At 50.6% G+C, this 57671-nt stretch carries 53 protein-coding genes, 1 tRNA gene and 3 pseudogenes (1 of these 57 only partly in view); 33 read left to right on the forward strand and 24 right to left on the reverse strand.

Annotated elements, in window-relative coordinates:
- The 3 genes in view from IAE30_RS12170 to iolG are tightly spaced (at most 48 nt apart) and all read right to left on the reverse strand, a layout consistent with a single transcriptional unit that may run on beyond the window.
- Positions 1–220, reverse strand: the beginning of a protein-coding gene (locus IAE30_RS12170) for a sugar ABC transporter substrate-binding protein (RefSeq protein WP_045831769.1). It extends 710 nt beyond the left edge of the window; the window shows 220 of its 930 coding nt (coding positions 1–220); the start codon lies at positions 218–220; the stop codon falls past the left edge of the window.
- A gap of 48 nt (positions 221–268) precedes the next feature.
- The gene (locus IAE30_RS12175; protein ID WP_200679805.1) at positions 269–1063 is read right to left on the reverse strand and encodes an SDR family oxidoreductase; all 795 of its coding nucleotides are present in this window, start codon (positions 1061–1063) and stop codon (positions 269–271) included.
- A complete protein-coding gene (gene iolG, locus IAE30_RS12180; protein ID WP_200679806.1) occupies positions 1056–2087 on the reverse strand; it encodes an inositol 2-dehydrogenase in 1032 nt (343 codons plus the stop codon). Before iolG ends, IAE30_RS12175 begins: the two co-directional genes overlap by 8 nt.
- A 240-nt stretch (positions 2088–2327) precedes the next feature.
- On the opposite strand from iolG, the gene IAE30_RS12185 reads away from it, so the two are divergent.
- The gene (locus tag IAE30_RS12185) at positions 2328–3371 is read left to right on the forward strand and encodes a LacI family DNA-binding transcriptional regulator (RefSeq protein ID WP_200679808.1); all 1044 of its coding nucleotides are present in this window, start codon (positions 2328–2330) and stop codon (positions 3369–3371) included.
- A gap of 7 nt (positions 3372–3378) precedes the next feature.
- On the opposite strand, the gene IAE30_RS12190 is transcribed toward IAE30_RS12185, so the two are convergent.
- Positions 3379–4287: a LysR family transcriptional regulator gene (locus IAE30_RS12190; RefSeq protein ID WP_045814745.1), complete on the reverse strand. Its 909-nt coding sequence runs from the start codon at positions 4285–4287 to the stop codon at positions 3379–3381.
- A gap of 130 nt (positions 4288–4417) precedes the next feature.
- On the opposite strand from IAE30_RS12190, the gene IAE30_RS12195 reads away from it, so the two are divergent.
- The 15 genes and pseudogenes from IAE30_RS12195 to IAE30_RS12265 all read left to right on the forward strand — a co-directional run bounded on the left by IAE30_RS12195 (position 4418) and on the right by IAE30_RS12265 (position 19581).
- Entirely contained in the window at positions 4418–5728 is a 1311-nt protein-coding gene (locus tag IAE30_RS12195; RefSeq protein ID WP_200679810.1) for an MFS transporter, read from the forward strand.
- Between the two features lie 14 nt (positions 5729–5742).
- Entirely contained in the window at positions 5743–6831 is a 1089-nt protein-coding gene (locus IAE30_RS12200; protein ID WP_200679812.1) for a tartrate dehydrogenase, read from the forward strand.
- A 2-nt stretch (positions 6832–6833) separates the two neighbouring features.
- A complete protein-coding gene (locus IAE30_RS12205) occupies positions 6834–8093 on the forward strand; it encodes a glycerate kinase (RefSeq protein WP_200679814.1) in 1260 nt (419 codons plus the stop codon).
- A gap of 28 nt (positions 8094–8121) precedes the next feature.
- A pseudogene (locus tag IAE30_RS12210) lies at positions 8122–9246 on the forward strand (cytochrome c); the annotation flags it as partial.
- Between the two features lie 318 nt (positions 9247–9564).
- Positions 9565–10347 carry a hypothetical protein gene (locus IAE30_RS12215; RefSeq protein WP_200679815.1) on the forward strand — a complete coding sequence of 261 codons (783 nt, stop codon included), beginning with the start codon at positions 9565–9567 and terminating at the stop codon, positions 10345–10347.
- A 152-nt stretch (positions 10348–10499) separates the two neighbouring features.
- Positions 10500–11894, forward strand: coding sequence for an MFS transporter (locus tag IAE30_RS12220; RefSeq protein WP_038644797.1), 1395 nt, complete (start codon positions 10500–10502; stop codon positions 11892–11894).
- A 528-nt stretch (positions 11895–12422) separates the two neighbouring features.
- Positions 12423–12962 carry a fimbrial protein gene (locus tag IAE30_RS12225; RefSeq protein ID WP_038644796.1) on the forward strand — a complete coding sequence of 180 codons (540 nt, stop codon included), beginning with the start codon at positions 12423–12425 and terminating at the stop codon, positions 12960–12962.
- Positions 12963–13038: 76 nt separating this feature from the next.
- On the forward strand, positions 13039–13590 hold the full coding sequence (locus IAE30_RS12230; RefSeq protein ID WP_200679816.1) for a fimbrial protein: 552 nt from the start codon (positions 13039–13041) through the stop codon (positions 13588–13590).
- 14 nt (positions 13591–13604) lie between these two features.
- Positions 13605–16133, forward strand: a complete 2529-nt coding sequence (locus IAE30_RS12235) for an outer membrane usher protein (RefSeq protein WP_200679817.1) — start codon at positions 13605–13607, stop codon at positions 16131–16133.
- A 38-nt stretch (positions 16134–16171) separates the two neighbouring features.
- Positions 16172–16948 carry a fimbria/pilus periplasmic chaperone gene (locus tag IAE30_RS12240; protein ID WP_200679965.1) on the forward strand — a complete coding sequence of 259 codons (777 nt, stop codon included), beginning with the start codon at positions 16172–16174 and terminating at the stop codon, positions 16946–16948.
- Positions 16905–17585 (forward strand): fimbrial protein, encoded by a 681-nt coding sequence (locus IAE30_RS12245; protein WP_234472746.1) that lies wholly within the window; start codon positions 16905–16907, stop codon positions 17583–17585. The genes IAE30_RS12240 and IAE30_RS12245 overlap by 44 nt, the downstream gene beginning before the upstream one ends.
- Positions 17578–18096: a fimbrial protein gene (locus tag IAE30_RS12250; RefSeq protein WP_052059356.1), complete on the forward strand. Its 519-nt coding sequence runs from the start codon at positions 17578–17580 to the stop codon at positions 18094–18096. Before IAE30_RS12245 ends, IAE30_RS12250 begins: the two co-directional genes overlap by 8 nt.
- Positions 18097–18105: 9 nt before the next feature.
- Positions 18106–18591, forward strand: a complete 486-nt coding sequence (locus tag IAE30_RS12255) for a fimbrial protein (protein ID WP_200679818.1) — start codon at positions 18106–18108, stop codon at positions 18589–18591.
- 8 nt (positions 18592–18599) lie between these two features.
- Positions 18600–19139 carry a fimbrial protein gene (locus tag IAE30_RS12260; protein WP_200679819.1) on the forward strand — a complete coding sequence of 180 codons (540 nt, stop codon included), beginning with the start codon at positions 18600–18602 and terminating at the stop codon, positions 19137–19139.
- 118 nt (positions 19140–19257) lie between these two features.
- A complete protein-coding gene (locus tag IAE30_RS12265) occupies positions 19258–19581 on the forward strand; it encodes a gamma-glutamylcyclotransferase (protein ID WP_200679820.1) in 324 nt (107 codons plus the stop codon).
- Here the strand turns inward: IAE30_RS12265 and IAE30_RS12270 are convergent.
- A complete protein-coding gene (locus IAE30_RS12270) occupies positions 19573–19731 on the reverse strand; it encodes a hypothetical protein (protein WP_200679822.1) in 159 nt (52 codons plus the stop codon). The two genes, IAE30_RS12265 and IAE30_RS12270, sit on opposite strands and share 9 nt — an antisense overlap.
- On the opposite strand from IAE30_RS12270, the pseudogene IAE30_RS12275 reads away from it, so the two are divergent.
- The 3 genes and pseudogenes from IAE30_RS12275 to IAE30_RS12285 all read left to right on the forward strand — a co-directional run.
- Positions 19697–19855: pseudogene (locus IAE30_RS12275) on the forward strand (oligo-beta-mannoside permease IIC protein); the annotation flags it as partial. The gene IAE30_RS12270 and the pseudogene IAE30_RS12275 overlap by 35 nt on opposite strands.
- Before the next feature lie 221 nt (positions 19856–20076).
- On the forward strand, positions 20077–20694 hold the full coding sequence (locus tag IAE30_RS12280; protein WP_200679969.1) for a glutathione S-transferase family protein: 618 nt from the start codon (positions 20077–20079) through the stop codon (positions 20692–20694).
- Between the two features lie 10 nt (positions 20695–20704).
- Positions 20705–22747: a pyridoxamine 5'-phosphate oxidase family protein gene (locus IAE30_RS12285; protein ID WP_200679824.1), complete on the forward strand. Its 2043-nt coding sequence runs from the start codon at positions 20705–20707 to the stop codon at positions 22745–22747.
- 216 nt (positions 22748–22963) lie between these two features.
- On the opposite strand, the gene IAE30_RS12290 is transcribed toward IAE30_RS12285, so the two are convergent.
- Both IAE30_RS12290 and IAE30_RS12295 read right to left on the reverse strand, forming a co-directional pair.
- Positions 22964–23176, reverse strand: coding sequence for a cold shock domain-containing protein (locus IAE30_RS12290; RefSeq protein WP_200679826.1), 213 nt, complete (start codon positions 23174–23176; stop codon positions 22964–22966).
- 358 nt (positions 23177–23534) lie between these two features.
- A complete protein-coding gene (locus IAE30_RS12295) occupies positions 23535–23702 on the reverse strand; it encodes a YhfL family protein (protein ID WP_200679828.1) in 168 nt (55 codons plus the stop codon).
- A gap of 496 nt (positions 23703–24198) precedes the next feature.
- On the opposite strand from IAE30_RS12295, the gene IAE30_RS12300 reads away from it, so the two are divergent.
- The 3 genes from IAE30_RS12300 (at position 24199) to IAE30_RS12310 (ending at position 26533) form a co-directional block, all read left to right on the forward strand.
- Positions 24199–24720, forward strand: coding sequence for a DUF2778 domain-containing protein (locus tag IAE30_RS12300; RefSeq protein ID WP_200679829.1), 522 nt, complete (start codon positions 24199–24201; stop codon positions 24718–24720).
- 247 nt (positions 24721–24967) lie between these two features.
- Positions 24968–25459, forward strand: coding sequence for a type VI secretion system tube protein TssD (locus tag IAE30_RS12305; protein WP_034823348.1), 492 nt, complete (start codon positions 24968–24970; stop codon positions 25457–25459).
- A gap of 582 nt (positions 25460–26041) precedes the next feature.
- A complete protein-coding gene (locus IAE30_RS12310; RefSeq protein WP_200679971.1) occupies positions 26042–26533 on the forward strand; it encodes an STY4534 family ICE replication protein in 492 nt (163 codons plus the stop codon).
- 209 nt (positions 26534–26742) lie between these two features.
- Here the strand turns inward: IAE30_RS12310 and IAE30_RS12315 are convergent, their stop codons facing one another.
- From IAE30_RS12315 to IAE30_RS12325, 3 genes are read right to left on the reverse strand one after another with little or no spacing between them, the layout of a single operon-like run.
- Positions 26743–27579, reverse strand: a complete 837-nt coding sequence (locus IAE30_RS12315) for a macro domain-containing protein (protein ID WP_200679830.1) — start codon at positions 27577–27579, stop codon at positions 26743–26745.
- A gap of 54 nt (positions 27580–27633) precedes the next feature.
- On the reverse strand, positions 27634–28185 hold the full coding sequence (locus IAE30_RS12320; RefSeq protein ID WP_200679831.1) for a TIR domain-containing protein: 552 nt from the start codon (positions 28183–28185) through the stop codon (positions 27634–27636).
- A 48-nt stretch (positions 28186–28233) separates the two neighbouring features.
- On the reverse strand, positions 28234–29076 hold the full coding sequence (locus IAE30_RS12325) for a TIR domain-containing protein (protein WP_200679832.1): 843 nt from the start codon (positions 29074–29076) through the stop codon (positions 28234–28236).
- A gap of 608 nt (positions 29077–29684) precedes the next feature.
- Here IAE30_RS12325 and IAE30_RS12330 point away from each other — a divergent pair.
- The 3 genes and pseudogenes from IAE30_RS12330 to IAE30_RS12340 all read left to right on the forward strand — a co-directional run bounded on the left by IAE30_RS12330 (position 29685) and on the right by IAE30_RS12340 (position 31978).
- A complete protein-coding gene (locus IAE30_RS12330) occupies positions 29685–30245 on the forward strand; it encodes a TIGR03759 family integrating conjugative element protein (protein ID WP_370585584.1) in 561 nt (186 codons plus the stop codon).
- 143 nt (positions 30246–30388) lie between these two features.
- A pseudogene (locus IAE30_RS12335) lies at positions 30389–30783 on the forward strand (TIGR03747 family integrating conjugative element membrane protein); the annotation flags it as partial.
- Between the two features lie 139 nt (positions 30784–30922).
- Complete coding sequence (locus tag IAE30_RS12340; RefSeq protein ID WP_200679833.1) at positions 30923–31978, forward strand: hypothetical protein; 1056 nt, start codon at positions 30923–30925, stop codon at positions 31976–31978.
- A gap of 109 nt (positions 31979–32087) precedes the next feature.
- On the opposite strand, the gene IAE30_RS12345 is transcribed toward IAE30_RS12340, so the two are convergent.
- On the reverse strand, positions 32088–35315 hold the full coding sequence (locus IAE30_RS12345; protein WP_200679834.1) for a VPA1262 family protein: 3228 nt from the start codon (positions 35313–35315) through the stop codon (positions 32088–32090).
- 120 nt (positions 35316–35435) lie between these two features.
- On the opposite strand from IAE30_RS12345, the gene IAE30_RS12350 reads away from it, so the two are divergent.
- Together IAE30_RS12350 and IAE30_RS12355 are read left to right on the forward strand one after the other, a co-directional pair.
- Positions 35436–35747, forward strand: a complete 312-nt coding sequence (locus IAE30_RS12350; protein WP_200679835.1) for an RAQPRD family integrative conjugative element protein — start codon at positions 35436–35438, stop codon at positions 35745–35747.
- Positions 35738–35980, forward strand: a complete 243-nt coding sequence (locus tag IAE30_RS12355) for a TIGR03758 family integrating conjugative element protein (RefSeq protein WP_200679837.1) — start codon at positions 35738–35740, stop codon at positions 35978–35980. The genes IAE30_RS12350 and IAE30_RS12355 overlap by 10 nt, the downstream gene beginning before the upstream one ends.
- Positions 35981–36241: 261 nt before the next feature.
- Here the strand turns inward: IAE30_RS12355 and IAE30_RS12360 are convergent.
- Positions 36242–36317, reverse strand: a tRNA-Phe gene (locus tag IAE30_RS12360).
- A gap of 194 nt (positions 36318–36511) precedes the next feature.
- Between IAE30_RS12360 and IAE30_RS12365 the strand changes: the two genes are divergently transcribed.
- From IAE30_RS12365 to IAE30_RS12385, 5 genes are all read left to right on the forward strand, one after another.
- The gene (locus tag IAE30_RS12365) at positions 36512–37834 is read left to right on the forward strand and encodes a PAS domain-containing methyl-accepting chemotaxis protein (RefSeq protein WP_200679838.1); all 1323 of its coding nucleotides are present in this window, start codon (positions 36512–36514) and stop codon (positions 37832–37834) included.
- A 101-nt stretch (positions 37835–37935) separates the two neighbouring features.
- Positions 37936–39159, forward strand: a complete 1224-nt coding sequence (locus tag IAE30_RS12370; RefSeq protein ID WP_200679839.1) for a SpoIIE family protein phosphatase — start codon at positions 37936–37938, stop codon at positions 39157–39159.
- Positions 39160–39170: 11 nt separating this feature from the next.
- Positions 39171–39722 (forward strand): SiaB family protein kinase, encoded by a 552-nt coding sequence (locus IAE30_RS12375; RefSeq protein WP_038644769.1) that lies wholly within the window; start codon positions 39171–39173, stop codon positions 39720–39722.
- A 7-nt stretch (positions 39723–39729) separates the two neighbouring features.
- The gene (locus IAE30_RS12380) at positions 39730–40116 is read left to right on the forward strand and encodes a DUF1987 domain-containing protein (protein WP_034828496.1); all 387 of its coding nucleotides are present in this window, start codon (positions 39730–39732) and stop codon (positions 40114–40116) included.
- Entirely contained in the window at positions 40113–40823 is a 711-nt protein-coding gene (locus IAE30_RS12385; RefSeq protein WP_080748190.1) for a GGDEF domain-containing protein, read from the forward strand. Before IAE30_RS12380 ends, IAE30_RS12385 begins: the two co-directional genes overlap by 4 nt.
- A 101-nt stretch (positions 40824–40924) precedes the next feature.
- Here the strand turns inward: IAE30_RS12385 and mrdA are convergent, their stop codons facing one another.
- From mrdA to IAE30_RS12440, 11 genes are all read right to left on the reverse strand, one after another.
- Positions 40925–42802, reverse strand: coding sequence for a penicillin-binding protein 2 (mrdA, locus tag IAE30_RS12390; RefSeq protein ID WP_045831794.1), 1878 nt, complete (start codon positions 42800–42802; stop codon positions 40925–40927).
- A 272-nt stretch (positions 42803–43074) separates the two neighbouring features.
- Complete coding sequence (gene deoD, locus IAE30_RS12395) at positions 43075–43788, reverse strand: purine-nucleoside phosphorylase (protein WP_034828492.1); 714 nt, start codon at positions 43786–43788, stop codon at positions 43075–43077.
- 33 nt (positions 43789–43821) lie between these two features.
- The gene (deoB, locus tag IAE30_RS12400) at positions 43822–45045 is read right to left on the reverse strand and encodes a phosphopentomutase (RefSeq protein ID WP_038644765.1); all 1224 of its coding nucleotides are present in this window, start codon (positions 45043–45045) and stop codon (positions 43822–43824) included.
- A gap of 91 nt (positions 45046–45136) precedes the next feature.
- Positions 45137–46459: a thymidine phosphorylase gene (deoA, locus tag IAE30_RS12405; RefSeq protein WP_200679840.1), complete on the reverse strand. Its 1323-nt coding sequence runs from the start codon at positions 46457–46459 to the stop codon at positions 45137–45139.
- A 79-nt stretch (positions 46460–46538) separates the two neighbouring features.
- Positions 46539–47318 (reverse strand): deoxyribose-phosphate aldolase, encoded by a 780-nt coding sequence (deoC, locus tag IAE30_RS12410; RefSeq protein WP_038644761.1) that lies wholly within the window; start codon positions 47316–47318, stop codon positions 46539–46541.
- A gap of 292 nt (positions 47319–47610) precedes the next feature.
- Complete coding sequence (locus IAE30_RS12415) at positions 47611–48387, reverse strand: TatD family hydrolase (RefSeq protein WP_200679841.1); 777 nt, start codon at positions 48385–48387, stop codon at positions 47611–47613.
- Entirely contained in the window at positions 48384–49436 is a 1053-nt protein-coding gene (locus tag IAE30_RS12420; RefSeq protein ID WP_200536684.1) for a patatin family protein, read from the reverse strand. Before IAE30_RS12420 ends, IAE30_RS12415 begins: the two co-directional genes overlap by 4 nt.
- 178 nt (positions 49437–49614) lie before the next feature.
- A complete protein-coding gene (locus tag IAE30_RS12425; protein ID WP_007893192.1) occupies positions 49615–49776 on the reverse strand; it encodes a DUF1328 domain-containing protein in 162 nt (53 codons plus the stop codon).
- Between the two features lie 95 nt (positions 49777–49871).
- A complete protein-coding gene (osmY, locus tag IAE30_RS12430) occupies positions 49872–50459 on the reverse strand; it encodes a molecular chaperone OsmY (RefSeq protein ID WP_038644755.1) in 588 nt (195 codons plus the stop codon).
- A 260-nt stretch (positions 50460–50719) separates the two neighbouring features.
- Positions 50720–52309, reverse strand: a complete 1590-nt coding sequence (prfC, locus tag IAE30_RS12435) for a peptide chain release factor 3 (protein WP_038644754.1) — start codon at positions 52307–52309, stop codon at positions 50720–50722.
- Positions 52310–52797: 488 nt separating this feature from the next.
- Positions 52798–53901, reverse strand: a complete 1104-nt coding sequence (locus IAE30_RS12440; RefSeq protein WP_200679842.1) for a M20 peptidase aminoacylase family protein — start codon at positions 53899–53901, stop codon at positions 52798–52800.
- Positions 53902–54139: 238 nt separating this feature from the next.
- On the opposite strand from IAE30_RS12440, the gene ftnA reads away from it, so the two are divergent.
- Positions 54140–54649 carry a non-heme ferritin gene (gene ftnA, locus IAE30_RS12445; protein WP_038644750.1) on the forward strand — a complete coding sequence of 170 codons (510 nt, stop codon included), beginning with the start codon at positions 54140–54142 and terminating at the stop codon, positions 54647–54649.
- Between the two features lie 150 nt (positions 54650–54799).
- Here ftnA and IAE30_RS12450 read toward each other — a convergent pair whose 3' ends face one another.
- Positions 54800–57655, reverse strand: coding sequence for a bifunctional diguanylate cyclase/phosphodiesterase (locus tag IAE30_RS12450; protein ID WP_200679843.1), 2856 nt, complete (start codon positions 57653–57655; stop codon positions 54800–54802).
- Positions 57656–57671 lie beyond the last annotated feature (16 nt).

A 57671-nucleotide genomic window follows, 5' to 3' on the forward strand; every position in this document is an offset into this window, starting at 1 on the left:
CCTGCTGCAACTGCTGTGCGGAATCCCCTTTTGCATCCTCAAACTGTCCCTGAACATCACCGAGCTGTTTCATTTTGCTCGCCATCGCCTGGCGCAGGATGGTCTGAAAGTTATCGTCGAAGTGATCCATGCTGACCCCAATGCTGAGATCTTTCGCCATCACGCTCACGGGTAACGCGCACAGCAGTGCCAGCGCGGTAAGGTGTTTTTTCAATTGCATAATCTGACCTTATTGTATTGATCTGTAGGGGGCAGAATCGGCGCATCCTTACTCGGGATAAGCACCGGCAACATTCTGGTCGTAATCGATTAATGCTCCGGTCATCACACCGGCTTCCTGACTGAGCAGATAGCTGGCGAGGCTTGCCAACTGCTGCGGCTTACAAAGCTGTCCCATCGGCTGCGAGGCCTCGGCACGTTCCAGCCAGCCATCTGTCGCACCGTGATATTTTCGTTGGGTGAGATCCTCGCCTGGCGTGTCCATCCAGCCAGGCAAAATGGCATTGCAGCGAATACGGTTGCCGCGATAGGCATTGGCTACGTTTTTAGTCAGCGTGGCGAGCGCACCTTTGGAGGCGGAATAGGGTGCCAGATAGGATTGCCCACAGTGCGCGCACTGCGACAGGATATTGACGATCGCCCCACTGCCGCCCTGAGCCAGCCGATGGCGCACAAAGCCTTGCATCAGAAAGAAAGGTGCGCGCGCGTTGGTATTGAACATCTGATCCCAGAGCGCCACTGGGGTATCCACCAGTGTGCCGCGTGCGCCCAGTGCGGCGGCATTTACCAGCACGTTCACGTCGCCAAAGGCTGCGACCGCCCGTTCGGTTAATGCCAGGCACGCATCCACATCCTGCAAATCCAGCGCGACGAACTGCGCGGTGGCGCCCAGTTCAGCCAGTTCGGCACTGGCACGCGCGCCCTTCTCTGCATCACGCCCGGCAAGGATCAATCGTGTGCAACCCTCCCGTACCAGTTGACGTGCGATGGCAAAACCCACGCCCTGTGCGCCACCGGTCACGATGGCAATGGTATTCGTTTGTCGGCCCGCAGTGTTATGCATGATGGAACTCCTGATCTAATCCAGTGAGGTGCAGGGTTTTGCCGAGTCTGAGTGATTCGGTGGCAGCTTCTGCGAGCAGTGCAGCTTTCAGTCCGTCCAATGCATTGACCGGCATCGGTTTGCCGCGCTGTGCACACTCCAGGAACAGCCGCATCTCCTCCACATAGCTGGGCCCGTAGCGCTCCATAAAGAATTCAAGAATCGGTGCGGCACAGCCCGGTGCATCTGGTGAATAGCGGGTAAAGCCAGACTGGCGCGGGTTATCGGACATCACCATGCCGCTGGCACCAAAGGCTTCAATGCGTTGGTCGAAGCCATAGCTACAGCGGCGGGAGTTGAGGATAGTGACGAGTGTGCCGTCCTCCGCCAGTAACGTCACGCTGGCAGTATCCACATCCCCCAGGCGACCGATTTCGGGATCGATAATCGACGATCCGTGCGCGGTGATACTGACAAACTCTTTGCCAACAATGCCGCGTGCCATATCGAAATCGTGGATCATCATGTCGCGGAACAGGCCGCCGGAGCGTGGAATGTATTCCAGCGGTGGCGGGAAGGGATCGCGACTGGTGATGGTCAGTTGCTCAAGACGACCAATCTCACCGGCTTGTACCGCATGGCGCACCGAGGCATGCCCACGGTCAAAACGGCGATTGAAGCCAAGAAACACCCGCTGAGCGGCCTCGCTGCCGATGATCTCAATGCAATGCCGCGCATCCGCCAGGCTGCTGGCGATCGGCTTTTCACACAGTACTGGTTTACCGGCATTGACGGCCGCAATGATCAGTTCCACATGGGTATCTGACGAGGTGGCGATCACCACGGCGCTGACCTGAGGATGACTGATGGCCGCCGCCGCGCTCGATGCTACTGCCGCCCCGGTTTCTGCTGCCATCGCATCTGCTGCGGCGCTAACCGGATCGTACACCGCCACAATCTGCCCACCCGCCTGGCGAATCGCTGCCGCATGTACTTTCGCCATCCGGCCTGCACCGAGCAGCGCAATACCTGTTAATTGCGTCATGTTTAACTCCTGAAATAAAAAGTGTGGCATTGGCTGAATAATTCACGCGTTTTTATCTTTATCTTTTAAATAAAGACAGGTTTCTGCGCTGATTATTGGCCTGCGAAATTCATCGAATCGTTAAATAAACTCTACGCACATCACCCTTTGAAATTAATTGATGCATAAATGTTGATCAAATGCTGAATTGGCGGTAAACATTCACGCAATGATGGTTTCCCTTCAAAACGGATAATTAATATGAGCGACATCAAAAAAACCACGTTGGATCAGATAGCTGCCGCCGCAGGCGTCAGTTTAAGTACCGTTGATCGGGTGATGAACCGACGTGGCGGTGTCTCACCCGCGCGGGAAGCCAAAGTGCTGGAGTGGGCCAATAAGCTCAATGTGGATCGCGTGCTGTTTCGCGGTTATTTGCCGATGCTGCGCGTGGCGGTACTGATGCAGTCGCCGAAGAATCCCTTTTATCGCGGCCTGCGTAATGCCTTCGCCGATATCGGCGCCACGCTGTCGGAAATGCGTCTTAACTGTTTTATTCACTATCTCGACCTGACTAAACCGCAGGGCACCATCAAACAGATTCACCAGATTGCCTCGGTGAATGACGCGATGATTGTGGTCTGTCCCAACGATCCTGACGTTGCAGAGGCGCTAAGACAGATATCCGCCAAAACCCCGGTGGTGACGCTGGTTACGGACATTCCCACCAGCGGGCGAATCGCTTATGTGGGGCCGGACAACCGTCAAATGGGACGCGCCGCCGGGGAACTCATGGGCCGCTTTTGCGGCAGTCAGGGCGGAGAGGTGTTGGTGGTGTTGGGGATGCAACACATGATTGGGCACGAGGAGCGCGAGATGGGGTTTCGCTCAGTGCTGCGTGAGCGCTTCCCGTCATTTGCGATCAGCGAAACACTGGAGAGCGGTGAAGACCAAACCCGTGCCGGTGAAGTAGTGCGTAGAGCATTACAAAACAATCCGAATATTCGCGGCATTTACAATGTTTCAGCAGGAAATACCAATATCACCCAAGCGATTAAGTCCCTTGGGCTGGAACAGCAAATGGTATTAATTACCCATGAACTGACTACCGAGCGTCGTCGTATGCTGCGTGAAGGGGTCATCGATGTGATTATCGACCAGAATCCGCATGAAGAAGCACGCCGTGCGCTGGAAATTATTGCCGTGCATTTCAATCGGGTGGAAAGTGATAAAAGTCCGGGCAGCTATACGCCGTTTAATATATATATTCGCGAGAACTGCCCGCCGGAATCGGAATTTAGTTAAGCATTCATCACAGTTTTTCAGTCAGCTCGCGCTTGTTGTCATTTAACAGGCGCAGCATCTCACGCAGATAATCATCTTCATTGCCTTTTTGCCAGGCAATACTCAGCGGCAGACCTTTTATTTGCTCTGGCAAGGCCAATGCAATATAGCTGACGCTTTCGCTGTTCATGGTGCGATAGGATGCGGGCACCACTGCCAGCCCTAATCCCGCCCCAACCAAACTTAAAATGGTCTGTTTCTCTTCAGCGAACTGCGCGATGTGAGGCGTTAATCCCGCCTGTTTAAATAAACTCATGGTGAGATCGTGACTGTGTGGTCGGGTACGGCGGTCAGGGATAATCATCGCTTCATGCTGAAAATCTTCCACGGCGACTTGCGTTCTCCCCGCCAGCGGATGATTGCGTGGCACCGCCAGCACGCAGCTTTCGCGGGTAATAAAGCGCATGGCCAGTGAGGCATCAATCACCTGCGGCGCACGAATAATAATCATATCCAACCAGCCGGATTTTAATTTCGGGATCAGATTGATGGTTTTATCTTCGATAATATGAATATCGCTGGTGGGATGCAGTGGGATAAATAAGTTTAACAAGGCGGGCACTAATCCTCGCGCCGCGCTGTCTATCGCACCAATACGTAATGTTCGGCGCTCATCTTTTAATCCCACTTTAAAACGCAGGGCCAGCGCATCAAATTGATCGATTAATTTGCTGGCTTCGTCAAAAAATATCGCGCCCTCTGCCGTTAAAGAAACGTTGCGTGTTGAACGGTTCAACAAACGTACGCCGAGGTCCTCTTCGAGTAATCGAATGAAGCGAGAAAGTGACGCAGGCATCATTTCCATTCTTTGGGCTGCCCGACCAAAATGGAGTTCTTTACCCACTGCCACAAAACAACGCAGTTGATTTATATCCACATTTCCCTCGCCATTCGATTATTCAAATACTTTATATAATCCACTCTTGATGATCCGCCAAGTCAAAACTGCATACTGAACTCGATTACAAAAAAATAACACCACCCTACACAATCTGGAGCACTTTAATATGAACTCTCACCTCGAAAAAAGGGTGATGCGTAAAGTGACGTTACGCATTGTGCCCTTCATCATGCTGCTCTACTTCATCGCCTTTCTCGATCGCGTCAACATTGGTTTTGCCGCGTTAACCATGAATCAGGATTTAGGTTTCTCGCCCACGGTATTTGGTTTGGGTGCGGGAATCTTTTTCCTCGGTTATTTCCTGTTCGAAGTCCCGTCGAATTTAATCCTGCATAAAGTCGGTGCGCGGATCTGGATTGCCCGCGTGATGATCACCTGGGGATTGGTCTCCGGCTGCATGGCCTTTGTGCAAGGCACCACCAGTTTCTACACCCTGCGATTCCTGCTCGGTGTGGCGGAGGCCGGCTTCTTCCCCGGCATCATCCTCTATCTCAGCTACTGGTTCCCGGCGGCTAAACGGGCGCAGGTCACGGCCATTTTTATGGCTGCGGCGCCACTCTCAACCGCGCTGGGTTCGCCTATCTCCGCTGCCTTGCTGGAGATGCATGGCTTCCTGGGCTACGCGGGCTGGCAGTGGATGTTTGTGCTAGAAGCCATTCCAGCATTGGCGCTTGGCGTGGTGGTGCTGTTCTTCCTTACCGATCGTCCGGCCAAAGCCAAATGGCTGACGGACGAAGAGCGGGCGTGGCTGGAAAACACCATGCAGGCTGAGGAGCTGGCGCGTGCGGCAAAACAGAGCCACAGCAGTGCCTGGCGCGGGTTGGCGGATAAGCGTGTGTTGGCATTAGCGCTGGTCTACTTCGGCACGTCCGCAGGCTTGTACACCCTCGGCATCTGGTCACCGCAAATTATTCGCAGCTTTGGTGCTTCCTCGCTGGAGATTGGTTTCCTTAACGCTTTCCCGGCAGTGATCGGCGTCATCGCGATGATCCTGTGGGCACGTCACTCGGATCGCACCAAAGAGCGCAGCTGGCACGTGATTGGTGCCTGTTTACTGGCCGCTGTCGGGCTGATTTACGCCGGTAACGTCAGCACGCTGTTTGCCGTGATTATCGCCCTGACGCTGGTCACCGTGGGGATCAGCGCCTCGAAACCGCCACTGTGGAGCATGCCAACCCTGTTCCTCAGCGGCCCGGCCGCCGCAGCGGGTATCGCCACCATTAACTCCATCGGCAACCTCGGCGGTTTTGTCGGCCCGATGATGATTGGCGTCATCCGCCAGCAAACCGGTAGCTACACCTGGGGCCTGTATTTCGTCGCCGGACTGCTGGCGCTCTCTGCCCTCGTCGTTCTGATTCTGTCTGCCAAAGCGAATAAACCGCAAACGGCAGAGATTCCTCACCCTCATACTCATTGATTGGAGAAGTAACTATGCGTAACTACAAAATTGCCGCGATTCCTGCCGACGGTATCGGCCCGGAAGTGATTTCAGCGGGCGTGGAAGTGCTGCAGGCGCTGACGCGTCAAAATCCACAGTTGAAGTTTGATGTGCAGACGTTTGACTGGGGTTCGGATTACTACAAAAAACATGGCGTGATGATGCCGGAAGATGGCCTGAACACGCTGAAAAAATTCGATGCCATTTACTTCGGTGCGGTAGGTGCGCCGGATGTGCCTGACCACATTACGCTGTGGGGCCTGCGTCTGCCGATTTGCCAGGGCTTCGACCAGTACGCCAACGTACGGCCAACCAAAATTCTGCCGGGCGTCACCTCGCCGCTGCGCAACCGTGGTCCAGGCGATCTGGATTGGGTCATCGTACGTGAGAACTCAGAAGGTGAATATTCCGGTAACGGCGGTCGTGCGCACCGTGGCTTGCCGGAAGAGGTGGGCACCGAAGTGGCGATCTTCACCCGCGTTGGTGTCACCCGTATCATGCGTTATGCCTTTAAACTGGCGCAGTCACGTCCACGCAAACTGCTGACCGTGGTGACCAAATCTAACGCCCAGCGTCACGGCATGGTGATGTGGGATGAGATTGCCGCTGAAGTGGCGCTGGAGTTCCCGGATGTGCAGTGGGACAAAATGCTGGTCGATGCGATGACGCACCGCATGACGCTGCACCCGCAGACGCTGGATACCATTGTCGCCACCAACCTGCACGCCGACATCCTCTCCGATCTGGCCGGTGCGTTGGCGGGCAGTCTGGGCGTGGCACCGACCGCCAATATTGATCCACAACGCCGTTTCCCTTCCATGTTCGAACCGATTCATGGCTCGGCGTTTGATATCACCGGCAAAGGCATCGCTAACCCGATTGCCACCTTCTGGACGGCGGTGCAGATGCTGGAGCACCTCGGCGAACCTGATGCGGCAGCGCTGATCATGGAAGGCATTGAGTACGTGTGCGAACAGGGCATTCTGACGCCGGATGTCGGTGGCACCGCCAATACCGCTGACGTGACGCGAGCCGTCGTGCAATTCATCGAAGCCAAAGCCAACGTCGCCGAGACCGCATAATCATGAGAAATGAACAGGCCGCAGAGATCCTGCGCGATATCTTTCAGCACGCTGTCGACAGCGCCCGCGCCGGACCGGTGATCCCCCCCAACCTGCCGGAAAAGCCACGCGGACGTTGCGTGGTGATTGGTGCCGGTAAAGCCTCCGCTGCGATGGCGGCAGCGGTGGATGCGGCCTGGCCAGATGTGGATGTCTCGGGCGTGGTGGTGACGCGTTACGGCCATGCCGTACCCGCGGGCCGCATCCGTATTCTTGAGGCAGCACATCCGGTGTCTGATGCCATGAGCGAAACCGCCGCGATGCTGATTGTGGAGACGCTGCGCGGGTTAACCCCGGATGATTTGGTGCTGGCGCTGATTTCTGGTGGAGGATCGGCGCTGATGGCGCTCCCCGCACCGGGATTAACGCTGGCCGATAAGCAGACGATTACCCGCGCCCTGCTGCACAGCGGCGCCAACATCAAAGAGATGAATCTGGTTCGCCGTCATCTCTCTGCGGTGAAGGGCGGCAAGCTGGCGGCGCTGGCCCAACCGGCGCGCATCGTGTCACTGATTATCAGCGATGTGCCGGGTGATAACCCGACGGATGTGGCTTCTGGCCCTACCGTTGCCGACCAGAGTACGCCGCGCGATGCGCTCAGGGTGTTGGAGCGCTATGGCATCGCAGTGCCGGAAGCGGTGCGTAAGGTACTGAACCAGCCGACCCGCCCGGTGGAAAATGCCGCGAACAGTGAGGTCAGGCTGATTGCGGCACCTGCACTCGCGTTGCAGGCTGCAGCGTTGGCCGCCCGCGCGCAAGGGCTGACCCCCTTGATTCTCGGCGATGCCATCGAAGGTGAAAGCCGTGAAGTGGCGGTGGTGATGGCCGGTATTGCCCGGTCGGTAAAGCAGTACGGTCATCCCGTTGTCGGGCCCGCTGTGCTGCTTTCCGGCGGCGAAACCACGGTCACTGTGGCAAACGGGCGGGCGGGCAAAGGCGGACGCAATACCGAGTTTCTGCTCAATCTGGCCTGCGCATTGCAGGGTGAAAGTGGCATCTGGGCGGTAGCGGGTGATACCGATGGTATTGATGGCACCGAAGATGCGGCGGGTGCGTTGGTGTATCCCGATACGCTGGCACGCGGCAAGATCAACGGCCTAAGTGCCTCGGCCTATCTGGATGCTCATGACAGCTACAGCTATTTTCACTCCACCGGGGATTTAGTGATCACGGGCCCGACGCTCACCAATGTGAATGATATTCGCGCCATATTGATAGCCTGATATCGCCGCTACCGCGTGGAAGACAGACGGTGGGAAAGCCTTCGGCGGCGGTTTGGCGATTGCCAGCCCGATGGGGGTGATTTATTCCACCAATATCTCCCCGGATCCTAAGGCGGGTATTGGTGAATACACCGAGCAGGAGTTTGCCGATGCCGTGCGCAAAGGCGTGCGCCGCGATGGTAAAAATCTCTATCCGGCCATGCCCTATCCCGACTACCGTGGCGTCACCGATGCAGATATCCATGCGCTATATGTCTACTTTATGAAGGGCGTGCAGCCGGTAGTGGAAAAAGCACCGGAAACCTCGCTGATGTTCCCTTTCAGTCAGCGCTGGGGTATGTGGTTCTGGAATAAAGCGTTTACCGAAGATAAGCCATTTACCTCCCTGCCAACGGCACCTGAAGAACTGAATCGCGGCAAGTATCTGGTGGAAACCTTGGGTCACTGCGGCAGTTGCCACACGCCGCGCGGTATCGGCATGCAGAAAAAAGCGCTCAACGAATCCAACCCGCATTATCTGGCAGGTGGCGAACTCAACGGCTGGCCGGTGCCTGCTCTGCGCGGCATGCCGACCTGGAGCGTGAAAGATATCACCGACTATCTGGCGACCGGGCGTAACGACTTTGCCTCCGTTGGCGGCGAGATGACGGGTGTGGTGGAACACAGCATGCAGCATATGAATGATGCGGATTTGCAGGCGATTGCCCGCTACCTGAAGTCATTGCCTGCGGATGTGCCAGTGAAAAACCGTCGTGCTGCTGTCGATCAGGAAACGCAGAAAACCGCTGACTTCCTGACGCAGGGACATAATCTGAACGCGGGCCAAATGTTGTACATGAACAACTGCGAGGCCTGTCACTGGACCGATGGCAACGGGGCGAAAGGCATCTTCCCGCGCCTGAACGGCGGCGACATTGTGACAGCAGATAATCCTACTGGACTCATCAACATTATCCTGCAGGGTGCGCAGACTCCGTCTACGCCGAAAGCGCCTTCTGTGATGGCGATGCCGGACTTCTCAGGACGTCTCAGCGATGAGCAAGTCGCGCAACTGGCTACGTTTGTGCGCAGCGGCTGGAGCAATGATGCGCCGGCGGTTTCGGCAAAAGAGGTGCAGAAGGTTCGCGAGTCGCTGTCTGCGGATAAGAAGTAAGGTATTGATGCGTTTACGCTGCTGAAACGGCGTAAACGCTTTTTAAATATTCTGAACATTGCTTCTCTTAAAACATGATGGCATCACACCATCCATTCCTCACAAATTCATACTGCTAAATTTTCCAGTCAAATGAAACCGTCTCTCGATTGTAGGGAACGCATGACATTAGAAACAGAATAGTAGTACTCAAATAAGATCCCCACCTGCCAGATTGGTAAATAGAAATCCGCCAGAATAAATCAGTTAAATGCCCCCGAAAAATCAAAAAAAATATCAACATGTTGATAACTGATTTAAAATTCAACCAGGATTAAAATGAAAAAAATACCCTTTTTATTTTCGCTCATTTTCTTACTCTCTTCATTCAGCGCCCATGCTGTCATATCCATCACCAGTGCATCATACGATAGTAGTCACAACGTCACCCTTAGCTATAGCAGCACCTCAGGTGGAAACCCCACCACTGGCCCTGTTTGCAGGACAGGGGGGGCGGGATGTTTTTTTGGCATTTGGGTTATTGATAATTCTGACGGCTCAGCGCGCGTCGTAAGAGGCGTGCGCTACGTTTTCGTATCCACCAGGGCGACTTGGGCGGAGGCCAACAGCGCATTTTTAAGGACTCATCCAGGCAGTGGCACACTGACTCATTTTACTTCTGGAAGCCCGCCTTATTCTGTTTGTGTTGGTGGCGCTGGCGCACTCAGCGCATACTTCCCCGGCACTGATTATCAAAATCAGCCCGGTACTGTGTGCCGGGCAGCGTCAGCTCCTCCGGTCCCCACCAGTTGCTCATTTTCAGGTTCACCAAACATCGACCATGGCACACTGCAAGCGGGCCAGGTTAATGGTAAAAGGGATAGCGTTTCAATCAATGTCATTTGTAATCGGGCAACCTCTGCCACCATTGCAAGCCTGGGCGGCACCATCAATTTGGGAGGTGGAGTGACATCAACCCTCACCTTTGATGGCCGCAGCTCTGGAACGATTTCTTTACCCAGCGGCACGTCAGCCCATACTGTCGCTTCCACGCTCAAAGCGACCAATCCAACGCCTGGCGATAAGAGCGGCAGCGGTACGATTGTGATAAATCTTCTCTAACAACATTCACGTTATAATTCATATCCTTATAGTTACCTCTCGCAACCCGGCAATAGCCGGGTTTTTCACAATATGTTGCTTGCATGTGACGCAGTTGTGCTCAAAAATAATACGCCTTCACTTTCTTGATTTATCGAATATTCAGGGACGTTATGACACAACCTGGCACTAAGCCGAATCACACCATGCTGCTGGCACTGCTGGTCGCAGTGACCTTCTTTATGGAAAACCTCGACGCCACGGTGATGACCACCGCGATCCCTCAAATGGCGCGGGATTTCACCGCCAGCCCGGTGGCGCTGAATGTGGGTGTCAGTGCCTATTTACTGGCTGTCGCCGTAGGCATTCCCACGAGCGGCTGGTTGGCGGAGCGTTTCGGCGCACGTACCGTGTTTGCTTGCGCCATTTTGATCTTTACCCTCGCCTCGGTGCTGTGCGGCCTCAGCGACACGTTACCGATGTTCACCCTGAGCCGTATTTTGCAGGGCATCGGCGGCGCGATGATGGTGCCGGTGGGGCGTATGGTGGTGCTACGCGTCACCGAAAAGAAAGACATGGTGAAAACCATCGCCTTTATTACCTGGCCTGGATTGATCGCCCCCGTACTCGGCCCGCCATTGGGTGGGTTGATTGTGACTTACGGGCATTGGCCCTGGATCTTCTGGCTGAATATTCCTCTTGGCATCCTCGCTATTATCGCCACTGGCTATCTGGTGCCGCAGTTCAAAGCAGAGCTGTTACGCCCCTTTGATGTGCGGGGTTTCGTCCTCACGGCCACCGCCTGTACGGCGTTGATCATCGCGCTGGAAGCCCTGGGCCAAATGCATCTCAGCCTCGGTATCCCGCTGCTGTTGGCCGGGATATTGTGTAGCGTTATGGCCTATCGTCACAGCTTTAGCCATCCGCAACCATTACTGCCGTTTAACGCGCTCACCATTAACACCTTCCGCAACGCAGTGGTGGGCGGTTCGTTTTTCCGCGCGTCGATAAATGCAGTGCCCTTCCTTCTTCCGCTATTGTTCCAATTGGGATTCGGCTGGAGCGCGGCACAAGCGGGTGCCATGGTACTGTGGGTGTTTGCCGGAAATCTGGCAATGAAACCGGCCACCATCTGGCTGATGAAACGCTTTGGTTTCCGTCAGGTATTGATGGTTAACGGCGTCATCAGTCTGGCAGCGATGCTGGGCTGTTTGCTGCTCAGCTCTTCCCTTGGCTATTTCGCAATTGCTGCCATTCTTTTTATTGGCGGATTATCGCGCTCGCTTCAGTTCAGCTGTTACAACAGTTTAGGCTTTGCTGATGTGCCGCAAACCAAAATGAGTGATGCCTCCGTGGTGTTCAGCATCTTCTTCCAGTTCAGCATGAGCGCCGGCATTGCATTAGCCGCTCTGTTCTTGCGCGGTTCGATGCTGTGGCAGGAGCATGCCACCATTGAACAGAGCGATATTCGTATCGCTTTCGCGGGTGTGGCTTTGTTGGTATTGATGTCTCTGTTCGATGTCTGGCGGCTGGAGAAAAACGCCGGTGCGCAGGTGTTGAGCCGATAACAGCAACCCTGCCCACACAGGGTATGGGGGTGGGCATTCCTGTTAAGATTCAGCAAGTGAAGATATTTTTATATTATTAGCAATAATCATTAATTACTCTCGTAATAATTACGACACTGCTCACAGTAACACTCATTTCGCAATGTTATAGTTTTTAGCAATGGGTTCCATCGTTCACTCTTATTCAAAACCCTAAGAAAGCCCCCTTATTTCTTCACATGTAATACATCCCTGACAAATAGCCCATTCACTCACTACACCAACACAAAACAAATCTTATTTTCATCAAGCAACCCTCCCTCCATAATGCCCCCAACGACGCCACTAAAAATAAATAAAAGGCTGAGCAGAATGAAACATGCAGATCTGTATTTGCATGTTCCAGGAGCACCTGATAGCAGTGTGCAAATACTAATATTTTATCAGATCAAAAGCGTAAATCATCGCGCATGCGCCTGATGCAATATTAGTGAACACCATATTTATCAATAATAAAATATGGGTACTAAACCAAATGGAAGACATTAAATGAAAAAGAGTATTATTGCCTTATCTATGTTAAGCCTGTTTGCTGTTTCCTCTACCCATGCTGCAAGTGGTACCGGAAAAGTCACCTTTACCGGCTCGATTATTGATGCACCTTGTTCTATCGCGCCGGGTTCATTGGATCAAACGGTATCTCTTGGTGCTATTTCCAACGTAGCATTGGCGGCGAACGGAAATACAGGTTCATCTAGCCCAAAACCCTTCAACATTGAATTGGAAGACTGTGTTATCGCTACGCCCGGCACCAAAGACAAAGTGACTGTCACCTTTACCGGCGCAGCCTCACCTTATGATTCTGAAAGCCTGGCGCTGGTCGGTGGTGATGCCAGCGGAGCCTCCGTTGTCCTGACTGATGGCGATGGTGTAAAGGTCAAACTGAACACTGCCTCTTCAGGCCAGACGGTGATCAATGGCAACAACACCCTGGCCTTCGCAGCACGTCTTAAAGGTGGTGGGGCCACGACGACCATCGTGCCTGGTAGCTTCCAGGTACCGACTAATTTCGTGCTGAATTACAACTAATAAAACGCATGACCTATTTACCTGCGGCGTGCCTGTCGCAGGTTTTTTAATCTGTACCGTATTCTGGAGCATATTGATGTATTGGAAGCCCTTATTATTACGTTATGTGGCCCCATTCCTGGTATTGTGCAGCACCTTGGGAACGCCCTATCTCACCTTCGCGAATAACGAAGGTTTTGGTCGTGTAAATATGACAGGTTCAATTGTGGAAACGCCTTGTGCAATTGAAGTTGGCGATCGCGATCAAACCCTGTATATGGGAAACCATCCAATTAGTAAAATCATGAGGGATGGTCAAGGGCCTAAAAAAGAGTTCTCCATTCGTTTATTCGGTTGCGTCCTGACCCGCCTGGATCCCAGTAAGCCAGACTGGAAAAACTTTAAAGTCATGTTTGATGGTGAAAATGACAAAGGTCACTTTAAAACAGCAGGTACTGCCAGCGGAGTTTCCGTCAAGATCAGTGATCTTATAGGGAATGTTGCAACGCCAGGTGTACATCTGCCTGATGGCGATCTCATCGTTGAGAATATGCATCTTAAGTACACGCTCAACTTAGTCGGTAACCAGGAAATATTACAAGCTGGCGATCATCAATTAACTATCCGTTTCAGAATAGATTATAACTAACGGGGCACGCCATCATGCTGTTACGTTTTCCGCGCAATGCGGCTTCTCTTTTTTTTATCACCGCAGTTGGGACAACATTATTCATTGGGGAATTATCGACCTCTAAAGCTGCCAGTGATGTGCAGTTCAATACAGATGTCCTTGATCTCAAAGATCGAAGCAATATCGATTTAAGCCAGTTCTCGCGTAAGGGCTTTATTTTACCGGGAGCCTATACCCTCGCGATTGATCTTAATGCGAACACCTTGCCTGAGCGGCAGATTCACTTCTACCCAGCAGAAAATAACGTTAATGAGAGCGTAGCCTGCATTTCACCGGAGATGGTGGAGCAGTTTGGCCTGAAAGAGACCACATTGGCGAGTCTCACGTGGTGGCATAACCAGCAGTGTCTCAATCTGGACAGCATAAAGGGTATGGAAGCTCGTGGTGATTTAGGAAAATCAGCGCTGTTCGTTAGCATCCCGCAAGCCTATTTGGAGTACAGCAGCCCCTATTGGGATCCGCCTGCTCGTTGGGAAGAAGGCATTACTGGCGCACTCTTTGACTACAATCTCAGCCTGCAAACCCTGCAACAAAACGGGGCGGGCGAAGGCAGCGGCACAAATTTATCGGGTAACGGCACGACGGGTGCCAACTTTGACGCCTGGCGGGTACGCGCAGATTGGCAGTCCCGTTACGATCGCCGCAGCGGCAATAATCATGAATCAGGAACGCGAAGCTGGGACTGGAGCCGATTCTACGCTTATCGCGCCCTGAGCAAGCTCGGTGCAAGATTTATCATGGGTGAGGATTACCTAAGCTCGGCCATCTTCGACAGCTTCCGTTTCACCGGATTGAGTTTGGTATCCGATGACAACATGTTGCCCCCGAACTTGCGTGGCTATGCGCCGGAAGTCAGCGGCGTGGCAAAGAGCAATGCCAAAATCACCATCAGTCAACAAGGCCGCATCATCAAAGAGGTACAAGTCGCTGCCGGTCCATACCGTATTCAGGATCTGGATAGTGGAGTTTCCGGTAATCTCGATGTACGCGTTGAAGAGCAGGATGGCAGCGTAAAGCAATATCAGGTTAGCACTGCCACCATCCCGTATCTCACCCGACCGGGACAAGTGCGTTTTAAAACCGCCGTGGGCAAGCCCTCAGATTGGAAGCACCGTGTCGATGGTCCGATGTTTGCGACCGGTGAGCTTTCATGGGGGGTGAGTAACGGCTGGTCACTGTATGGCGGCGGCATTGGTGGAGAAGATTACAACGCGCTTTCCGTTGGTGTAGGGCGTGATTTACTGGCATTTGGCGCCATTTCATCAGACGTCACCCTGTCGCAAGCCAAGGTACCGGCTCAGGATACGCAACGCGGAGGGTCTTATCGCCTGAGTTACGCCAAACGTTTTGATCAAACCGGAAGTCAGGTGACGTTCGCCGGCTATCGTTTTTCCGATAGTGGCTTCCGTTCCATGGCCGAATATCTGGATGCACGGGATGGCGATATCACCGCTGGACGCAGCAAAGAGATGTATACCATCTCGCTGAATCAACAGTTTGAATCGCTGAACCTGACCGCATATGTGAATTACAACCACCAGACGTACTGGAATCAGCCTGCTAACGACCGCTACGACTTTTCGCTTTCGCGTTATTTCGATCTTGGCCGCTTTAGGAATCTGAGTCTTTCCATGACGGCCTATCGCAACAAATTCAATAACACCCATGATGACGGCATGTATATGTCGCTGTCTTTGCCCTGGGGCGCCTCTGGAACGGTAAGTTACAACGGTTCCTATGCCAGGGGGGATAACCGTCAAAGCGTGAGTTATTACAGTCGCGTGGGCGATGCTGACTCGTATCAAGTGAGTACCGGTGTTGCACGCCAGGGCGCCGACCTGAGTGGCTATTACACCCATAACGGCACGCTGGCGCAGGTAAACACCTCGGCCAGCTATCGCGAAGGTCAATACAGCGCCTTAGGTGTTTCCATGCAAGGTGGTGCAACGCTCACCCCTAAAGGCGGTGCATTACATCGCAGCAATATTATGGGCGGGACAAGGATGTTAGTGGACACCGATGGCGATGGCGTTGCCGGTGTGCCTGTCGGCGGTTATGGCAATCCAGTTTATACCAACCGTTACGGTAACGCTGTGGTGAGCGATGTCAGTAGCTACTACCGCAACAGCGTGCGAATCAACCTCGATAAGTTGGCAGATAACGTCGAAGCCAGCCAATCCGTGGTGCAAGGTACGTTGACGGAAGGCGCGATTGGCTATCGTAAATTCAAAGTCATCTCCGGTGAAAAAGCCATGGCGGTGATACGCCTGGCTGATGGCAGTGCACCGCCGTTTGGGGCCACCGTGCTGAATATAAAAAACCAGGAAACGGGCATCGTTAATGATGATGGCAGTGTGTATCTGAGCGGAATCAATGCAGGCGATAGCATGACGGTGCGTTGGAATAATGCAGAGCAATGTAAAATTTCTCTGCCAAAGAATCTGCCTGAAAATACGATGAACAATCTATTACTCCCTTGCGAAGAAATCGCAAGCTTATAAATAAACATAAACCAGTCATTTTATTCTGTAGGTCAATGATGAAAAGAAAAATATTACTTAACGTATTCACTGCAACAGCATTGAGCTTTATTGCTCACTCGGTTTCCGCTGCCATTTCATTGGACAGAACGCGCGTTGTTTTTCCCGGCTCAGAGAAATCGGTGAGTTTGACCGTCAGCAACCAAAACACCGAATTACCTTATCTCGCTCAGGGCTGGCTGGAAGATGAGCAAGGTGAAAAACTGGATAACAGCAGCCCATTAACAGTGGTACCGCCAGTACAACGCATCGAGCCTAAAGCAGAAAGCCAGGTTAAAATTCAGGCTCTCTCCTCTTCTGAAGCCTTTAAAAAACTGCCACAAGATCGGGAATCACTGTTTTATTTCAACCTGCGAGAGATACCACCAAAAAGTGATAAGCCCAATGTATTACAAATCGCCCTGCAAACACGCATCAAAATGTTTTATCGCCCTGCTGCATTAGCAGAAGCGGCGGCGGCACAACATGCGTCGCCATTCCAGGAAAATATCACGCTAAGTAAAAGTGGTGACAAATATACCGTTATCAATCCGACGCCTTATTACGTCACGTTGATTGGTGCCAGCGCGAAAAAGGAAGGCGATGTTATTAAAGGATTTGATGCATTGATGGTTTCACCAAAGAGTCAGGCGGAATTAGGCGGAAGCGCCGCAGCGTTAGGCCCAACGCCGGTATTGGTTTACGTCAATGATTACGGCGGACAAACCGCACTGACTTTTAAATGCAGCGGTAATGTTTGCACTGTTGATACCAGCAAACGCGCAACGCCAAAATAATCAGGGAAGTGATCAGATGCGAAAAATAATCATCGCTGCACATTCAGTAACGGGATGTAGAAAGATTCAGGGATCCGCATTGCTGTCCTGCGCATTGCTATTTTCTTCAGTGGCGCAGGCAGGTTTCGATGATGGCCTGGTGGATGGCAACTACGGTGTTATTCGTGCTCACGGCACTTTAACCGAAAGCGCCTGCCGGCTGGATATGCGTTCAGCCGATCAGTCTGTTGACTTAGGTAATATTGCCACGGGCAAGCTAAAGCTTCCGGGTGATAATGGCAACTTAGTCCCCGTTGCACTCTATTTGCATGACTGCCTGCGCACGTCATCGGCAAACCGTGATGTGAGAGGAAACTTAGTCTGGAATGCCGCTCAGCCTGCAGTATCCTTCACATTTACCGGAATAGAAGATGATGCGAACCCGCAACTTATAAAAGCACAGGGTGTAGACGGCATGGGGTTGCGCTTAAAAGATGCGTTTCGCCAAAACGTCGTACTTGGGCAAAAGGGTAAACCGCTGATATTGAAACCGGCCAGCAACGTAGTGATCTATTACATTGCTCCAGAGCGCACACGCGATAATCTGCGCGCCGGCAGTTATTCCGCCAATGTGAATTTTAGGTTGAATTATGATTAATTCACGTTCAAACAAAAGAACAAATGCGCTGCTTTTAAGCAGCGCGTTGGCGATATCACTCGCTTTTATTCCTTTGACCGGTTCTGTGCAAGCATTTTCAACCACCGCCACGGTGAAGGTCAAAGTATTAGCGCCGCCCTGTATCGTTAATGGTAATCGGGATATACCGATCGATTTTGGCAATGACATTATTATTTCGCGAATTGATAGCCGGATTTATGAACGCTCAATACCTTATGTACTTGATTGCTCAGCAGCCACTTCAAAAGCGCTAAAAATGCAATTACGCGGAGGCGGTGCCTCATTCGACACCACCGTCCTGGGTACCAGTAAAGCCAATCTTGCGATTGAATTAAAAAGCAACGGTACCAAGATGGCGGTTAACAGTTGGCATAACTTCACCGACCCCGCAAGACCGTTACTAAGCGCGGTATTAGTCAAAAATCGCAGCGGTGCTGTCACAGGTGGGACATTTACCGCGACGTCAACGCTGCTGGTTGAGTATCAATAGGGAAGAATAATGAGATACGTCAAATGCCTTAAGGGACAGCAGGCAATGTTATTGGCTTGTTTATATATGGCGCTTCCATCAGCACAAGCAACAGATGTCACCTTTAAGGGCACACTTGTGGAATCTATTCCCTGCGAAATAAATAGTGGCGGAACGATTACCATCGATTTCGACACCTTAATTATTCGTGGTATCGATGGCGATAAATACCGTCGTCCCGTGCCTTATTCAGTGGCCTGCACGGGTACCGGAAGCGTGCGTTTAAGCGTGCAAGGAACGCCAACAAGCTTTGATAACACCGCCGTTGTGACTAACAAAAGTGGTTTGGGAATAAGGGTTGAGCAGAATGGTTCTCCGCTGCGTATAAACCAATATATTGCCATCAACCTTTTGCGCCCTCCCACCTTAACGGTTGTTCCTGTTGCTAATCCAGCAGCGTTGCCCGATGCCGGTGACTTTACGTCGCGAGCCACAATCATTGCAGATTACCAATAGGATTAACCATGAAGCGAATCATCACATTGTTAAGCATCCTATTCACGTTAAGCTGTGGAATGCTCACATCCTCTGCGGTCAAGGCCGCGGAAAACCTCATTATGCGTGGCAGCCTTGTCGATACACCTTGTTTTATACGGCCGGGTGACGACTTAATTAAACTTGATTTTGAAGAGGTCATTGATAAGTTTCTTTATCGCTACACCCGCACCCCCAGTCGTCCGTTGCTTATTCATTTAGAAGACTGCGATGTCAGCGTATTTAAAGAAGTCGAAGTAACGTTTCAAGGCACAGAGAATTCCTCGTTGCCTGGATTATTGCGCCTTGATGCGGGTAGCACAGCACGCGGTGTTGCCATCGGCATTGAGGGTTTAGATGGATCTGCCGTGAAAATTAATAAACCTGCCCCGGCAAAAGCATTACAAGCAGGCAATATGGTGCTGGCATTCCAGGCCTATGTGCAGGGAGAGCCTGATGCCATTCTTAACCGACGAATTGGACATGGACAATTCACGGCGACCGCCACCTTCATACTGGATTACCTGTAAATTAAGTGACTGTAACGTCTGCTTTACTCAACGAGAAACGGGCAGACGTTACACGCCATTGGCTTACCTCGCCTCCCGCGTTAGATTCAAACCCTTTCCCCTATTACTGAGGGTGTTTATGCACAGTCTCTTCGTTTACGGCACGCTCGGTCCCGGCCGTCCTAATGCACATATTATGGAAAATATAGGCGGAAGCTGGCAGCCAGGTTATGTACTCGGCAATTTGCATGAAGCTGGCTGGGGCGCAGCGATGGGTTTTCCAGGTATTGAACTCTCTGCTGAAGGCACGCAGGTCAACGGCTTTGTCTTCAGTTCGAATAACCTTTCCGCGCACTGGTCGATGCTTGATGAGTTTGAAGGCGAAGGCTATCAGCGCGTACCGGTTGAAGTGCTGCTGGAAGATGGCAGCACGCTAATGTCAGAAATTTACGCATTAAAATGACGTAAGCGCCGCTTCCAGTCGATCCAGCGCGCAGAGAGTGCCATAGCTGCGCGCCTGTGGATCATCCGGCAGCGGCAACCAAATGTCGGCCTGACTCGCCAGATCCAGCTTCGTTGGGCACATTTCCGGCACGGTGTTACAGGTGGTCAACCTGGCGATCTCGATGGTGATCTACTATCCGTTCTTCCGTGTATGGGATCGTTTGAAACAGCGCGAAGAACAGCAAAGCGAACAGCAGGCTCAGGCTGTGGCAGGGAGTGCGGTGGTTTCATAGTTCCCGGTCAACCCTCGCGGCAATAGTGATACGCATAACTGCGCGCCCTGCAAAATAGGTTTAACGATTTTGCAGGGCCGCCGTGTTTCAGCACTGACCACCATTCTTCCATTTTCCGCAATAATGACTTCGCAAACCCGGCTATTCTGCCGCGACACAGGCTATGACAACCTTTAGACAGCGTTTGGGATCACCCCATCCACCACTAAAGGACATTAATGATGAAACTCTACCACTTCCCGCTTTCTGGCCATGCGCATCGTGCACGTCTGTTCCTGTCCCTGCTCGACCTGCCACACGAGGTGATTGATGTTGACCTCGCTAACGGCGAGCACAAATCCCCGGCGTTTCTCGCCATTAACCCGTTCGGCCAGGTGCCAGTATTGGAAGATGAAGGCGCGTATATCTCCGACTCCAACGCCATTCTGGTTTATCTGGCGAAAAAATCAGGCCGCAGTGAGTGGCTGCCCGAAGATGCACTGGGTGCGGCGCAGGTGCAGCGCTGGTTGTCTGTCGCGGCAGGTGAACTGGCTTATGGCCCTTGCGCGGCACGCTTGATTACCGTGTTTGGCCGCTCGTTCAACCCTGACGAAGTGATCGCCCGAGCGCACACCATTTTGGCGCTGATGGATCAACATCTTACCGGGCGTGAATGGCTGGTGGGCGATCGCCCGACCATCGCGGATATCGCGCAGTACAGCTACCTGATCGGCGCGCCGGAAGGCAATGTGGATCTCTCTGGCTATCCGGCGGTCAATGCGCTGTTACGCCGTATCGAAGCGCTGCCGGGCTTTGTTCCTTTCCCGCAAACCGCTGCCGGTCTGCGCAGCATCGCGTGAGTTAACGATCATGGGCGAGAAACTTCCGGTATGGCATGCAGGTGAAATAGCCCTGCAACAACAGGCGGGCGTTGCCGAACGCATGGCGGAAGTCGGCCAGCGCGTGATTCGCGACTACATGCCCGATCAGCATCGTGACTTCTACGCGCAGCTGCCGTTTATCGTGGCAGGCAGCGTGGACGCGCAAGGCGATGCCTGGGCTACGCTGCTGGAAGGCCCACCCGGTTTTATTTTCTCGCCCAACGCCACCACGCTGGATATTGCCGCCCAGCCCGATCCCCGCGATCCGGCTGCTGCCGGGTTCACTGACGGCGCACCGGTTGGCCTGCTCGGCATCGAGTTGCACACCCGTCGCCGTAACCGCATGAACGGTTTCCTGAGCGCGATTGGCGGTGGCTTTCGGGTACAGGTAGAACAGAGTTTTGGCAACTGCCCGCGCTATATTCAGCTGCGCGACTTCCGCTTTGCTCGCTCGCCCGATGAGCCTGCGACAGGTGAGATTGAAGTACTCAACACCCTGGATCAGCCGGCCCTCACCACAATGACCAACGCAGATGCGTTTTACGTTGCCACCTACAATGAACAGCAGGTGGATGCCTCGCATCGCGGCGGCAAACCCGGCTTTGTGCGCGTGAATGACGATGGCCTGCTGACCATTCCCGATTTTAACGGCAACCTGTTTTTCTCCACGCTCGGCAACATCCACCAGAACGGTAAAGCCGGGCTGCTGTTTGTCGATTACCGCAGCGGCGATACGCTGCAAATGACCGGTGATGCCAGCGTGATCCTCGATTCGCCGGAAATCGCTGCATTCCAGGGTGCCGAACGGCTGTGGACCTTCCGCCCGCGCCGCATCGTGCGTCGTCATGCCGCTCTCGCCTTGCGCTGGGAAACGGAAGCAGGCGGTATCTCACCGGCATCAGAAATGACCGGCGACTGGCAATCGGCCGCCGAACGCCTGCGCGCCAGCGAACTGGCCCAGCGCTGGCGGCCATTCAGAGTGACGAAGATTGTTGATGAGAGCGCGTCGATTCGCTCATTTCATCTGATGCCGGACGATGGCGCGGGTTTACTGCCGCACCAGGCCGGACAACATTTGCCGATTCGTGTGCGATTACCCGATGCTGAGAAACCACTTATTCGCCACTACACCCTGTCCGTCGCGCCGTCAGATGGTTTTTATCGCATCAGCGTCAAACGCGATGGCGTGGTTTCGCGCTATCTGCACGATCATCTTCGGGTCGGCGACCAAATTGAAACCCGTGCGCCGGCCGGTGATTTCACCATCGATGCACAAGAGACGCGCCCAGCCGTTTTGATGGCGGCGGGCGTCGGCATTACTCCGATGCTGGCGATGCTGCGCCATCTGGTTTATGAAGGACTCCGCAAACAGCGCATGCGCCCGACCTATTTTATTCAGTCCGCGCGCAACAAAGCTGAGCGCCCTTTTGTACGAGAGTTAGATTCGCTGCTGGCCGCTTCACAGGGCGCATTCAAGCTGGTGCGCGTGCTGAGCCAGACGGAAGAGGCGGAACAGGGTTTTGATTACGATATCGCTGGGCGCATTGATATGGCGCTGCTTTCCCAGGTGCTGCCGTTCAACGACTACGACTTTTACCTGTGCGGCCCGCCGCAGTTTACGCAGGCAATTTATGACGGGCTGCGCAGCTACAATATCGCCGACCAGCGCATTCACGCGGAGGCTTTTGGTCCCTCATCGCTGCAGCGCCACAAAGATGAAGCTGAGCCCGAACTGGCGCTGCCAGCGGTTGCAACTCATGACGTGCCGATTAAATTTATGGCATCACTGAAAGAGGCGCGCTGGACACCGCAAAGCGGTTCACTGCTGGAACTGGCCGAAGCGCGTGGGTTAAGCCCGGAGTACAGCTGTCGTGAAGGGCATTGTGGATCGTGCAAAACGCGGATTCTAAAGGGAGCAGTAACCTACACGACTGCGCCGAGTGCCAGTGTGGCAGAGGGGGAGATATTAATCTGCTGCGCGCAGCCGGCACAGCAGAATGGCGATATCGAGCCGATTCAGCTCGAGTTATAACGCGGGGTCATCGTTCAGATACAGCGTGAGGACGTTACACGAAAAGTTGTGCAAACCTGCGTTTATGCAGCGATATTTTTAAGCTCAATCATCGTGGACTTGCAGAAAATGCAGGTCGCACCGTGAGGATTTTTTTGGCTGACATCAAATACTGACTTACGGTATTGAGAGCCCTGACACTGAGGACATCTCATAAAATAGGTGAACAAATTAATATTAGAGACCTGTAACATTGATTGCTGAAGGGCCTTTCGGTCCATCTTGTACGGAGAATTCAACATGCTGACCCTCTTCAAGGGAGCGGAAATCACTACCATTGATAGCAGAGAAATGCACGAAGATATCTTTGCTACCATTTTCAGGGGTAATAAAACCGAAACCTTTTTCAGAATTAAACCACTTTACTGTACCGAGAATTTTATTAGACATAATTAATACCTTTTCTTTTGCCGTGAGGCTGAGTGAACTGAATCGCAGAGAAAAATCAGGACTGAGATAAAACTCAAAGAGAAAGGCTTATTTTCGGCACTGACGTAGATGAGAGATAAACTGTGAACTAACTTTGAAACTGTCTGCAAATCAGACTGGAGTTCATTTACGCATGTCTAATGCAACATTGCAAGACAAAAGAAGAATAAACTTTCCATCTTTAAAGCTAACACTCTCAAAATAAAATAAAACCACTTTAAAACAACACGATAGAAGTTTATCTTTCAGATTTTTCAGGGTTGTTAGAGGTGTTGCGACCAGTTAACTGGCGTGACTGGCCGCTAATCATCAATACTGATTATTTATCTACTGGCCCACAACCGCCTATAATTTTCGAGATAGAAACAGCCGGATGAAGCAGGTAATCGTAATCACAGTTCTTTTCTTTGTTGTACACGCTTCCAGTACATCCAGAAAGCATAGTCACTACCGCAGCGGCAATTGAAAACTTGATGAGCTTACTCATAATAACGCGTCCATTTGTTAAAAGTGTTTTGAAGAAGTTTATCGCTATTTCCGTGCACTTAAAAATCAAGTCATCACTGAGAATAGCGAGCAACAGAACATAAGAACCTTACAGCGCTTATGCGATAAATTATTAATTAAATACATAACTGAAGACAACATTACAAACCATCTTATCATTACCATTATTTGATTAAATCTTCGTAGTGAAAACCTGACAAATTTCATTAATGTCAGGATATCTTTCAGATTAATATCATTAACAATCAATTAAAGGGCTAGCAGGAATTTTAGGGAAATGACTGCGCAAGTGTTTAAACAGTTATTTCGTTATTAAGGATCAATCAACATCCATATCGAATCTGGTCGTCAGACGATTATATAATGTGGGCGACTACACAAAATTGAGAATACGTCATTATTATTACTAACCCTGAAAATTCACCATATGTAACATTACCCACAGGTATTACATGATTTTTAATTAGGGACAGGTAATGGCACTTCAGGGAACATTGATTTTAAATGGTGCAGATTATGTGCCGTTCAACCTTTATGGCGTTGGCGTTTTTATGGCGTTTTCAGGAAAAGGCGTTTATATGAATAACGCTGCATGTGGGGCAATCCCCAATGAAGGCCCAATACCACCGGGTAAGTACTGGATTGTAGACCGTGGTAGCGGTGGCCTTTTATCGAGATTGATAGCAAAGTCCCAGGATTTCTACAACAGGATGTACAACGATGCTGAGTTTGACCATGATGAATGGTTTGCTTTGTTCAGAGATGACTGGACTATTGATGATCACAGTTGGATTGATGGAGTCAAACGTGGATTATTCAGGCTTCATCCTGGCCGTGTATCGAAAGGATGCATAACTTTAGTTCATAACTCCGATTATGCATTGATCCGTGATGCATTAATGCAGACCTCATTAATACGAGTTCCCTGCATGAAATCTTTGATGGCACGCGGATGGATTGAGGTAATTGCCAGTGGCAATAACAACACTTGCCCGTAAGATATCTAAAGTCATCTTCTATTTCACTTTATCGTTGGTCGTCGGGAGGACATTAGGTAGCCCTGAAATATGGTTTGATCATGGATGGGCAACCCGTATTGCACATTTTTTTTACGGAGAGGGTGAGATTGGAGCAGACAATTTTTATGATTTATATTTCTACATCTCCGTGATCTCAGTATTTTCCATCACTACAGCAATTTACATTTTAACAATGAAGTTACTACGAAAAATAAGGAGTAGTTAAATGCCAATCCCTCCGTACATGTGGCTTAAAGACGATGGCGGCGCAGATATTAGAGGCTCTGTTGATGTGCATGACCGTGAAGGCAGTATTGAAATCATCGGATTAAGCCACGGTATCAGCCTTCCGGTTGATACCGCCGCTGGAAAAATAACCGGCACACGCCAGCACTCATCAATGCGTATTGAAAAGGAAGTTGATAGTTCAACACCCTATCTTTATAAAGCGTCAGCTACCGGTCAGACGTTGAAGAGTGCTGAAATTCGTTTTTACAATATTAGCGATGCGGGGCAAGAGGTCTGCTATTACACGGTTCTGCTGGAAAACGTGAAGATCACCAGCGTTCATTGCGGCGTACCCAATGTGAAATTGTCTGGTAACGACAAGATGAATCATTCGGAAAGTGTCAGTATGCAATATGAGAAGATTACCTGGCGCATTGTAGATGGCAACATTCAATATGCCGATGCGTGGAACGAACGTCCTACAGCTTAACGCGGGCTTTGCCTACGCAGTCGCTGGGCTACGGCAATGTCCTTAGCAACTGCGGGATGAGTCGATGGCTTTTATGGGGACAGAAAATCATCAGTCCTACAGGCAAATCACCGCACATCCGATTTGGTCTGTAAGGCGCACGCCCTCCGTGAAAACCGCGCCGGAGCTTCAGCTCCCGGAGTAACGAATACACTACCGGTCTGCGTGCAGGCCCTGAGCGCTGGCAATTGCTGGCGCTTTTTTATTTTCATTCCCGCAAAACTACTTTATCGCTGACATCCGCTTTTAGCAGCAGGACACTGGAGCGGCATTATTGTTGTTGTCTCAACAATCAGCCAATGTTTCAGCAACCTGAGAGAGACGCTTACGCGGTTGCCATCTAAAACTTCATTACCTGAGAGAAGTGCTGCTTTTGCAGTGGTCGATCCGCTCAACCTCTTAATGCGGATATCACATTGTGATGAGGTTCTTTGTACTGACCAGCCAGCGCGGCATAGCTATCAGAGCTTCCTGACGGAAAGCATTTATCCGTCAGGGATGAATGTTTCTCCGTCACTATTTCCCACTCCTGGAGTAAACATCATGACTGCTACCACTACCAACAACGCTGCAAACAACACCAACAACACTTCTGCTAAAGCTGAATACTTCAATCTCAACATCAAGGGCCTGGGTTATCTGAGCAATATTCGCAGAATTGAAACCCTCACTGGCAGCTTCCTCAGCGTGGTGATTAATGCGCTGAGCGGCCCCACTTACAACCCTACCTATGTGCGCTTTGATGCCACTGTCGCCGTTAAGGAAGCAACGGAGCTTATAAGCCGCTGCCAGAAAGCCGTAGACGAGGACAAGAAAGTGCTGCTTGGGTTTACTCTCAGCAACCTGACGTCAGACATTTTCACGCTCAACAAAGGTGATCATGCAGGCGAACAGCGGGTTAGCTTGAAAGCCAGACTGATTAAGGTCGATTGGATCAAGGTTGGTCAGGCGATGGTTTATAAAGCTGAGCGTGTGGAGTCTAACCATTCGTTACAGCCGAAGCCAAGTCAAAACTATGTGAATAATTCATTTTAACTGCAACAGCCCTGAAAAATTTCAGGGCTGATTTTTTACGTCATATATTACATAAGCCAACAGTTGACTGACTTTAAGAACTAATCTGTTTAAAACAGAACTGCAAGGTTATAATCAATGAAAATTCAACTTAACTAAAATAACCTTGCAAGCTAATTAATCATCAACCATTAAGCTAGCTCAGTTTAAATAGCCTACAATCAAATTAATCACAATCCATTCCTTGCAGTTTTTAGTTCCAAAAGGTTAACTTTATCAATTTTGGCTTCATGAATGATTATTGTCAACTTTGCTGGATGCTTAAAACGCATCTCGCTTATTCTAAAAGTCCATAGCATTATCTTTAATAAGTCTTGCTCATCAATAATTTTATGGCCTTTAATTCTAGTCAGTCCAGACCCAAAAATAGGGACGGAGACACTTTTCTGAGCATAAACGCGATTTACCTTATCCCAGAAATTAACCAAGAAACCCAAATACTCAGGCATAGTGAGATGAGCTTTATTGTGGTTATCGAATTTGGAAAGCGCAGTTAAGATATAGTCACCGTAAACGCATATGGTACCTATCTCAAACTTCTGTTTTTTTCCTTCGGCTCTGCCTACATTAACCTCTCTAACTTCTTCTGCATCAAATCTGTAATTAGTAATGTAATCATCCAATTCACTAACGGCACAAGAAAGATGCTCTTTGATAAATTTTCCGTTTAGGCTGGCTTCTGCAATAATTCGTTCATCGACCTGCGTGTCAAAATATTCATTAAAGGCAATAACTTTCAGCCCATCTTGCTCGAATATATTTCCTGTTTTAATGACGACAGTGCTCTCCTCAATAGTGAGGCTGATTTCTTTAAGGGAATTAGCTCTTTTCCATAGCCAGATATAGCCAATTATAAGTATCAACAAACAAACACCCCCAGAAAGAATCTTCTGGCTTGCAGGAATATCAACAAAAATCACAACACCACCAATGAATCCAAATAGTAATGATGCATACCCCTTGAACTCATTGAAAACCTGTTTATCACATAAACTGACTTTGGCCATTTAACATTCCTCTAGCCATGAAAAATAAAAAACATGCTAATAGTTTTAGCTACACTAGCTAAATCTAAATGTATCCGGTTCAGTTTTGGAACCAACCATGAATCGCTTATCACTAAGAGATAGCCTGATTAAGTCTTTGTTCATCGGCACATGTAATGTAGGTACTAAGTGTCTAGAGTCTCTAAATGCTGGAATTTTAGCCCATAAGTTTTGCACTTGTTGCTTTAAGATGTTATTAGCCAATAAACTTTCTTTAGTATTATAATCAGGATAAATTACAATTACGGGCAGTCCCAATGAATTAATTCCATAATCAATTTCTTCTCTTAGAGCACGAGAATTCACGGTTCTTTCACTCAAAAAAAGGATAATATTTTTGGAATTCCGCAAACGCAGCCTAAGGCGTGGCATCAAGGTTTGCTCCCAATTACTACCATCCCGAACATTATAAGTAGTATCGTGCGAATTTACGAAAGGGAACCCCGGTTCAGCTCCTTTCCACATCCGCAATGTATTGTAGTAAACAAAATCTTTCGTAGCATGAGCACCTAAATAGCTTTCATTGAAAGGTTCTGCAACATAAAATGCACAGTAATTTCCATTCATTTATTTTTCTCCTTTGTGAAGCAGTCTCAAATAGTAATCAGTTATAGACTACATTAATGCATCAGCATTGACTGTATATCCAGCGGCTTTTAACTCTCGGGCCAGATCAAGCTTCCATGCACCACGGGTATCTAAATCTATATAAACGACACCACTAATATCATTAGGAGTTTCAACACCGTCAACTACTAAAGCTGAAACTCTGGCTCGCCCTAAACGCCCAATAAAATAGCCGTGTTCAAACACTACATTTTGTCGAGCTCTAGATTTTAACTCTGGATTTTCATTTTTCCTTGCACCTATATCGCAAGGAGTATAAAGAACAACTGCGTATCCAATATCACTATTCGATTCTATTTTTTCGATTATTGTATTACTTGAACTAGCCTGCTCATGCAAAATAACTGGCTCCATCCCTGCTTTTTCTAAAAATCTAGCCATTTCAAACTTTGCAGAACTATCATGCCCATGAACGACAAAGACTTTCTTATTATTACTATTTAAATTTAATGGAGCTGCTTCTTTTTTTGAGTCATGTGCAACTTCATCCTTTATTTCTTTACTAAGTTCCCTTGTAATGTCCTGAACGTAACCATCTCCAGCTATAACATTTTCAGTTGTGATGAACATAATAACATTGTCCGGAATGTTATCATTAGCAGCTTTCGTTAATTCAGATGAATTCTTTTCTGATTTTTTCACCTTCAATGAGCGAATGTTTTCACTTTTTAAGTGTGCGCCATCAACATATATTTCTTCTTTAAAGATATAGGGTCTTAAAACGTCATTCTTAATCTCATCAAGATCATCCCTATCATATTCAAAGATTTTGATAAATCGCTTATTTGCATCTCGATCGTTGGTTTCAACGATAACATGATAATAACTCATGAAAATCCACCTTGCTGTTTAAAATTCAATCAAAAAAAGGGTTGGTCATAAAGGCACAATCACTACCAGAAAACCTTAAAAAAAACAAAAAAATCAGCAACTTACGGCTTCGGCGACTTACTAGGACGTGCGTTTCAAAAGATGGTATCAAAGGCAGGTTCAAACTATTGCACTACGTTATATACCTGAATGGGAAGTGGAGTCAATGGTATGAGTGACGCCATAATACGTCTATAGATGAATATCTTTAGTTAACTTTTATTGATAACGATTTAAATTATTTTTATGAATATTTGAGTATTAGTATTTTCAAGAAAAATAAAAAACAACCCCCTACTAATGCAGTTGTTAACGTAGGTTAGTACGTGCAATATATCACGCCAGTAATAGCAATGAAAAAAACCACTTCAAGATAAATGTTAAAGTTGAGATTTTAATTTTTTACTCATATTCCTTGCAGTGAGCATTCACATTCACATGGCTATTTCAAGGAGGGGGAAATTAGAGAAAACATTAAGCCAATATTTTATCTTACTCTTTTAATTTTTGCATCGGAATTAAAAGCTGTAGAAATTGAACATACTGAAACGCAATCTATTTCCTCTGCCATCACTGGCAGCTCCAAACAACCAAATGATTCGCTTATATATGATGAGTTAATGAATGGGTTGAGAGGGCAGTTATCTCCAAATCTTGATAAGATCACCGCCCTTGGCATTGAAGCCCGCAACGACGCCGAGCGCCGTCACTACGCAGAACTTTGGGTAAAACTGGAGTACGAGCGCACCGAAAAGGAGCTCAAATTCCAGCGCGAAGTTGATGCTGCCTGGAAGCGCCTCATGCCTAACATGCTACCGGTCAATATGGGTAATGCCGCAGGTATCGCGCATGATTCAGGTGGCCGACTCGCGCTTTTTGTTCGCGAAGCAGATTGCCAGCGCTGCGATGCCAGACTCTCAGCCGTTCTCGCCGATAAACGCCCCGTTGATATCTACCTTGTCGATAGTGAAGGCAGCGATCAGAAACTCCGTAATTGGGCACAACAGCACCGCATTCCCGCCGAACAAGTCCGCGAACGCCGCATCCCCCTGAACCACGACGCAGGCCGCTGGCTGCGGTACGGCAACGGCATCATGCCGGTACTTCTGCAACAGGGGGAAAGCGGATGACATATCGCAGCGTTCTAATCTTCGCGTTGTTGCTAAGTGCCGCCAGCTCTGTGGCGTCAACAAGCATGCAAAGCGTACCTTCGGGTTATCAGAAAGTCGCTTTGCAGGGATGGATCGCACAGCAGAATCAGGCAATGGAAATCAGCGGGAATACCGTTGCTGCCGGATTGAATGCCGGTTGCCGCTGGCTGGCATCGGAGCTGCAGGAATACTTGCTGGCGACTGTGTATGTCGCTGTGGTTACGCTGATTCGCGTGACGATTTTGGTGCTTTCAATACCATTGTTTTTAATGGTAGTGCTGGTCGCGGTGGTTGATGGTTTGGGGGGCGAGATCTGCGGCGTTATGGGGCGGCATATGAATCTAGCTTTGTTTATCACCACGCCAAACGCTTCGTTAAACCCGCCTTCTATGTGCCCTGCATGGTGTATCTGTCGTGACCATCGGCTGTGCACCCAAATCTGCTGTTGCTGCCTGCGGCGCTGATGCTGGGCATGGCGCTGGCAGTGCTGACGGCTTCATTTAAGAAATACCTGTAAGCTGGACGGCAGAGTGCAAAGCTCGACTTTGTGCGCTGTCGTCAGCAGGCAAGCCGCTTGCGGCGCGGCAGTACATTTGTTAAGAGTAGATACATCCACGAATTGACTATTTTTTTGAAAGTTATAAAAGGATATAGTTTTGGAAAAAGAGCTTGAAAATGCAGTAATTAGGATTGTGGTCAGGTTATTGATTATTAGCCTATTAATTGCAGCATTGAATTTGATTGTATTTAAAAGCAACATATTAAACGTATTCATTACTAAGACAGTGATTTCCCTAACTTCACTATGGATAATAATCCCATTAATTTCGACAGCTAAGCATTTATACCCTGATGCATCCACTTCCTTCAAATTAAAAGCCTGGCGGTCAGTTGTTTATATTAGGCGCTATTACAAACTAACTGCCATTAATAACTTTCTATTGCATGTGGGGGCTGTTGGGATTTTTCTTATTGCTATAATACAGTTCGTATTTAACATCAACATCAATTTCCTATCTTACGTTGTCGCTGCAGTATTAAGCCTCTCTTTTATTCTGGATATGTATCACAGAATTAGATATATCCTATCTAAAGTTTGGAAAGGAATTCTTGGTAAAATCATCTTGGCACTTTTTGCCGCATTAGCTTTAGTTATCACCAATTTCGCATCTCGACAATGGGTTGTGTATACAACGGGACTAGATGCAAAATACTACGGGGAGTTCATTAATTCATCGAGTATTTTCTTTACTCCATTTTCATATTTATTTCTAGCTTCATTAGTTTTTTTGGTTATTATTTTCCCTGAGATTATTGGTGCTATGATAATGATGTTTTTAAATCCTATCAAAGAAGGGGTATCAAAAAAAAGATTTAAAAACTTATCTAAGATTTCAGTAAGAATGAGAACAGGAAAACGTCTGGAACACTTGAGTCCTAAGGAGCTTTCATTACTTAACACAAAAACATTGTGGTATCGTATAGTCTCAGCTCCATTTTTTTTACTTACACTATCTTATTTTATTACTAAAGCTGACAATCTATCTGGTGATATGATTGATAAGGCGGGACGTCTTTGGTTGGTTAATTATTATTATAATGCTGGTAATAATAAAACCAGCACAATGCGATATTATAAAGTCGATGAATCTCAAACTTCAGTGGCAGTTTTAATCGATGGAAAATGGCAGTTCTTTACTCTTGAAATATAGATTCCACCCCAGAAAATCAAAACACCATGCTTTTTTGTTAACAAGGGCATGGTGATAATCAATTTAATTTAAAATCATCACCATGCCATCAAATTAATTATTTATATTGTCAATTGCTATGCTTTAAATTAATACCATCATAGAGATTTGACATTTCAAGATAATCTTTCTTAAAGTTAATGTCAGGATCTTCACCAATAAAATTCATCGAAAATTCAATAACATCATCTATTTTAGTTGTGTCTAGACAAACCAATCCTTTATCAAAACATAGTCGTTTGATAAAGGTAATGTAAGCCTTACACCATAGCGTTATAAATCTAGCAGAATCCCAGCGTTCCCAATCAATCGAATTTTCGAAAGGCCTTTGAATAATTGCTTTTGAACCTTGAAGTATTTTAAGCATCTTTGATAGGCACTGCATTTGTGTTTCAGGGGTAGAGCTTAGTAAAAAGTTAGCTGCAATCGCAGTAATAATACCTTCTCGAGATATATCAAAAGAAACATAACGTTCTTTAACTTCATTAAAGTAATTATATAATTCATCATGGATTGCAACGCAGAAGTCATCGCTTGTAATTAAACCATTTTTTATAAGTGGAGCAATATAATCATTATACCCCCAGCTTACATTCCATCCAAATCGAGTCATGTGACCCCGGACAGAGTCCATTATGTCTTTAGCTGAATATTCTTCTTTATGATCACAAAGTAATAGCGATAGCTGCTCAACTATCTCAGAAATGGAGTTATTCCCATTTCGCTCTTTCTTTATGGCATTTGCAAACCAACCTAAGTAAGCTATCTTATCACTTATGTTTTTATCTGAAATAAACCCCTTTACTTTATCAATTTTTCTTCTGTTAAGGTAATTTTTTACTATTTCATTAATTTCAAACCAAATTAACAAACCAGACCTGACATTACTTGACGTGCCGATAATTTCATTATTAAAAATAGAGGTGTAAGTTGCAATCTCACTTACACAATGATTAATAATAAAAAATGATATTTTTGTTTCATCTTTAATATTAGTTAAACAGTCATCTACAAAAATAATAAATTCTTCAGGATAGAATGTTAAGTATGATTTTATTGCATAGTAGTCACCCCATGAAAGATTTTTATCTTTCATAAAGCTACTGAAATGCTCAACATGTCTGGATGAGCTCATTAAGGTTTTAACATCTGATTTAAGCAATGATAAGGGTATCACTTCTGATGAATATTTAGCATCCACCTCAAACTTACTCAACAAAAAATCATTAATAAACTGCCTAAAATCAGCTTCAGATAACTTAGGAATTAGTAACTCTAAATTATCAAAGATATGAGACCGGGCAAAAATAGAAGATAAGCCCTCCCAGCATTTGTAAGCATTATCCGCATCCATTTCCAATATGGATTTTAGCGGTATTTCTATTGAATCTTTGAAATGGTTCCCTTCAAGTAAATCAAAACTCTCAAGACGATTTTTGATATCACCTTCTTGAATAGTTAAAAATTCTTCATCTTTAAGCCATAAAGTTAGAAATTCTCTGATCCCTGGTTCATCTGAAAGCTGACTGTTGATTTTCCCTGGTTTTTTTATACGTTCATTTATTATTTGTGGTGTAATTATATCTGTAAATTTTTTATCATCATCAACAGCTTCGTCATTGCTTACTTCATTAAATAAATATTCACAATACTCTACTACTTTCAATAAAGTGTTTTGTGGAATGGGTGTTACTAGTAATGGATAATTGATATTCGCTCTTTGTAAAGAGTTTGAAAAATGGAAACCTTTTTCAGCAAGACCATTTTCGTTTATAAGAATCAAATATCTGTCATGTAGTTTTCCATCCCTCATACCGGTAATGGTTATTTTTTTTGAATTTAATAATGAAGGATATTCATTCACAAAATTAATAATATTGTTAAGTCTGTCACTTCCCTCCTCAGGATTAGTAGTAAAGATAGTGCAATCTACCAAAGGGGAGAGATATGAGGCAAACAATCGCAACCCTGCATCTTCAAAGTAAGGATCAAAAAAAACGACGTGTCCCTGTTCAAAATGCCCTAAAGTCTTTTGCAACCATTCACTGAACTCTAACCTTCCTGAACTATCTCCAAATGAAATCCTCTGAAAAAACCCTCCATTGTCAGTTTCAGGGTATATTTTTGATACTATTTTATCACACTCCCTATCATTAATTACCCAACGTTCATCCTCTCGAGAAACAATTCTACTTGGCTTATCTCTTTTGGTATTTACTACAGATGCAGAATTTATTCTATTTTTAGGAGTATCCTTCTTTAATCCTTTAGATAGCCATTTATTTTCGATTATTGCTGAATTACCCAAGATATTGCTACTAACTGAAACCTCTCGAATGTAAGGCATATTCCATTGGGTTATTAATTTAAATTCATCACTGATACCTTTAGACGCGTACAACTCGCACTCTAAAGTATCAATCATTGCAATGATTTCTTTCTCAACTTGAATCGACATCATCACAACGCCTTCGATATTATTTACTTTTTTACTCAAAGAAGAGAATATCAACCTGTGACTATTAAATATTTTTATTGACGCTCGGTAGCATTCATCATCACAACGTTCTTGAGACTTAAAAGATACATCTATTGAATTCCCTTCTTGTCCTACTTTTACTTCCAGCGATGATTTATGATAAGCATCTGCAAGTGGGAAGTTTATTATTTCTACATCCCCAACTCTGCTAGAATTTGCCCCCCTAAAATCAATGCCAATTTGCTTTTTTAACTCTGAAAAAATATAAGATGCCTTCTGAGCTATAATCTCATTATCAAATGACAATAACTTGAATTTCTCCGATTGAGATAAGGCATAGCAATAAGCACCAGTTTTGAAATGTGGGCTTTTTATTATCTCTGAATGGGCTGCGTCACGATTAAACATATAGTATCCGGGTTTGGTTATCACCGGACCATTGAGGCAGGTATTCCCAATTTCCTTTTCAAATGAAGAAGAAACTTCAAGTCCAGAATTCCTTGTCGCAGTTGTAATATTCCATCCTTGAGCTAAACCATCCATTACCTTTAGTAAATTTACCCCTTGAGTATACAAGCTGATTCTTAGTAATTGCAGCCCTTCATTTCCAATTTGCTTGTAATTATTATTGCTTGAATAGTTCCATTTATCATTAGAGAATGAAAATAGGAATGATCGCCCATAAATTATATTATTTTTGGTTTCCTCATCTTTTGTTTTGACTATCCATAACTCAAGCGCATAATCCCCTTCCCGATCAATTACAGACATCCAGTTATTATCAAAGCAGTTAACGCACCCCTCTATTTTCATGCTCATGTCATCCTCATTTTCATAGTTGTGCGGAAAAATACATCAACGAAATTTTATTTTATCAATGCATTGTAAGAACTCAATCGACATTTTTGTACTGAAAGTAATGCCATTGAGGATATTAGTATGAAAACTGCATTAGTAATTCTAGCGTTATTTTTTACATACCCGTATTTTGCAAATGAACTCGACGAACTCGCCATCACCCAACGCCTACTAGACCAAGTCCAGCTCTCCCTCGACCGCGCCCGCACCGTCGCCGCGCAGTCCGATCCTAATAACCGCCGCCGTTACCTGTTCGACTACAAAAAAGCCAACGAAGACCTCAACACCATGCGTGCTGGCATCGACCGCTACACGCAGCCTTCGCGTGCGCAGCCACTGGATTACGGCAAAGTCAGCGGCGATTACATGCGGGGCCGTCCGCTATGGCGATGACCGCCGCGCAGATCAACGCGTTTAAAACGGCATCCGGCAACATCGATATTAGCGTTCTTTATCTGGTGTCCGTTGGGCTACTACTGTGCGTGCTGTTTCTCTGGGCAGCATGGGCGGCGGTAGATGTATGGCATGGCTGGGCAAATACCAAAGTCAGGTATGCCGCGCTTGCCCGATTTGTTATCCGTTCTGTGGCTTTACTGATCGTCTGCATCTGGATGTTCGCCAGTTAGCGCAGACATTTTCGAAGTGCCTTTACCCGTCAAAAAGGAATGTTCCATGAAATCAAAGTTTGTTCGTTTGTTTCGCTTTGAAGATGGTCTGGATAAGGGCAGATTATCAATTGGTTGTGCTGAGAACGGGTGAGGAAAAACTTGTGCATCATTAAAGCGCGGAGATTGAAATGGGGGACTGTTATTGGATTTATGCCTGAAAATATTTTAGAAACCCACAAAAGCAAAAACCCAGCCATAAAGGCTGGGTTTTCAGAATGTTGGTGCCCGGACGCGGAATCGAACCACGGACACGGGGATTTTCAATCCCCTGCTCTACCGACTGAGCTATCCGGGCAACGGGGCGCATTAAACCCTACTCAGGCCGCACCGTCAAACGCTTTTCAGCAAAAATCCGCTGACTGCTGGCTTTTACAGCAACCTTCAGACCATCCGGTAAAAAATTTCTGCAACTACCAACTTTAGCGGTGAATTTTTAACCGCCCCCGCCGATAACCGATGTGACGACAAATACCAATAATAAGGTCCACCATGTTTAGCACAATTACATCGGGAATCCTGTCACGCCTGGCGTGGCAGAAACGCGCTCGCAGCAGTGCAACGCTCAGTTCGTTGCAGGATGCGATTGCGATGGTTGAATTTACGCCGGAAGGCAACATTCTCACCGCCAATGAACTGTTCCTTGAACGGATGGGATACACGCTGAAGGAGATTGTTGGCCAGCATCACAGCATGTTTTGCACGGCTGATTTAGTCCAGTCCCCGCAATATCGCGATTTCTGGCGCCGCCTGAACCGTGGCGAAGGCTTTAGCGACAAATTCCTGCGCGTGGCAAAACACAGCCGTCCAATCTGGCTGGAAGCCAACTATGTGCCGGTGCAGGATCGCAGCGGCCGGGTGATCAAAATCGTTAAGCTGGCGAGCGATATCACCGCACGGATTATTGATGCGCAAGAGCAGCGCGCCATGACCACCGCCATTGAGCGTTCGATGGCGGTCATCGCCTTTAACCTCAAAGGCGAAGTGCTGATGACCAATGACAATTTCCTCAAAACCATGGGTTATCGCAGTGATGAGGTGATTGGCGTCCATCACAGTCAGTTCTGCCCGCCGCAGATGCGCAACAGTGACGAGTATCGCCGCTTCTGGCACAAGCTGAATCAGGGCGAATATATCTCCGGCCAGTTTGAGCGCGTCAACAAGCTGGGACGCACCGTGTGGCTGCGTGCCACCTATAACCCGGTGTTCAATGAAGCGGGCGAACTGTACAAAGTGGTGAAATTCGCTACCGATGTCACTGCACAGGTGGAGAAGAACCATCTGGAGCGCGAGGCGGCACAGCAGGCGTATCAAACGGCACTGCAAACCAGCGAAAGCACGCGCCTCGGTGCCACGGTGATTGAAAACAGTGTGCAAACCATCAATGAACTGGCGGGCGAACTGCACGGTATTTCCGGCGATATCAGTAACCTCAGCGAATCCTCAGACCGCATTGGTGCGATTGTCGAGAGCATTCGCCGCATCGCCGATCAGACCAATCTGCTGGCGCTCAACGCCGCGGTGGAAGCCGCGCGTGCCGGGCAACATGGTCGCAGCTTTGCTGTGGTCGCTAACGAGGTTCGCACGCTGGCGGCGAACATCAACCGCGCCACCACCGAGATCGAGAATATGGTGCAACATAATCACACTCTCGCCGAAAAAGCGTTGAAAGGCATCGAATCTAACCTGAAACGTGCCGATCATGGCGTCGTGTTAGCCAAAGAAGCGGGCGGTGTGATCTCTGAGATTCGCGGCAGCTCCAGCGAAGTGGTGCGCGCCATCAGTCATGTGGCTGAAGCCTTGAAAGAAGAGTGATTTTTGTCTTATCTCTTCTTCTATTGCACTGCTGTGACATAAAACTGTCATGGCAGTGCAGTAATCTAGGATAAATCCTAATCAATGCCAGAATAATTCTTATGCAGCTGCCTGATTTACGCGCAGGATTAACCTCCCTGTCGAGCCGTTCCCGTGCGCGTTCGCTGTGCATTGAGGTACCGTTTGTGAGTCCCGCCATGGACAACACAGCGGTCATGGCTTTGTTTACCGAACACAAAGATTTGATCGGTTTGCCGGTCATCGAGAACGGCACGCCGTTTGGCATGATCAACCGCCATATCTTCCTGTCACAGATGACGCGCCCGTTCTTCCGCGAACTCTATGACCGCAAAAGCTGCATCGCTTTTATGGACAAAGAGCCGCTGGTGATTGATGCCGATACCGAGTTGGATCAGGTGGCGCATCAGGTGGTGGCAACCGGTGATAAATCGGTCACCGACGGATTTATTTTGACCGAACAAGGCCGCTATATCGGCATCGGTTTGGGGATCGATTTGATCCGCACCGTCTCCGATTTGCAGGCACAACAGCATCAACAAATTTTGCAGAGTATCGATTATGCACGCGTGATTCAGGACGCGATGCTTGATCGCTCAAAACAGCAAATGGCCCAGCAACTCAATGACTGGTGCCTGCACTGGCAGCCGCGCGATGGCGTGGGCGGCGACTATTATGCATTCCATCAGGATGAACACGGCTGGCTGGCATTGATTGCCGACTGCACCGGCCATGGCATTCCGGGTGCCTTTATGACGGTGATCCTGCAATCCGCGCTGGAAAACGCGCTGCAGAAAAACCGTCGGGCACCGTCCGATCTGCTGCAATCACTTAATCGTCATATTAAACAAACTCTTGGGCAGCTCAATGCCACGCAGCAAACGTCGCTCTCCAATGACGGCTGTGATGCTATCGCGCTACGCCTTGATACTCACCAACATCAACTCAGCTGGGCCAGCGCACGTATGCATGCGCTGTTACATCCGGCTGCTGGCGAAGCGGAATCGCTAAAGGCCGATCGCGTCGGTGTGGGTTACACCGATACGCCGCAGGATTACATCTGGCCGGAACATCAACGCACGCTGCATCCCGGCGATATGTTGTTGGTGATGACCGATGGCGTGACCGATCAGCCCGGCGGTGAACGCCATATTATGTTTGGCAAAAAGCGCATTCAGACGCTGGTAACACAATATCAAACCCTGCCGATGGGCGAGCTGTCAGCGACCTTTGAGCGGGAATTTTTCAACTGGCAAGGCAACCAGCCGCGACGCGATGACGTCACCTGGTTTGGCTTCCGTTATTGAATGAGCACCCTATGAACTCAGGTTCAACCCTTAGCCGCGTACCGCCAGAAAGCGTTGCACTGCACTATACTGGCTTCTTCTCGCCGCAGAACATCACCGCCATGGGCGAGGTGATTAAGGTCTTTCTGGAGAACCAGCAGGCGCCGGTGAAAGTGCGCCGCCGCTTGTTCTCCAGCTTTGTTGAAATCGTACAGAATATCCTGCGTTATTCGCAGGATAGCCGCGTCATGAACCACGCCGAGCAGGATTTTCGCTTTGGCACCGTTACGCTGCGCGTAGATGGCGACAACTACGTGCTGGAAAGCAGCAATCAGGTCGATGAAGTCGCCTGTGAGCAGCTGCGTTACTGGCTGGATTTGCTGCGTACCATGAGCAATGAAGAGATCAAACAGGCATACCGCGTAGGTCTGCGAGCTGAGAGCCCTGCCACAAGCAAAGGGGCCAACATAGGATTACTGACACTTGCCCGCGATGTCAGTGAACCGCTGGAGTATGAACTGCGTCCGCTGGAGTCCAGTGGTTACGCCACGTTTTGGCTCAAAGCCACCATTCACCAGGATTGAATTGTTTATGCAAAACCTTGTTATTGCTGCCACAGAAAGCACTCCCGAGGTCAATTTTGACTTCGAAAGCGGCCAGTTTTCCCTGCGCGGAGAGTCCTGGCCAGAAAACGCCGCCGCCTTCTACCGTCCGTTGCTGGATGCGCTGGAAAGCTGGCAGCCCGCACAAAGCGGCCAGATCGAAGCCAATATTGCCCTGCGCTATTTCAACAGCTCCAGTACCAAAATGCTGTTCAGCCTGTTTGATCTGTTCAATCAGCTGGCGCAGAAAGGCCAGAAGGTTGAACTCAACTGGTTCTTTGATGAAGAAGATGATGTGTCTGAAGAGTTCGGCCAGGAACTGGCGCTGGACTTTACCGATCTGCAGGTCAATCTGCGAGCGGAAATGGCCTCATGATGGACCTGAATGAGCTGTTTCGCGAAGAGAGCGAGGTGCTAACGCGCGCTCAGGATGTTGCGGCTCAGACCTCGCTCAGTGCAGACGATTATCGTAATGCGTTGCTGAACGTTAATCGCCACTATCAGCGCCTGATGCGCGAGACCTATCGCATGATCTCGCGCAGTGACCGTGCTGAACGCGAGCTGAACCGCGTCAATGAGCAGCTGCATCAACTGGCTCAGGAGCTGGAATACAAAGCCAGCCACGATCCGCTCACCGCTGTCTGGAACCGCGGTGCCATCATTCAGCGTATTACGAATACGTTGAGCAATGGCCCGGCGGCGCTGATCATTCTCGATATCGACCACTTCAAGAAGATCAACGATGAGTTCGGTCATCCAATGGGTGATAAGGTGATTTGCGGCCTGGTGTCGCGTATTCAGACGCACTGTCCGGAAGATGCCAGCATTGGTCGTATCGGCGGTGAAGAGTTTACCGTGCTGCTGCCGCACTACCGTTTATCGGACGCGGTGATAGTCGCGGGCGCAATTCACGCCTCACTGAACGCCTCGCCATTGGCGGTGCTGCCGGGTCAATTAGTCACGGCCAGCCTCGGCGTGAGCTACGGCAAACCGGGTTCTGATTTCGAAACCTTGTATAACAATGCTGATGCCGCGCTATATGATGCGAAAAACCACGGTCGCAACCGGGTTTTCTTCCGATAGACGAGCCTTGTCTCGGCGGAATTTATAGCGCAGAGATTAGCATTACCGCTCAGGTTCGCGCGATAAATCGCACCGCAACGTTGGGTGCGGTCTCGCGCAAATTAATTTTTCTGCGCGGTTTCCACCGGCGGCTCAGACGGTGGCGGCAGGAAGATGTGATCGAGAATATTGCGCATCAACGGTGCTGCCGTCACCCCTTCACTTCCCCCGTTTTCCAGAATCAACGCCACCGCCACTTTCGGATCATTAAAGGGTGCGAAAGCGGTATAGAAGATGTGGTCACGCAGGCGCGTCGGGATCATTTTCGCGTTGTAGACCTGGTTCTGCTTCAGACTGAACACCTGAGACGTCCCCGACTTCGCCGCAATACCGTAAGGCGCGGTGTGGAAATACTTATAACCGGTGCCGTTCGGTGCATTGGCCATGCCGAACATCGCGTGACGCACCAGCGACCAGTACGGTGATTTTGGATCGCCAATCTGCGGCTGCGGGTCTTTCGGCTGATACAGCTGCTGCTCAGTGCCACGCTGCGATTTCTCCAGCAGGTGCGGATTAATCACCCGGCCATTGTTGAGCAGCGCCACCAGCGCTTTCACCATCTGAATCGGCGTAGCGATCCAGTAACCCTGCCCAATCCCTACCGAAACCGTATCGCCTTGGTACCATGCGTGTTTATGTACTTTCTGCTTCCACTCGCGGCTTGGCAGCAGCCCGGCGTACTCTTCATTGAGATCGATGCCGGTCGGTTTGCCGTAGCCAAACTGGCTCAGCATGGTGTGAATACGATCGATGCCCATCATAAACGCCACCTGATAGAAGAAGCTGTCCGCCGACTCCTCAATCGCCTTGGTGACATCCAGCGTGCCATGCCCCGATTTTTTCCAGTCACGATATTTACGATCGGTGCCTGGCAGTGTCCAGGTCGGTGCGCCGAAGATGGTAAAGCTGGGGGTGATCACCTTGGTCAGCAGCGCGGACATCGCCATATAAGGTTTGACCGTCGAAGCCGGTGGATACAGGCCTTGCGTGACGCGATTGATCAGCGGCAGGTTTTTGTCCGCCAGCAACGTTTTATAAGCTTTGTAGCTAATGCCTTTCACAAACGGATTGGGATCGTAGCTGGGCGCAGACACCATCGCCAGCACGCTGCCATCGCGCGGATCTTCGATCAAGGCCGCTGCACGCTGGCCCACCAGCTGGCTCTCAACGTACTGTTGCAGATGCAGATCCAGCGTCAGATAGACGTTCTGCCCGGCAACCGGCGGCACTTCTTTCAGCACGCGCACAATACGACCGTGGTTATCCACTTCCACTTCCTGATAACCGGTTTTGCCGTGCAAAATTGACTCGTAATAGCCTTCAATGCCCTGCTTTCCGATGTTGTGGTCGGCAGCATAGTTTTCGCCGACGCCTTCAGCATTCAGGCGTTTGAAATCGTTATCGTTGATCTTGGAAACATAGCCCACCACATGGGCTAAATCGGCGCCATAGGGATACTCGCGGTCCTCATAGGTGTCGATGGCCACGCCGGTGAAACGGAACTGATTGACGGAGAAGCGCGCCACCTGCTCATCGGTGAGTTCTGCTTTTAACTCGACCGGCTTATAGCGGCTGTTCTGTTTGAGTTCGTGCTCGAAGGTTTCAATTTCTTCCGGCGTCAGGTCGACAATCGGCGTCAGCTGCTTCAGCGTTTCCTGCATATTGTCGATTTTGTACGGCGTCACGAGGATGTCATACCAGGTGACGTTACGCACCAGCGGAATACCGTTGCGATCGTAGATCAACCCTCGCGTCGGCGCGATGGGGATCATTTTGATGTCGTTTTCGTTGGACCGCGTCTGGTAATAGCTGTGCTGATCCACCTGCAGACGATACAGGTTAACGCCAAGGATAATGAAACAGATGACGACCAGAGCAAAAGCGACAAGCGCACGGCGGACAAACAGTTTTTCTTCAGCTTCGAAATTACGGAAATTCATCAGGGGGGCTTAGTCTCTTTGTTATCACGCTAATGATAAGCAGAGATTGCTTTAGAGCCAGCACGAAGATGCACAAGCCTGGGTAAAAGTGTGTCAGATGTTTACGAGGAGAGGTTCAGGTCGCCCTGAGTGGAATCGCTGATTCCGAGCGGTGACTCACGAGGTCGTCATAAATGGCAGGGTGAAGAACAAGGTCGCCATCCATGACGACCCTGTGCGCTGGTGCGTTTCGTCAGGTGCGCCTTGCAGCGCACCGAACAAAACAGACGGGATTAATCCCCCAGCAGCACCGACTCCAGCGCGATCTTGATCATATCGTTGAAGGTGGTCTGGCGCTCAGCAGCCGTGGTCTGCTCGTGCGTGCGGATATGATCCGACACGGTGCAGATGGTCAACGCTTTAGCCCCGAACTCCGCTGCCACGCCGTAGATACCGGCGGCCTCCATTTCCACGCCCAGAATGCCGTACTTCTCCATCACATCGAACATCTGCGGATCTGGCGTATAGAACAGGTCAGCAGAGAAGATATTGCCGACGCGCGCGTCGACACCCAGCGCTTTGGCGGCATCAACCGCGTTACGCACCATGTCGAAGTCCGCAATCGCCGCGAAGTCGTGATCCTTGAAACGCATACGGTTCACTTTGGAATCGGTGCAAGCACCCAGACCAATCACCACGTCACGCAGTTTCACATCGGCACGCACCGCGCCGCAGGAACCGACACGGATGATTTTCTTCACGCCGAAATCGGTGATCAGCTCTTTGGTGTAGATCGAGCAGGATGGAATACCCATACCGTGGCCCATAACCGAAATCTTACGGCCTTTGTACGTCCCGGTGTAACCCAGCATGCCGCGCACGTTGTTCACTTCAACCGCATCTTCCAGGAAGGTTTCTGCGATGTGCTTAGCGCGCAGCGGATCGCCCGGCATCAGCACCACGTCCGCGAAGTCACCCATTTCTGCATTAATATGAGGCGTTGCCATGGTTATTTTCCTTTTTAAAATTGGTGGGCTGTTTTACAGCAGGCTTTTGCCGTAGTCCATGCTGGACAGGCCAAAATACTTCGCAATGGTCTGGCCGATATCCGCAAAGGTATCGCGATAACCCAGCGATCCTGGCTTCACTTTTGGACCATAAATCAAAATCGGGATGTGCTCGCGCGTGTGCTCGGTGCCCTTCCAGCTTGGGTCACAACCGTGGTCGGCGGTGAGGATCAGAATATCCCCCTCTTTCACCAGCGCCATCAGCTCCGGCAAACGACGGTCGAAGAACTCTAAACCACCGGCATAACCGGCGATATCGCGACGATGTCCCCAGGTGGAGTCAAAATCAACGAAGTTAGTGAAGACGATGGAATTGTCCGGCGCCTTTTTTATCTGCTCGATGGTGGCGTTAAACAGTGCATCCAGCCCGGTAGCTTTCACTTTCTGGGTGATGCCCTGCTCGGCGTAGATATCCGCAATTTTACCCACGGAAATCACTTCGCCGCCCTTCTCGTCCACCAGCTTTTTCAGCATGGTTGGCGCAGGGGGTTCCACCGCGAGATCGTGGCGGTTGCCGGTACGCTCGAAGTTGCCCGCTTTGTCACCGACAAACGGACGCGCAATCACACGGCCGATGTTGTAACCGCCGTTGGTCAGCTCTTCACGCGCGATTTCGCACAGTTCGTACAGACGATCCAGACCAAAGGTCTCTTCGTGACAGGCAATCTGGAATACCGAGTCCGCCGAGGTGTAGAAAATCGGCTTGCCGGACTTCATGTGCTCTTCGCCCAGCTGGTCGAGGATCACCGTACCGGACGAATGGCAGTTACCAAGATAGCCCGGCAAATCGGCGCGTTTTACCAGCACGTCGAGCAGCGCCTGCGGGAAGCTGTTCTCTTTGTCGCTGAAGTAGCCCCAGTCAAACAGCACCGGCACGCCGGCGATTTCCCAGTGGCCTGACGGCGTATCTTTACCGGATGACAGCTCACTGGCGTAAGCGTAGGCACCAATGATTTCAGCATTGGCGTCGAGGCCAGGCGGGAAGCGGCCTGTAGAGAGTTCAGCGGCTTTACCCAGACCGAGCGCGGTCAGGTTTGGCAGATGCAGCGGGCCTTCGCGACCTTCATTGGCGCGGCCTTCGAAGCACGCTTCGGCGATATGGCCGAGCGTATCCGATCCTTCATCACCGAATTTATCGGCGTCTTTGCTGGAGCCGATCCCGAAGGAGTCGAGAACCATAATAAAAGCACGTTTCATGCAAGTCTCCTGCGCAATGGCGCGATGACAAGTCAAAAAAAAGCGATCAGATCAGTATACCCGAATGGCCGCTCCCTGGCACGAAGAAGCGTTACTCGCTGACGCGGCGATAGACCACCGGCGTTTCCGCAGGCGCACTGTCACTCAACGTGATAGCCGCTTTGACCGCTTCCGCAGCCTGCTGCCACTGCGCTTCCGACGCGGCATGAATCACCGCCAGCGGGCGCTGTGCATCAACCTGCGTGCCGAGCGTGGTCATGTCACTTAAGCCCACGCTGTAATCAATACTGTCGCTGGCACGCTGACGGCCCCCACCCAACGACACCACCGCCATACCCAGCGCACGGGTATCCATGGCGCTGACAATCCCGGCGCGATCGGCATACACCGCTTTGCTCAGGGTCGGTGCAGGCAGATAGCTATCCATACGCTCGATAAAATCAACCGGGCCGTTCTGCGCCGCCACCATGCGCGCGAACACTTCCGCCGCTTTACCGTTATCCAGCACATTTTGCAGTTTCTGCCGCGCTTCGGTGTCGTCCTCTGCCAGTTTGCCGGAGATCAGCATTTCCGAGCACAGCGCCATGGTCACTTCCAGCAGGCGTGGATTACGCGCCTCACCCGTCAGGAACTGCACCGCTTCGCGAACTTCCAGCGCGTTACCGGCGGTGGATGCCAGCACCTGGTTCATATCGGTAAGCAGCGCGGTGGTTTTACAGCCCGCACCGTTCGCCACGCCAACTATCGCCTGCGCCAGATTTTCTGAAGCTTCAAAGGTCGGCATAAAGGCACCGGAACCGACTTTCACATCCATCACCAGCGCATTCAGTCCTTCCGCCAGTTTCTTGGCGAGGATCGAGGCGGTGATCAGCGGGATCGAGTCAACGGTAGCGGTGATATCACGCGTGGCGTAGAAACGCTTATCGGCAGGCGCCAGTGAGTTGGTCTGGCCAATGATGGCAATACCCACATCTTTGATGATCTGGCGGAAACGATCGTCACTCGGGAAGATATCGAAACCGGGGATCGCTTCCAGCTTATCCAGCGTACCGCCGGTGTGACCGAGGCCGCGCCCGGAGATCATCGGGACATAACCGCCACACGCGGCCACCATTGGGCCGAGCATCAGCGATGTTACGTCGCCCACGCCGCCGGTGGAGTGCTTATCAACAATCGGGCCGTTGAGATTCAACGACTTCCAGTTGAGCACCGAGCCGGAATCGCGCATCGCCATGGTCAGCGCCACACGCTCTTCCAGATTCATATCGTGGAAGTAGATGGTCATTGCCAGTGCGGCAATCTGGCCTTCTGATACGCTGTTGTCGCGCACGCCGTTGATAAAGAAACGGATCTCCGCCTCGCTCAGTGGCTGGCCGTCGCGTTTTTTTCGAATAATTTCTTGTGGCAGGAACAAGGTTGCCTCCCCGGGGGATTGCTGTGAAATGCACCAAACATTCTTTGGGTCGCCATTGATGGCGACCCTGAGGCAGGGATCAGTAGCCCGCTTTGCTGGTCGCTGTCGCGTGGCCCAGCGTATTCAGCAGGCTGGCTAACAGGCTTGATGCACCAAAGCGGAAGTGGCGCGCATCGGCCCAGCCTTCGCCCAGAATGTCATCCGCCAGCTTCAGATAGATCGCGGCATCTTCCGCCGTGCGCACGCCACCCGCAGGCTTAAAGCCCACCTGCTGCTGCACGCCTTTATCGTGAATCACCTGCATCATGATGGCTGCCACCTCTGGCGTGGCGTTCACTGGCACTTTACCGGTTGAGGTTTTGATGAAATCTGCACCGGCATCGATAGCGATTTCAGAAGCGGCGCGAATCAGCGCTTCTTCTTTCAGTTCACCGGTTTCGATGATCACTTTCAGCAGCACGTTGGCAGCGGCACAGGCTTCTTTACAGGCTTTCACCAGCGCAAAACCGATGTCGCGATTGCCGGCAATCAGCGCGCGATACGGGAAGACCACGTCCACTTCGTCTGCACCGTATGCAATCGCCGCACGGGTTTCTGCCAGTGCGATCTCAACGTCATCGTTGCCGTGCGGGAAGTTAGTGACCGTGGCGATGCGGATATCAGGCGTGCCCTGCTCGCGCAGTGCTTTACGTGCCGCAGGGATGAAACGCGGATAGATGCAAATGGCCGCGGTGTTACCGGCTGGCGACTTCGCCTGATGACACAGCGCGATCACCTTCTCATCGGTGTCATCGTCGTTCAGGGTGGTCAAATCCATCAGTTGCAGGGCGCGTTGTGCGGCCGCTTTAAGATCGGTCATGATGCTCTCCAAAAGGTGACCGGCAGACTGTGCCCACCGGGTAATGTGATAATTCTAACAAACCACACCTGAATGAATTGCGCTTCATGTCACATGAAAAAAGAAAATTCGTCATATGAATACAATTATTTAGTGATTTAAGTCACAAATAACCGCCAGCACACCCGTTTTCAGGCGCAATACAGGTTGTGAATATTATCACAAAGCAGGGCGAAAAAGGGTAATGCCGATTTTATTACTGTAGCCAATAGCCGCCAAAACCGCGGGAAATCCAGATTGTGTCGGGAGGGGATCAGGCAGGCAGGGCAAACACGCGCAGGCTGTTTTGCCACAACGTATCGGCAATGATATCGGGCGATTCACTGCGCAACTGACACAGCACATCAAACACGTTACGCGCGCGCTCAGGGCGGTTGGGCTGCCCCTGATAACCCTGCAACGGCATATCGGGCGCATCGGTTTCCAGTAACAGCGAGGTAAGCGGCAGGTTGGCAATGGTGTTGCGGGTTTTACTGGCGCGTTCATAGGTGATGGTGCCGCCCACGCCGATCGCATAGCCAAGCTGAATAAAACGTTCTGCCTGCTGCTGGCTGCCAGCAAAACCGTGTACCACGCCACGGCGCGGTAAATCATGGCGACGCAAATGCAGCGCCAACTGATCGTGGGTGCGACGCGAATGCAGGATCACCGGCAAATCATACTGTTTCGCCAGTTTGAGCTGTGCATCCAGTAACCGCGTCTGCTTATCAAATTGCGCATCTTGCATGTACAGATCGAGGCCGATCTCGCCGATCGCCACGCGTTTGCTATCCGGCGTTTTCAACCATTGTTCCAGCTGATCCAGATGCGCATCCAGATGCACGGCAATATTGATCGGATGCAGCCCTAATGCGGCATACAGCGCCTCGTGCTGTTGCGCCAGCTGGCTGACCAGTGCAAAGCGGCTGGCATCGACGCTCGGCACAATAATGCGTTTCACACCCGACTGCGCCGCGCGGGCGATGCTGCCTGTGGCGTCATCAACAAAAGGCGGGAAATCGAAATGGCAGTGGGTGTCGATAAATCTCATGCCAGCGATCCTGCATCAAAATCGGCATCATTATCCGCCAGCGGCGGCGTATGCACGGCACGATTGTCTGGCGCATTCGCCACGGCGGCCGGCGGTGTCACGGTAGTCTGGCGCAGGAACGGTTCGGCATCGCTCAGCCATTGACCCAGCGTCGCGAGGAAATAGCGGCCGCTGCGGCGCCCTAAATGGTAATCCTGATTCAGTGAGGCCAAACGGCTGCCCAGCGCCATACTCGCCAGCGGTTTTGGCGGGTAAATTTCAATGATGCGCAGATCGTCCGGCGGCTGATCGATGAACTGCTGAATCTCTCGATAGCTCTCTTCATGGTGATGCAGGATATTGATCATCGGCTGCAGCGCGCTGTCACCCAGCCAGCGCTCCATGCGTTTGAACCATTTCGGCGTGTAAGACATTTGTGACGGCACGGTGCGGATCACCACAATGGTATCAGCGCCACGCCGTGCCGCTTCGCGCACCGGAATGGCATCGCTGATACCGCCATCCAGATAGTTCACCCCATCCATCAGCACGCCGCTGCGATAGAAACCCGGAATGGCGCTGGAGGCCTTGATAACGTCATGCCAGTTCAGGTTGGTGGGATTGAAATATTCGGCGCGGTAATCATCTCCCCGGCAGGCGCACATATAGAACTCGTTGCCTTTGGCAAACAGCCCTTCGGCGTTGCTCAGGGACAATGGAAACTCTTGTTTGGTGATATCGATTAGCCAGTCGAGATCGATCAGATGGCCGCCGCGCACAAAGCGCAACGGATCAAAAAACAATTTGCTGGTGGTATAACGCGTGATGACGCGGCGCGCGTAGCCCGGCTGGGCGCAAACAAACGCAGACAGGTTTTGTGCTCCAGCGGAGGTGCCCAGCATCAATTGAAACGGGTTAAAACCGGCGCGCTGAAACTCATCAAGGACGCCTGCGGTGAAGATGCCGCGTTGACCGCCGCCTTCGCAGACCAGGGCAATTTTTTTGGATTTAAATGGGGTGAGCGCCAGTGGCTCAAAGGTGTCCAGCGACACCGGGATGCGTATTCCCAATGGATGTCCCTCAGTTTTCCTGCTCTGAGGGAGCCGCTGACGGCAGCATCCCGGAGAACCAGTCATTGTCATTCCCTGACCTATTGCATCGTGCAATCGGTGCGGCTGCCTATTATGCCGCAAATGACTGGTCTCCGCTTTAGTGACTCGCGGGTTAGCGTTGTGTTAACGCAATCGGTCAGGGTCGTTTACGCCCGGTAAACAGGCTTACGAGGAACAGAATAATACCGACAATGAAGACAATTTTAGCTGCCCATGCTGCCGTACCCGCCAGACCGCCGAAACCTAATGCTGCAGCAATCAGAGCGATGACCAGAAAGATAATACCCCAACGAAACATAAGCCTCTCCTTACCGTAGTGAAAATCGAACTGCTTATTCATACCACATTGTTTTTATTACGAAACGGCACCGAAACAGTGCCGCTTCGCTCGCGTTAAGATTTCACCTTCAGGTCATTCTTCACGCTTTTGACGCCTTCAATGGCTTTGGCGATTTTCTCAGCACGATCGGACTGTGCCTGGTTCGCCACTTCTCCTGATAACTGCACCACGCCATCGGTGGTTTCCACCTTCACGTTGCGCGATGGCACAATGTCATCTGCTAATAGCTTAGCTTTGATTTCACTGGTGGTTGCGGTATCCCCCGCATAACCTTTCAGTGTGGTCTCTTTGCTGTCTCTAACGTGCAGTTTGTCACTGACGGATTTCACACCCTCAACTTTTTGCACCAGCGCCACGGCTTTTTCCGCCTGATCCTGCGAAGCGACAAAGCCGCTCAGCGTGACCACGCCCTGATGCGTTTTCACTGAGATATCCGTACTTTTAATCGCTTCATCATCCACCAGTGCCGCTTTGGCCTTGGCCGTGATGCCGCTGTCATCCATAAAACCATCGACTTTATTCATAGAACTATCGATTTTAGAACCCGTGCTGCTGGTATCCGCAGCAAACGCCGCGCCGCCCATCAAGGCAGTAGTGGCCAGAGCCGCAATCAGGGTTTTGGCAATCTTAGTCTTATTCATCGATATCATCCTTCTATCAGTTAACTCACTCGCAACTGCGAATGCGCCAGCAACAAACGGCGTCGCTGCATTTATAGACGTAATGAAACCCTTGGGTCTCTTTTCTCGTCCGACAGGATAATCATAGTAGGGATTACAGGTTTTGCTGGCTTTTGTGGTTGATATCTCGCCAAAAAGCGATAAACGCAGCGTAATTAGGAGGAGTCTGTAGGATAAAAACAGGGCCAGTGAAAATCACTGGCCCTGTTTGTGAGGCGGGATTAATGTTCGCGCGTTTTGCGGAACGTCACGTCAGGATAGCGTTCCTGCGTGATGTTGAGGTTCACCATGGTCGGGGCGATGTAAGTGAGGTTATCACCGCCATCCAGCGCCAGGTTCACTTCGTTTTTGCGTTGGAAGTCGTCGAATTTCTTCGCATCACTGCACTCAACCCAACGAGCGGTTGCGACGTTGATAGCTTCATAAATCGCTTCAACGTTGTATTCGCTTTTCAGACGCGCCACAACCACTTCAAACTGCAGCACACCGACCGCACCCACGATCAGATCGTTGTTGTGCACTGGGCGGAACACCTGCACCGCGCCCTCTTCCGACAGCTGTACCAGCCCTTTCAGCAGCTGTTTCTGCTTCAGCGGGTCGCGCAGACGAATACGACGGAACAGCTCCGGGGCGAAGTTCGGAATACCGGTGAACTTCATGGTTTCACCCTGGGTAAAGGTGTCGCCGATCTGAATGGTGCCGTGGTTGTGCAGGCCGATGATGTCGCCAGGGAAGGCTTCTTCTACGTGCGAACGGTCGCCGGCCATAAAGGTCAACGCATCCGAGATCACCACGTCTTTGCCAGTACGCACCTGGCGCAGCTTCATGCCTTTCTCGTACTTGCCAGAAACCACACGCATGAAGGCAACACGGTCACGGTGTTTTGGATCCATATTCGCCTGGATCTTAAACACGAAGCCGCTGAATTTCTCCTCGCTGGATTCCACCAGACGCGCATCGGTTTTACGTGGCATCGGCGTCGGCGCCCAAGCCACTAAGCCATCGAGCATATGATCGACGCCGAAGTTACCCAGCGCGGTGCCGAAGAACACCGGGGTAATTTCACCGCTCAGGAACAGCTCCTGATCGAACTCGTGGGACGCGCCCTGCACCAGTTCCAGCTCATCACGCAGTTGCTGTGCCAGGTCTTCACCGACCGCCGCGTCGAGATCCGGGTTCGCCAGACCTTTGACAATGCGCACTTCCTGAATGGTATGGCCCTTACCGGTTTGATACAGGTAAGTTTCATCTTTGTAGAGGTGATACACGCCTTTGAACAGCTTACCGCAGCCAATCGGCCAGGTGATTGGCGCGCAGGCGATCTTCAACTCGCTCTCAACTTCATCCAGCAGTTCCATCGGATCGCGGATGTCACGGTCAAGTTTGTTCATAAAGGTGATGATCGGCGTATCGCGCAGACGGGTCACTTCCATCAGCTTACGGGTACGATCTTCAACACCCTTAGCGGCATCGATCACCATCAAACAGCAGTCAACCGCCGTCAGCGTACGGTAGGTATCTTCAGAGAAGTCTTCGTGCCCTGGGGTATCCAGCAGGTTCACCAGACTGTCGCGATACGGGAATTGCATCACCGAGGTGGTGATGGAGATACCACGTTGTTTCTCCATCTCCATCCAGTCAGATTTAGCATGCTGGCTGGAGCCGCGGCCTTTGACGGTACCGGCGGTTTGGATCGCCTGCCCGAACAGCAGCACTTTTTCGGTAATGGTGGTTTTACCGGCATCCGGGTGCGAGATGATCGCAAACGTACGGCGGCGCGCCACTTCATCTAAAAAGGAAGCAATAGACATGTGTGAATTCTTCTTCAAGGGCAACGCGCGGGCGGCGCGCTGCGAATAAATCGTTCCGGGCAAAGCCGGGGGATAACGGTACCAATGGTGACGCAGTGGCGTCAGTTCACAGCAAGATGTGCGCGATCTACATTGGCGGCAGTCCGGTTATCCAGTCAGCATTAAGGCGGCATAGCATACAATATTTCAGCAGGCGGGGAAATCGTGGGATGGGACCTGTATGCACCTTCGCCCTGCCGTTTTCCTGCAAGCGAGGAGAAGAGGCTATTCGAGTGAGGCTTTGATGCCAGTTGGCAGTCTTACTCAGCCGCTTTCCTGCAAATGAGAAGAAGGGACTGTTCGAGTGAGGCTTTCATTCCGGGTGACAGCCTCACTCAGCCGCTGCCCTGCAAGTGAGGAGTAAGAAGGCTATTCGAGCGACGTTTTCATTCAGGGTAACAGCCTCTCCTATTTGCGGGAGAGGCTGGATTGTGGGAAACGACACACGGCTAACCCAGCACGCGCACCACTGCCGCCTTAAAGATCTTCACCCCGATCTCCAGCGAACTCAGTTCAAAACGCATATCCGGATGATGCAGGCCCGGCACCAGATTGGTGCCCAAACCCCAGAAACCGGCTTTCACCTGCGGTCTTTTCACCGGGTAGTAGAAGAAGTCTTCACTGCCTGGCGTGGATTTGGTGTCGAGCAGCCCTTCTTCCCCAAGCACATCAACGATCGCAGCCCGGATCACCGCCGTGGCTTCCTCGTGGATTTCTGCGGCGGGCATCTCTTTCAGTACCACCACTTCAGCGCTCGCACCCAATGCAGCCACGCTGTGCTGAATCGCCTGGGTCACTTTCTGTTTCAGCACCTCCATCGGCGCGTTCTCCTGCGAACGCAGATCCCATACCACGCGCGCCTCATCAGGCACCGAGTTGGTGACACCGGCATCACACAGGAAGCGGGTGGCTTTCACGCTCCATGTCAGGCCCGGCGCCAGATGGATACTGTTCACCGCCTGTACCGCTTGTACTGCGGCATCCAGTGCATTGACACCCAAATGTGGGCGCGCGGCATGAGCAGGCACACCTTTAATTGTCGCTTCCAGCGTGCTGCACGCCGAATAGAACACGGCTGGCGTGGCTTGTCCGACATGGCACTCTTCCAGTGGACGCACATGGAAACCGAGGATCATCTCGACATCATCCAGCGCACCGCCCTCAATCATCGATAACGCACCCGCACCGAGTTCTTCCGCAGGCTGGAACAGCAGCTTTAGCTTGCCGCGCTTGATCGCGCCCTCTTTCAGCAACTCCTGTGCCGCCGTCAGCACCACCGAAGAGTGCCCATCATGGCCGCAGGTATGGCGTGCACAGGCGACGCCGTTAATGATGTGGCCGAGTGCATCCATATCTGCACGTAGCGCCAGTACCGGACCCGGCACGCCGCTGTCAATTTCCGCCACGATGCCGGTGGTGTGATTAATGCCGCGCGTCACGCTGATGCCAGCCTGCTCAAGCTGGTCGGCGATGTAGGCGGAAGTTTTGAATTCTTCGAATCCCAGTTCCGGGATTTCATGCAGGTAATGGTAATGATCTAATACGTTCGACACCGCTAAGCTCCTGACAAGTATAGGCTCGCCACAGCATCCGCCGATGTACGGCTATAATCAATCCAGCGTGAATGAAAATGAGTCAAAACTGAGAACTCCTCGCATTCAATAAATGAAATAATTCCATTTACAATCAATAAGATAATTTCAACTTTTTGACGAAAAAGCCTTCACAAAAAAGTATAGATTGATGCATAATTCACCGTACTTCACCTGACAAATTAAAAAGGACTCAGCCATGTTAACTGCTGAAATGACCTCTCGCCTGAACGATCAACTGAACCTCGAATTCTTCTCTGCCAACCTGTATCTGCAGATGAGCGCATGGTGCAGCGACAAAGGTTTTGAAGGTGCCGCTTCATTCCTGAAAATGCACTCTCGCGAAGAAATGGAACATATGCAGCGTCTGTTCGATTACGTTAGCGATGCCGGTTCTCTGCCAGTGCTGGGCAGCATTGCCGCCCCTGCCGTTAGCTGGAACTCACTGAATGACGTGCTGGAAGAAGCGCTGAAGCATGAGCAGCTGATCACGCAGCGCATCAACGACCTGGTACACACCGCGTTGATGTCTCAGGACTACTCAACCTTCAATTTCCTGCAGTGGTATGTGGCTGAGCAGCACGAAGAAGAGAAGCTGTTCAAAACCGTACTGGATAAACTGGCGCTGGTCGGCAACAAAGGCGAAGGCCTGTTCCTGGTGGACAAAGACCTGGGCCGCATGAACGTCGAAGGCCACGGCCAGTCATAATAAAGATTTCACACAGCAAACAGCACAACGCCCGGCAATGCCGGGCGTTTTTTTATGCTGAAATCTTACGCTTAGATTGCGACGAGCTTATAAACAACCAGGAGCGTATCAATGCGCCCCTGGGTTGTTACGTCGCCATTTATGGCGAGCTTATTCCAGCTCTTTCAGACGCAGTTCCGAAGGCTGCGGGCGGCCAAAGAAATAGCCCTGGAACAGCGTACAACCCTCTTCACGCAGCTTGGCGAATTGCTCGCTGCTCTCCACCCCTTCGGCGGTGATCTGAATATCCAGGCTGCGGCTCATGCCGGTGATCGCCCGGATAATCGCCAGCGCTTCGCGACTGTCACCCATATCGTTGATAAACGACTTGTCGATTTTGATCTTGTCGAACGGGAAAGATCGCAGATAGCTGAGCGATGAGTAGCCCGTGCCGAAATCATCCAGCGCAATCTGCACGCCAATCGCCTTCAGGCTTTGCAGGGTGCGGATATTGCCCAGCGTGTCATCCAGCAGCACCGATTCAGTGATCTCCACTTCGAGGCGTTGCGGAGCCAATCCGGATTCGCGCAACGCGCCTTCCACCACCGACACCAGCGAGCTGTTCTTGAACTGCAGCGGCGACAGGTTAACCGACACTGACTGCTCGGTGCCCCAACTCTGTGCCTCGCGGCAGGCTTCATACAGCGCATAAGCGCCCAGCATGTGGATCAGCCCGGTCTCTTCGGCAATCGGGATAAAATCATTTGGCATGATCAACCCCTTAACCGGATGGTGCCAGCGCATCAGCGCTTCATAACCAATGATTTCGTCCTCATTGGTAATCGGCTGATAGTAGAGTTTCAGCTGACGTCCGGTGATCGCCTCACGCAGATCGTTTTCAATCACGCGGCGGCTGCGCGCCACATCATCCATTTCCATGGTGAAGTGTTCATAGCGGTTGCGTCCGTTGCGTTTGGCTTCGTACAGCGCCATATCCGCACAGCGCAGCATGTGCTCTGGCGTGTTGGTGACCTGTGACGTCAACGCAATGCCCACGCTCAACCCAACGGAAAGGTTGTGCCCTTCAACATTGATAGGCGGACGGATCGCTTCAATCAGGCGCTGTGCCACCACCGCCGCTTCCTGCGCGTTATTGATATTCGGCAGCACGATAGCAAATTCGTCGCCGCCAATACGCGCCAGCGTGTCATGGTCGCGCAGCGCACTACGCAAGCGTTTTGCCACCACGCGCAGCAGATCGTCACCAATCTGATGACCCAGCGCATCGTTAACGTTCTTGAAGTTATCGAGATCGAGACACAGCGTGGCGCTCAGCGCATGGTGTTGGTTATCCTGACGCAGCGCTTCACTCAGCTTCTGCCGGAACAGAATACGGTTTGGCAGGCTGGTGAGGTTATCGTGGTGCGCCATATGGTGAATACGCGCATCGGCTTCACGTTGGTCGGTCACGTCTTCGACAATCAGCATCACGTAGTTTTGACGCATATCTTTGCCGCTGATAGTGGTGGCGCGGGTATGCAGAATACGGTCGCCGCCTGCGGTGAGCAGCAGCTGCTCGCGTGAATGGATGCCTTCGCTGCGCAGCGCGATATCCGCCAGGCTGTTGAAATAGTCACTCAGCTCCGCCGACATACATTCGTGCGGACGCTTGTGCATAATCAAGGGTTTACTGACACCAAACAGCTGTTCGGCTTTGTCATTGACCATCAGGATTTCGCGGCTGATGGCGTCTTCTACAATGACGCATGAAGGGATATTGCTGATGATGGTGTCGAGGAAGCCAGACAGCTCAGACATTTTGGCACTCTGCGCCTGCGCCAGATCCCGCGCGCGCAGCAGTTGCTGTTCATTCTCACGACGTTCGGTGACATCACGGGTGATTTTAGCGAAGCCGATCATCTTGCCATCTTCATTGTGGATGGCATCGATCACCACATGCGCCCAGAACGCCGAACCATCTTTACGATAGCGCCAGCCTTCATCCTCGAAGCGACCGGTCTTCAGCGCGATACCCAGGTTGGCTTCCGGCGTGTTGGCCAGCCGCTCCTGCGAACCATAGAACACCGAAAAGTGCTGGCCGACGATCTCGTCAGAAAGGTAACCCTTTGCACGCTGCGCACCGGCGTTCCAGTTCACTACGCGGCCCTGCAGATCCAGCATATAGATGGCGTAATCAGTAACGCCCTCCACCAGCAGACGGAAGGTTTTCTCGTACTCCTGCTGCTTGCGCTGCTGCTTGCGCTGCAGCTCACGCTGTTCGGTGCAGTCACGGGTGATTTTGGCGTAGCCAATCAGCTTGCCCGCATCATCACGAATCGCATCAATAATCACATGTGCCCAGAACGCACTGCCATCTTTGCGATAGCGCCAGCCTTCATCTTCGAAGCGGCCGGTTTTGAAAGCGGTGCTGAGGTTCTTTTCCGGAATATGATTTTTACGATCCTGCGCGCTGTAGAACCGTGCAAAGTTCTGACCGACAATCTCTTCAGCCACATAGCCTTTGGCACGCTGCGCGCCGGCATTCCAGTTTTCGACGTTGCCGTCGAGATCAAGCATGTAGATGGCGTAGTCCGTTACGCCTTCAACTAATAAACGGAAACGTTGCTCCTGTTCCTGTTGCTTACGCTGCTGCTCCTGCTGAACCGTGCAGTCACGCGTGACTTTGGCGAAGCCGAGCAGTTCGCCGAAGTCGTCGCGAATCGCATCAATCACCACATGTGCCCAGAAGGCGCTGCCATCTTTGCGATAGCGCCAGCCTTCCGTCTCGAAGCGCCCCACCGCTGTCGCGACGGAAAGTCCACGCTGTGGCGCACCGTTTTTACGATCGTCTTCGCTGTAGAACAGCGCAAAGTTTTTACCGACGATTTCGTCGGGCGTGTAACCTTTGGCGCGTTGTGCCCCTGCATTCCAGTTGGCGACGGTGCCATCGGGTTTGAGCATGTAAATGGCATAATCCACCACGCTCTGCACCAGCAGCCGGTACATGACGTCAGAGTTATTATTCATTGTTGTTCGCCTATTG

The organism is Pantoea sp. S61, assembly GCF_016625145.1.
In the GTDB taxonomy this organism is placed as follows: Bacteria; Pseudomonadota; Gammaproteobacteria; order Enterobacterales; family Enterobacteriaceae; genus Pantoea; species Pantoea rwandensis_B.

Excerpts from the sequence above, each read along its gene's own strand:
- deoC (WP_038644761.1), bottom strand. The coding sequence starts at position 47,318 with ATGACCGATCTTAAAGCGGCCGCACAACGCGCCCTGCAACTGATGGAT.
- IAE30_RS12185 (WP_200679808.1), top strand. The coding sequence starts at position 2,328 with ATGAGCGACATCAAAAAAACCACGTTGGATCAGATAGCTGCCGCCGCA.
- IAE30_RS12235 (WP_200679817.1), top strand. The coding sequence starts at position 13,605 with ATGCTGTTACGTTTTCCGCGCAATGCGGCTTCTCTTTTTTTTATCACC.
- deoB (WP_038644765.1), bottom strand. The coding sequence starts at position 45,045 with ATGAAACGTGCTTTTATTATGGTTCTCGACTCCTTCGGGATCGGCTCC.
- iolG (WP_200679806.1), bottom strand. The coding sequence starts at position 2,087 with ATGACGCAATTAACAGGTATTGCGCTGCTCGGTGCAGGCCGGATGGCG.
- IAE30_RS12300 (WP_200679829.1), top strand. The coding sequence starts at position 24,199 with ATGGCACTTCAGGGAACATTGATTTTAAATGGTGCAGATTATGTGCCG.
- IAE30_RS12215 (WP_200679815.1), top strand. The coding sequence starts at position 9,565 with ATGAAAAAAATACCCTTTTTATTTTCGCTCATTTTCTTACTCTCTTCA.
- IAE30_RS12325 (WP_200679832.1), bottom strand. The coding sequence starts at position 29,076 with ATGAGTTATTATCATGTTATCGTTGAAACCAACGATCGAGATGCAAAT.
- osmY (WP_038644755.1), bottom strand. The coding sequence starts at position 50,459 with ATGAATAAGACTAAGATTGCCAAAACCCTGATTGCGGCTCTGGCCACT.
- IAE30_RS12220 (WP_038644797.1), top strand. The coding sequence starts at position 10,500 with ATGACACAACCTGGCACTAAGCCGAATCACACCATGCTGCTGGCACTG.
- IAE30_RS12375 (WP_038644769.1), top strand. The coding sequence starts at position 39,171 with ATGAACTCAGGTTCAACCCTTAGCCGCGTACCGCCAGAAAGCGTTGCA.
- IAE30_RS12200 (WP_200679812.1), top strand. The coding sequence starts at position 5,743 with ATGCGTAACTACAAAATTGCCGCGATTCCTGCCGACGGTATCGGCCCG.
- IAE30_RS12355 (WP_200679837.1), top strand. The coding sequence starts at position 35,738 with ATGGCGATGACCGCCGCGCAGATCAACGCGTTTAAAACGGCATCCGGC.
- IAE30_RS12310 (WP_200679971.1), top strand. The coding sequence starts at position 26,042 with ATGACTGCTACCACTACCAACAACGCTGCAAACAACACCAACAACACT.
- IAE30_RS12350 (WP_200679835.1), top strand. The coding sequence starts at position 35,436 with ATGAAAACTGCATTAGTAATTCTAGCGTTATTTTTTACATACCCGTAT.
- IAE30_RS12240 (WP_200679965.1), top strand. The coding sequence starts at position 16,172 with ATGAAAAGAAAAATATTACTTAACGTATTCACTGCAACAGCATTGAGC.
- IAE30_RS12230 (WP_200679816.1), top strand. The coding sequence starts at position 13,039 with ATGTATTGGAAGCCCTTATTATTACGTTATGTGGCCCCATTCCTGGTA.
- deoD (WP_034828492.1), bottom strand. The coding sequence starts at position 43,788 with ATGGCAACGCCTCATATTAATGCAGAAATGGGTGACTTCGCGGACGTG.
- IAE30_RS12265 (WP_200679820.1), top strand. The coding sequence starts at position 19,258 with ATGCACAGTCTCTTCGTTTACGGCACGCTCGGTCCCGGCCGTCCTAAT.
- IAE30_RS12205 (WP_200679814.1), top strand. The coding sequence starts at position 6,834 with ATGAGAAATGAACAGGCCGCAGAGATCCTGCGCGATATCTTTCAGCAC.
- IAE30_RS12245 (WP_234472746.1), top strand. The coding sequence starts at position 16,905 with ATGTTTGCACTGTTGATACCAGCAAACGCGCAACGCCAAAATAATCAG.
- IAE30_RS12415 (WP_200679841.1), bottom strand. The coding sequence starts at position 48,387 with ATGAGATTTATCGACACCCACTGCCATTTCGATTTCCCGCCTTTTGTT.
- IAE30_RS12380 (WP_034828496.1), top strand. The coding sequence starts at position 39,730 with ATGCAAAACCTTGTTATTGCTGCCACAGAAAGCACTCCCGAGGTCAAT.
- IAE30_RS12370 (WP_200679839.1), top strand. The coding sequence starts at position 37,936 with ATGCAGCTGCCTGATTTACGCGCAGGATTAACCTCCCTGTCGAGCCGT.
- IAE30_RS12425 (WP_007893192.1), bottom strand. The coding sequence starts at position 49,776 with ATGTTTCGTTGGGGTATTATCTTTCTGGTCATCGCTCTGATTGCTGCA.
- IAE30_RS12315 (WP_200679830.1), bottom strand. The coding sequence starts at position 27,579 with ATGGCCAAAGTCAGTTTATGTGATAAACAGGTTTTCAATGAGTTCAAG.
- IAE30_RS12255 (WP_200679818.1), top strand. The coding sequence starts at position 18,106 with ATGAGATACGTCAAATGCCTTAAGGGACAGCAGGCAATGTTATTGGCT.
- IAE30_RS12385 (WP_080748190.1), top strand. The coding sequence starts at position 40,113 with ATGATGGACCTGAATGAGCTGTTTCGCGAAGAGAGCGAGGTGCTAACG.
- IAE30_RS12285 (WP_200679824.1), top strand. The coding sequence starts at position 20,705 with ATGGGCGAGAAACTTCCGGTATGGCATGCAGGTGAAATAGCCCTGCAA.
- ftnA (WP_038644750.1), top strand. The coding sequence starts at position 54,140 with ATGTTAACTGCTGAAATGACCTCTCGCCTGAACGATCAACTGAACCTC.
- IAE30_RS12290 (WP_200679826.1), bottom strand. The coding sequence starts at position 23,176 with ATGTCTAATAAAATTCTCGGTACAGTAAAGTGGTTTAATTCTGAAAAA.
- mrdA (WP_045831794.1), bottom strand. The coding sequence starts at position 42,802 with ATGAATTTCCGTAATTTCGAAGCTGAAGAAAAACTGTTTGTCCGCCGT.
- prfC (WP_038644754.1), bottom strand. The coding sequence starts at position 52,309 with ATGTCTATTGCTTCCTTTTTAGATGAAGTGGCGCGCCGCCGTACGTTT.
- IAE30_RS12225 (WP_038644796.1), top strand. The coding sequence starts at position 12,423 with ATGAAAAAGAGTATTATTGCCTTATCTATGTTAAGCCTGTTTGCTGTT.
- IAE30_RS12250 (WP_052059356.1), top strand. The coding sequence starts at position 17,578 with ATGATTAATTCACGTTCAAACAAAAGAACAAATGCGCTGCTTTTAAGC.
- IAE30_RS12305 (WP_034823348.1), top strand. The coding sequence starts at position 24,968 with ATGCCAATCCCTCCGTACATGTGGCTTAAAGACGATGGCGGCGCAGAT.
- IAE30_RS12295 (WP_200679828.1), bottom strand. The coding sequence starts at position 23,702 with ATGAGTAAGCTCATCAAGTTTTCAATTGCCGCTGCGGTAGTGACTATG.
- IAE30_RS12175 (WP_200679805.1), bottom strand. The coding sequence starts at position 1,063 with ATGCATAACACTGCGGGCCGACAAACGAATACCATTGCCATCGTGACC.
- IAE30_RS12280 (WP_200679969.1), top strand. The coding sequence starts at position 20,077 with ATGAAACTCTACCACTTCCCGCTTTCTGGCCATGCGCATCGTGCACGT.
- IAE30_RS12345 (WP_200679834.1), bottom strand. The coding sequence starts at position 35,315 with ATGAGCATGAAAATAGAGGGGTGCGTTAACTGCTTTGATAATAACTGG.
- IAE30_RS12320 (WP_200679831.1), bottom strand. The coding sequence starts at position 28,185 with ATGAATGGAAATTACTGTGCATTTTATGTTGCAGAACCTTTCAATGAA.
- IAE30_RS12365 (WP_200679838.1), top strand. The coding sequence starts at position 36,512 with ATGTTTAGCACAATTACATCGGGAATCCTGTCACGCCTGGCGTGGCAG.
- IAE30_RS12260 (WP_200679819.1), top strand. The coding sequence starts at position 18,600 with ATGAAGCGAATCATCACATTGTTAAGCATCCTATTCACGTTAAGCTGT.
- IAE30_RS12450 (WP_200679843.1), bottom strand. The coding sequence starts at position 57,655 with ATGAATAATAACTCTGACGTCATGTACCGGCTGCTGGTGCAGAGCGTG.
- IAE30_RS12195 (WP_200679810.1), top strand. The coding sequence starts at position 4,418 with ATGAACTCTCACCTCGAAAAAAGGGTGATGCGTAAAGTGACGTTACGC.